General features: G+C 63.0%; 59 protein-coding genes (2 of these 59 cut by a window edge). 30 read left to right on the top strand and 29 right to left on the bottom strand.

Features of this window, described 5'->3' with window-relative positions:
- A protein-coding gene (locus GCN74_RS05845; RefSeq protein WP_152255777.1) for an NADH:flavin oxidoreductase/NADH oxidase family protein crosses the window boundary here: on the bottom strand, positions 1-292 show its 5' portion. 947 nt of this gene lie to the left of the window's left edge; 292 of the gene's 1,239 nt are visible here — the first part of the coding sequence; the start codon lies at positions 290-292; its stop codon lies off the left edge, out of view.
- 254 nt (positions 293-546) lie between these two features.
- Between GCN74_RS05845 and GCN74_RS05840 the strand changes: the two genes are divergently transcribed.
- The gene (locus GCN74_RS05840; RefSeq protein WP_152255776.1) at positions 547-960 is read left to right on the top strand and encodes a MerR family transcriptional regulator; all 414 of its coding nucleotides are present in this window, start codon (positions 547-549) and stop codon (positions 958-960) included.
- Between the two features lie 175 nt (positions 961-1,135).
- Here the strand turns inward: GCN74_RS05840 and GCN74_RS05835 are convergent, their stop codons facing one another.
- From GCN74_RS05835 to GCN74_RS05815, 5 genes are all read right to left on the bottom strand, one after another.
- The gene (locus tag GCN74_RS05835) at positions 1,136-1,777 is read right to left on the bottom strand and encodes a hydrolase (RefSeq protein WP_152255775.1); all 642 of its coding nucleotides are present in this window, start codon (positions 1,775-1,777) and stop codon (positions 1,136-1,138) included.
- Positions 1,778-1,841: 64 nt separating this feature from the next.
- Positions 1,842-2,141 (bottom strand): putative quinol monooxygenase, encoded by a 300-nt coding sequence (locus GCN74_RS05830; protein ID WP_319633451.1) that lies wholly within the window; start codon positions 2,139-2,141, stop codon positions 1,842-1,844.
- A 157-nt stretch (positions 2,142-2,298) separates the two neighbouring features.
- Positions 2,299-3,669 carry a glucose/sorbosone family PQQ-dependent dehydrogenase gene (locus GCN74_RS05825; protein ID WP_226938880.1) on the bottom strand — a complete coding sequence of 457 codons (1,371 nt, stop codon included), beginning with the start codon at positions 3,667-3,669 and terminating at the stop codon, positions 2,299-2,301.
- 315 nt (positions 3,670-3,984) lie between these two features.
- Complete coding sequence (locus GCN74_RS05820) at positions 3,985-4,908, bottom strand: LysR family transcriptional regulator (protein WP_152255773.1); 924 nt, start codon at positions 4,906-4,908, stop codon at positions 3,985-3,987.
- A 690-nt stretch (positions 4,909-5,598) separates the two neighbouring features.
- Positions 5,599-6,237, bottom strand: a complete 639-nt coding sequence (locus GCN74_RS05815; RefSeq protein WP_152255772.1) for an SDR family oxidoreductase — start codon at positions 6,235-6,237, stop codon at positions 5,599-5,601.
- Positions 6,238-6,859: 622 nt separating this feature from the next.
- Between GCN74_RS05815 and GCN74_RS05810 the strand changes: the two genes are divergently transcribed.
- Positions 6,860-8,272, top strand: a complete 1,413-nt coding sequence (locus GCN74_RS05810) for a chitinase (protein WP_226938879.1) — start codon at positions 6,860-6,862, stop codon at positions 8,270-8,272.
- 73 nt (positions 8,273-8,345) lie between these two features.
- On the opposite strand, the gene GCN74_RS05805 is transcribed toward GCN74_RS05810, so the two are convergent.
- A complete protein-coding gene (locus GCN74_RS05805; protein WP_152255771.1) occupies positions 8,346-9,128 on the bottom strand; it encodes a hypothetical protein in 783 nt (260 codons plus the stop codon).
- A 217-nt stretch (positions 9,129-9,345) separates the two neighbouring features.
- Between GCN74_RS05805 and GCN74_RS05800 the strand changes: the two genes are divergently transcribed.
- Entirely contained in the window at positions 9,346-9,768 is a 423-nt protein-coding gene (locus GCN74_RS05800; protein WP_152255770.1) for a DUF2061 domain-containing protein, read from the top strand.
- 9 nt (positions 9,769-9,777) lie between these two features.
- Here GCN74_RS05800 and GCN74_RS05795 read toward each other — a convergent pair whose 3' ends face one another.
- Positions 9,778-11,223: an amidase gene (locus GCN74_RS05795; RefSeq protein WP_152255769.1), complete on the bottom strand. Its 1,446-nt coding sequence runs from the start codon at positions 11,221-11,223 to the stop codon at positions 9,778-9,780.
- 101 nt (positions 11,224-11,324) lie between these two features.
- On the opposite strand from GCN74_RS05795, the gene GCN74_RS05790 reads away from it, so the two are divergent.
- The 5 genes from GCN74_RS05790 (at position 11,325) to GCN74_RS05770 (ending at position 16,966) form a co-directional block, all read left to right on the top strand.
- Positions 11,325-12,233 carry a LysR family transcriptional regulator gene (locus GCN74_RS05790; protein WP_152255768.1) on the top strand — a complete coding sequence of 303 codons (909 nt, stop codon included), beginning with the start codon at positions 11,325-11,327 and terminating at the stop codon, positions 12,231-12,233.
- Positions 12,234-12,264: 31 nt separating this feature from the next.
- Positions 12,265-12,549 (top strand): hypothetical protein, encoded by a 285-nt coding sequence (locus GCN74_RS05785; RefSeq protein WP_152255767.1) that lies wholly within the window; start codon positions 12,265-12,267, stop codon positions 12,547-12,549.
- 278 nt (positions 12,550-12,827) lie between these two features.
- Positions 12,828-14,831: a c-type cytochrome gene (locus GCN74_RS05780; RefSeq protein WP_226938896.1), complete on the top strand. Its 2,004-nt coding sequence runs from the start codon at positions 12,828-12,830 to the stop codon at positions 14,829-14,831.
- 59 nt (positions 14,832-14,890) lie between these two features.
- On the top strand, positions 14,891-15,667 hold the full coding sequence (locus GCN74_RS05775) for a class I SAM-dependent methyltransferase (RefSeq protein WP_152255766.1): 777 nt from the start codon (positions 14,891-14,893) through the stop codon (positions 15,665-15,667).
- Positions 15,668-16,966, top strand: a complete 1,299-nt coding sequence (locus GCN74_RS05770) for an NRAMP family divalent metal transporter (protein ID WP_152255765.1) — start codon at positions 15,668-15,670, stop codon at positions 16,964-16,966. It abuts the gene before it with no gap.
- Between the two features lie 3 nt (positions 16,967-16,969).
- On the opposite strand, the gene GCN74_RS05765 is transcribed toward GCN74_RS05770, so the two are convergent.
- Positions 16,970-17,764: an SDR family NAD(P)-dependent oxidoreductase gene (locus GCN74_RS05765; RefSeq protein ID WP_152255764.1), complete on the bottom strand. Its 795-nt coding sequence runs from the start codon at positions 17,762-17,764 to the stop codon at positions 16,970-16,972.
- Between the two features lie 138 nt (positions 17,765-17,902).
- Here GCN74_RS05765 and GCN74_RS05760 point away from each other — a divergent pair, with 138 nt between their 5' ends.
- From GCN74_RS05760 to GCN74_RS05730, 7 genes are all read left to right on the top strand, one after another.
- The gene (locus GCN74_RS05760; protein WP_152255763.1) at positions 17,903-18,289 is read left to right on the top strand and encodes a MerR family transcriptional regulator; all 387 of its coding nucleotides are present in this window, start codon (positions 17,903-17,905) and stop codon (positions 18,287-18,289) included.
- A 3-nt stretch (positions 18,290-18,292) separates the two neighbouring features.
- Complete coding sequence (locus GCN74_RS05755; protein WP_152255762.1) at positions 18,293-18,958, top strand: SMI1/KNR4 family protein; 666 nt, start codon at positions 18,293-18,295, stop codon at positions 18,956-18,958.
- A gap of 100 nt (positions 18,959-19,058) precedes the next feature.
- Complete coding sequence (locus GCN74_RS05750) at positions 19,059-19,610, top strand: DUF4142 domain-containing protein (RefSeq protein WP_152255761.1); 552 nt, start codon at positions 19,059-19,061, stop codon at positions 19,608-19,610.
- Between the two features lie 114 nt (positions 19,611-19,724).
- Positions 19,725-20,105: a hypothetical protein gene (locus GCN74_RS05745; RefSeq protein WP_152255760.1), complete on the top strand. Its 381-nt coding sequence runs from the start codon at positions 19,725-19,727 to the stop codon at positions 20,103-20,105.
- 12 nt (positions 20,106-20,117) lie between these two features.
- Positions 20,118-20,549 carry a hypothetical protein gene (locus GCN74_RS05740; RefSeq protein ID WP_152255759.1) on the top strand — a complete coding sequence of 144 codons (432 nt, stop codon included), beginning with the start codon at positions 20,118-20,120 and terminating at the stop codon, positions 20,547-20,549.
- A 238-nt stretch (positions 20,550-20,787) separates the two neighbouring features.
- A complete protein-coding gene (locus GCN74_RS05735) occupies positions 20,788-21,252 on the top strand; it encodes a cache domain-containing protein (protein ID WP_152255758.1) in 465 nt (154 codons plus the stop codon).
- A 60-nt stretch (positions 21,253-21,312) separates the two neighbouring features.
- The gene (locus GCN74_RS05730) at positions 21,313-22,863 is read left to right on the top strand and encodes a methyl-accepting chemotaxis protein (RefSeq protein WP_226938878.1); all 1,551 of its coding nucleotides are present in this window, start codon (positions 21,313-21,315) and stop codon (positions 22,861-22,863) included.
- Here GCN74_RS05730 and GCN74_RS05725 read toward each other — a convergent pair.
- Both GCN74_RS05725 and cadR read right to left on the bottom strand, forming a co-directional pair.
- On the bottom strand, positions 22,860-23,903 hold the full coding sequence (locus GCN74_RS05725; RefSeq protein ID WP_152255757.1) for a hypothetical protein: 1,044 nt from the start codon (positions 23,901-23,903) through the stop codon (positions 22,860-22,862). The two genes, GCN74_RS05730 and GCN74_RS05725, sit on opposite strands and share 4 nt — an antisense overlap.
- 10 nt (positions 23,904-23,913) lie before the next feature.
- Positions 23,914-24,345, bottom strand: coding sequence for a Cd(II)/Pb(II)-responsive transcriptional regulator (gene cadR, locus GCN74_RS05720; RefSeq protein ID WP_152255756.1), 432 nt, complete (start codon positions 24,343-24,345; stop codon positions 23,914-23,916).
- Positions 24,346-24,444: 99 nt separating this feature from the next.
- Between cadR and GCN74_RS05715 the strand changes: the two genes are divergently transcribed.
- The 3 genes from GCN74_RS05715 (at position 24,445) to GCN74_RS05705 (ending at position 29,356) form a co-directional block, all read left to right on the top strand.
- Entirely contained in the window at positions 24,445-26,742 is a 2,298-nt protein-coding gene (locus GCN74_RS05715) for a heavy metal translocating P-type ATPase (RefSeq protein WP_152255755.1), read from the top strand.
- Positions 26,743-26,826: 84 nt separating this feature from the next.
- Positions 26,827-28,296, top strand: a complete 1,470-nt coding sequence (locus GCN74_RS05710; RefSeq protein ID WP_152255754.1) for an alpha/beta fold hydrolase — start codon at positions 26,827-26,829, stop codon at positions 28,294-28,296.
- Between the two features lie 10 nt (positions 28,297-28,306).
- A complete protein-coding gene (locus GCN74_RS05705) occupies positions 28,307-29,356 on the top strand; it encodes an alpha/beta fold hydrolase (protein WP_152255753.1) in 1,050 nt (349 codons plus the stop codon).
- Between the two features lie 19 nt (positions 29,357-29,375).
- On the opposite strand, the gene GCN74_RS05700 is transcribed toward GCN74_RS05705, so the two are convergent.
- Positions 29,376-30,179, bottom strand: coding sequence for an anti-sigma factor family protein (locus GCN74_RS05700; protein ID WP_152255752.1), 804 nt, complete (start codon positions 30,177-30,179; stop codon positions 29,376-29,378).
- 1 nt (position 30,180) lies between these two features.
- A complete protein-coding gene (locus GCN74_RS05695; RefSeq protein WP_226938877.1) occupies positions 30,181-30,672 on the bottom strand; it encodes a sigma-70 family RNA polymerase sigma factor in 492 nt (163 codons plus the stop codon).
- Between the two features lie 236 nt (positions 30,673-30,908).
- Here GCN74_RS05695 and GCN74_RS05690 point away from each other — a divergent pair, with 236 nt between their 5' ends.
- From GCN74_RS05690 to GCN74_RS05680, 3 genes are all read left to right on the top strand, one after another.
- Positions 30,909-31,316 (top strand): c-type cytochrome, encoded by a 408-nt coding sequence (locus GCN74_RS05690; RefSeq protein ID WP_152255750.1) that lies wholly within the window; start codon positions 30,909-30,911, stop codon positions 31,314-31,316.
- Between the two features lie 64 nt (positions 31,317-31,380).
- Positions 31,381-32,277, top strand: coding sequence for a metallophosphoesterase family protein (locus GCN74_RS05685; RefSeq protein ID WP_152255835.1), 897 nt, complete (start codon positions 31,381-31,383; stop codon positions 32,275-32,277).
- 3 nt (positions 32,278-32,280) lie between these two features.
- Positions 32,281-32,664 (top strand): cupredoxin domain-containing protein, encoded by a 384-nt coding sequence (locus tag GCN74_RS05680; RefSeq protein ID WP_152255749.1) that lies wholly within the window; start codon positions 32,281-32,283, stop codon positions 32,662-32,664.
- 178 nt (positions 32,665-32,842) lie between these two features.
- Here GCN74_RS05680 and GCN74_RS05675 read toward each other — a convergent pair whose 3' ends face one another.
- The 4 genes from GCN74_RS05675 to GCN74_RS05660 form a co-directional block, all read right to left on the bottom strand.
- Positions 32,843-33,235, bottom strand: a complete 393-nt coding sequence (locus GCN74_RS05675; protein ID WP_152255748.1) for a hypothetical protein — start codon at positions 33,233-33,235, stop codon at positions 32,843-32,845.
- Positions 33,236-33,364: 129 nt separating this feature from the next.
- Entirely contained in the window at positions 33,365-33,634 is a 270-nt protein-coding gene (locus GCN74_RS05670) for a hypothetical protein (protein WP_152255747.1), read from the bottom strand.
- Positions 33,635-33,851: 217 nt separating this feature from the next.
- On the bottom strand, positions 33,852-35,330 hold the full coding sequence (locus GCN74_RS05665) for an MFS transporter (RefSeq protein WP_319633453.1): 1,479 nt from the start codon (positions 35,328-35,330) through the stop codon (positions 33,852-33,854).
- Between the two features lie 128 nt (positions 35,331-35,458).
- Positions 35,459-36,043, bottom strand: coding sequence for a GNAT family N-acetyltransferase (locus GCN74_RS05660; protein WP_193316979.1), 585 nt, complete (start codon positions 36,041-36,043; stop codon positions 35,459-35,461).
- A gap of 97 nt (positions 36,044-36,140) precedes the next feature.
- On the opposite strand from GCN74_RS05660, the gene GCN74_RS05655 reads away from it, so the two are divergent.
- From GCN74_RS05655 to GCN74_RS05645, 3 genes are all read left to right on the top strand, one after another.
- Positions 36,141-37,022, top strand: coding sequence for a LysR family transcriptional regulator (locus GCN74_RS05655; RefSeq protein WP_226938876.1), 882 nt, complete (start codon positions 36,141-36,143; stop codon positions 37,020-37,022).
- Positions 37,023-37,163: 141 nt separating this feature from the next.
- Complete coding sequence (locus GCN74_RS05650; RefSeq protein WP_152255743.1) at positions 37,164-37,403, top strand: DUF6434 domain-containing protein; 240 nt, start codon at positions 37,164-37,166, stop codon at positions 37,401-37,403.
- A gap of 16 nt (positions 37,404-37,419) precedes the next feature.
- A complete protein-coding gene (locus GCN74_RS05645; RefSeq protein ID WP_226938875.1) occupies positions 37,420-37,878 on the top strand; it encodes a hypothetical protein in 459 nt (152 codons plus the stop codon).
- Positions 37,879-37,909: 31 nt separating this feature from the next.
- On the opposite strand, the gene GCN74_RS05640 is transcribed toward GCN74_RS05645, so the two are convergent.
- Together GCN74_RS05640 and GCN74_RS05635 are read right to left on the bottom strand one after the other, a co-directional pair.
- Positions 37,910-38,962 carry an NAD(P)/FAD-dependent oxidoreductase gene (locus GCN74_RS05640; protein ID WP_152255742.1) on the bottom strand — a complete coding sequence of 351 codons (1,053 nt, stop codon included), beginning with the start codon at positions 38,960-38,962 and terminating at the stop codon, positions 37,910-37,912.
- Positions 38,963-38,984: 22 nt separating this feature from the next.
- Positions 38,985-39,527: a GNAT family N-acetyltransferase gene (locus tag GCN74_RS05635; RefSeq protein WP_152255741.1), complete on the bottom strand. Its 543-nt coding sequence runs from the start codon at positions 39,525-39,527 to the stop codon at positions 38,985-38,987.
- Positions 39,528-39,627: 100 nt separating this feature from the next.
- Here GCN74_RS05635 and GCN74_RS05630 point away from each other — a divergent pair, with 100 nt between their 5' ends.
- From GCN74_RS05630 to GCN74_RS05620, 3 genes are read left to right on the top strand one after another with little or no spacing between them, the layout of a single operon-like run.
- Entirely contained in the window at positions 39,628-40,800 is a 1,173-nt protein-coding gene (locus GCN74_RS05630) for a citrate synthase (RefSeq protein WP_152255740.1), read from the top strand.
- Between the two features lie 56 nt (positions 40,801-40,856).
- A complete protein-coding gene (locus tag GCN74_RS05625) occupies positions 40,857-41,348 on the top strand; it encodes a MarR family winged helix-turn-helix transcriptional regulator (RefSeq protein ID WP_152255739.1) in 492 nt (163 codons plus the stop codon).
- A gap of 27 nt (positions 41,349-41,375) precedes the next feature.
- Positions 41,376-41,828 carry a PaaI family thioesterase gene (locus GCN74_RS05620; RefSeq protein ID WP_152255738.1) on the top strand — a complete coding sequence of 151 codons (453 nt, stop codon included), beginning with the start codon at positions 41,376-41,378 and terminating at the stop codon, positions 41,826-41,828.
- A gap of 89 nt (positions 41,829-41,917) precedes the next feature.
- Here GCN74_RS05620 and GCN74_RS05615 read toward each other — a convergent pair whose 3' ends face one another.
- Positions 41,918-44,515 (bottom strand): DUF4157 domain-containing protein, encoded by a 2,598-nt coding sequence (locus GCN74_RS05615; RefSeq protein ID WP_152255737.1) that lies wholly within the window; start codon positions 44,513-44,515, stop codon positions 41,918-41,920.
- 141 nt (positions 44,516-44,656) lie between these two features.
- On the bottom strand, positions 44,657-45,679 hold the full coding sequence (locus tag GCN74_RS05610) for a site-specific integrase (RefSeq protein ID WP_152255736.1): 1,023 nt from the start codon (positions 45,677-45,679) through the stop codon (positions 44,657-44,659).
- A 221-nt stretch (positions 45,680-45,900) separates the two neighbouring features.
- On the opposite strand from GCN74_RS05610, the gene GCN74_RS05605 reads away from it, so the two are divergent.
- A complete protein-coding gene (locus tag GCN74_RS05605; RefSeq protein WP_264372874.1) occupies positions 45,901-46,923 on the top strand; it encodes a DNA-binding protein in 1,023 nt (340 codons plus the stop codon).
- Between the two features lie 107 nt (positions 46,924-47,030).
- Here GCN74_RS05605 and GCN74_RS05600 read toward each other — a convergent pair whose 3' ends face one another.
- From GCN74_RS05600 to GCN74_RS05580, 5 genes are all read right to left on the bottom strand, one after another.
- Positions 47,031-47,564: a DUF3592 domain-containing protein gene (locus tag GCN74_RS05600; protein ID WP_152255734.1), complete on the bottom strand. Its 534-nt coding sequence runs from the start codon at positions 47,562-47,564 to the stop codon at positions 47,031-47,033.
- Positions 47,561-48,010, bottom strand: a complete 450-nt coding sequence (locus GCN74_RS05595; RefSeq protein ID WP_152255733.1) for a GNAT family N-acetyltransferase — start codon at positions 48,008-48,010, stop codon at positions 47,561-47,563. Before GCN74_RS05595 ends, GCN74_RS05600 begins: the two co-directional genes overlap by 4 nt.
- 89 nt (positions 48,011-48,099) lie before the next feature.
- The gene (locus GCN74_RS05590) at positions 48,100-48,660 is read right to left on the bottom strand and encodes a hypothetical protein (RefSeq protein ID WP_152255732.1); all 561 of its coding nucleotides are present in this window, start codon (positions 48,658-48,660) and stop codon (positions 48,100-48,102) included.
- Entirely contained in the window at positions 48,657-49,091 is a 435-nt protein-coding gene (locus GCN74_RS05585) for a DUF1801 domain-containing protein (RefSeq protein WP_152255731.1), read from the bottom strand. Before GCN74_RS05585 ends, GCN74_RS05590 begins: the two co-directional genes overlap by 4 nt.
- Before the next feature lie 39 nt (positions 49,092-49,130).
- A complete protein-coding gene (locus tag GCN74_RS05580; RefSeq protein WP_152255730.1) occupies positions 49,131-49,727 on the bottom strand; it encodes a hypothetical protein in 597 nt (198 codons plus the stop codon).
- Between the two features lie 189 nt (positions 49,728-49,916).
- Between GCN74_RS05580 and GCN74_RS05575 the strand changes: the two genes are divergently transcribed.
- Together GCN74_RS05575 and GCN74_RS05570 are read left to right on the top strand one after the other, a co-directional pair.
- The gene (locus GCN74_RS05575) at positions 49,917-50,825 is read left to right on the top strand and encodes a VirK/YbjX family protein (RefSeq protein WP_152255729.1); all 909 of its coding nucleotides are present in this window, start codon (positions 49,917-49,919) and stop codon (positions 50,823-50,825) included.
- 148 nt (positions 50,826-50,973) lie between these two features.
- Positions 50,974-52,326 carry a serine hydrolase gene (locus tag GCN74_RS05570; protein ID WP_152255728.1) on the top strand — a complete coding sequence of 451 codons (1,353 nt, stop codon included), beginning with the start codon at positions 50,974-50,976 and terminating at the stop codon, positions 52,324-52,326.
- A gap of 3 nt (positions 52,327-52,329) precedes the next feature.
- Here GCN74_RS05570 and GCN74_RS05565 read toward each other — a convergent pair whose 3' ends face one another.
- From GCN74_RS05565 to GCN74_RS05555, 3 genes are all read right to left on the bottom strand, one after another.
- On the bottom strand, positions 52,330-52,683 hold the full coding sequence (locus tag GCN74_RS05565) for a hypothetical protein (RefSeq protein WP_152255727.1): 354 nt from the start codon (positions 52,681-52,683) through the stop codon (positions 52,330-52,332).
- 4 nt (positions 52,684-52,687) lie between these two features.
- Positions 52,688-54,256 (bottom strand): EAL domain-containing protein, encoded by a 1,569-nt coding sequence (locus tag GCN74_RS05560; protein ID WP_152255726.1) that lies wholly within the window; start codon positions 54,254-54,256, stop codon positions 52,688-52,690.
- Between the two features lie 92 nt (positions 54,257-54,348).
- Positions 54,349-54,587, bottom strand: partial view of an MFS transporter gene (locus GCN74_RS05555; protein ID WP_152255725.1) — the 3' portion only. The gene runs 1,279 nt beyond the window's last position; 239 of the gene's 1,518 nt are visible here — the last part of the coding sequence; its start codon lies beyond the right edge, outside the window; the stop codon is at positions 54,349-54,351.

Genomic DNA, 54,587 nt, shown 5'->3' with positions numbered 1-54,587 from the left:
ATATGTGCGCGCCCCGTGAACGGGCCGTACGGGACCAGTTCTCGAAGCGGGCGCCAAATTGCTCTGACTCAAGCACCACTCCGCCGGGGCCCGTCATGGCGCGGCGATCGATCATCACGTTGCCAGTGATCATCAGACCAACGCCGCCGTCAGCCCACGACTGGTACAAACGGATCAGCTCCTCCGAGGGGGCGTGGTCCTGGTCAGCCATGTTCTCTTCCATGGCGGCTTTGGCGAGGCGGTTGGGAATGACTGCTCCATTGGGCAATGTGAGTGCGGTAAAGGGGTTCATGCTTATCTCCAAGGTTGCGATAGCCTCACGATAAGCTTTAAGCTAACTTGAAGGTCAAGCACTAAAAAGTAAAAAAGAAGCGGCATGTGTCCCTTTTCAGACACTGTTTGGAGCAGTTGCCGGTTTGTGGAACAGCAAAAGTCTTGCGATTGTTCCTCAGTGCTTGACATTGAAGCTGGCTTTAACGTTATAGTTCACCGTGCTGTGTCTGGCGGACATGGCTCGGCATGCTCAACCATTCAGCAGGAAAAATCATGAAAATTGGTGAATTGGCCAAGCGCAGCGGCTTGGCAGCGTCAACGATACGATTCTATGAATCCAAGGGCTTGTTGAAAGCCGTGAGCCGGCAATCGAACGGCTACCGCGACTATCCGCTGGAAGCGGTGGCAGTACTGTCGATTATCAGCGACGCGCAGCAGGCGGGATTTTCCCTGGACGAAATCAAGCAGGTCTTGCCTGAGGATATATCCGCATGGAAACACGATGAACTGATGGCCGCGCTCAAGAAGAAGATTGCGGATATCGAATCGCTGGAAGTGCGATTAGCCCAGAACAAGGCGCATCTCTTGTCGCTGATTCAATTGATAAATGCGAAACCTGACGATTTGAATTGCAAGGATAACGCTGCCAGAGTCATGGAAAGCATAGGTATTGCCGGCAAAAACTAAGTACAAATTGGTTTTATCCGGTAAAACGAGCCATGACAAAACCGTAGCGAGCGCAAGGGAGTTGTGGCTGAGAAGCGCCACGCCACTGTACGAAGGAACAGGGACGCCGGGTCAGTGGGCGATGGAGAGAATGAAAAAGACGGGCCCTTCCTGATCAGAGCCCGTCGGCAAAACCCTACTCGGTACGATCGTAGCCAAATTGAAGGCCCGCCGTTCCGCCGGTTTCAATGAACAGATTGATAAAGGCCGGTACGGTTTCCGAACGCTGCCAATCGCGCTGCAGTTCGCAGAAGAGTTGAGCAACACTGATCATTTTGCCCCCCGCCTGCTCGATGCGACGCAGGGCCATTTCGTGAGCCGTGACCGAAGTGCCGCCGACGGCATCCGCCACCACATACACGTCATAGCCTTCGCGCAGGGCGTCCAATGCGGGGAAGGTCAGGCAGGCCTCGGTCCACAGCGCGGTCATGATCAGTTTCTTTCTGCCAGTGGCTTCCACGGCCTGGCGAAACTCTACGTCTTCCCATGAATTAATACTGGTACGATCATAGGTGGGAAAGCCGGCCAGTGCCTTGCCTACCTGGCTGATGGGCGGCTTGTTGAGGCCAGTCCGTACGTTAACGGTCGAGTGTACGATAGGCAGCCCATAGGCCACAGCAGCCTTGCAAGCGCCGACAATGTTGTTGACCAGCAACTGGCGGTCCATCGACGCGATAGAGTTTACTTGCACCGGCTGATAATCGATGATGATGAACGCCGAGTTCTGAGGTGTGAGCAAGTCATCCTTTTTCGGGTCACGCAGTGCTTCGCTTGTCATAATCGTCTCCTTCTGGTTAAAGTTGGTGTGCGTCTTGCACACAGAAAAGTACTTGAAATGCCACTTACGCTATCGGTTCGAGAACGTAAAAGAGTTCGCGACGTTCTACGTCAGCATCGCCAGTCTCGTGAAAGTGGCGAATGTGTTCACTGAAATTATGGTGTTGCTGTTGTGCCTCCGGGTCCGCCCAGCGTTCAATGAAGACGAACCGTCGCGGGTCGCCAGCGTCAGCATAGGCTTCGTAGCGCAAATTTCCGCGTTCCTGTCTCGATGGAGCAACCAAGGCCGCGAGGTTTCTCCGCAGGGCCACCTCTCTGCCTGGCTTGGCGTACAGCACGACAATCTGATTAAGCTCTTGCATCATGGCCTCCTGTTTTTGGTCATGGAAAGACTGCGTAGTTGCAGCCGTGCATTGTTAACTTGCGACGGCGTTCCATGTGCGACGCAGTCCATGTACGCATGATGACTCCCCAGCTTGTAGCGATGCCGGATGGCATCGCCGGCTTGAACTCCATTGCCGCCTACTTGGCCGGCGAATACTTGAACGCGATGATCGAACCGGGGTTATCCAGTTTGAACAAGGCATTGCCTGCGTTGGTCGTGCCAAGGTGGCTGGTGTCGGTCGCCACATAAATCGTATTGCCGTCCGGGCTGATCACAAGGTCGCGGTAGCGGTTCGCCGAACGGAACAGGGGCTCCGCGTCGCCCAGTGGCAGCGTGCCGCTAGGATCGAGCTGCACGCGATAGACAAGGCCGCGTTTCAGGCTGGTGATCAGCAGTGAATTTCCCCAGCCGGGCACGCCCTGTTTGCCGCCGCGATAATAGGCGATGGAGGAGGGGGCGATGGTTGGCCAGCAGATGTAGTACAACTCCTTGTCCGCGCAGACCGGGTTGGCGAAGTTGAAGTCGTTGCCGACGCTAAAGAAGGTCTTCAGCGGTTCCACGAAGTCGGGGTCTGACCATTGCGATTCCCGTGTCACAGGCACTTCCGGCGGCGCTGTCAAGCCATTCTGGTAGGTGTCCTTGACCTTGTCGCAGCCGCCCTTGGCCGCCGAATAGTTCGCATAGGCATAGCCCTGGTCATCCTTGCGTCCGGCGACGTTGGGCCAGCCGTAATTACGGCCCGGCAAGATCATGTTCAGTTCATCGTCGGTGTTGGGCCCCTGGTCGGTGGCAAACAGCCGGCCTGCCGGGCTGAATACCATGCCTTGCGTATTGCGGATGCCCCAGGCGTAGATATGGCTCCTTACGCCATGGATGGCGGGGTTGTCGGCCGGGATTGAGCCATCCAGGTTCAGGCGCAGGATCTTGCCCATGTAATGCCGGTAGTCCCTGCCTTTGACCTCGTCCTCGGTGGGCAACACCTGCGCCTGGTTCGGCAGGCAGAGATAGGCAAGCTGGTTGCGGCCCTGGTCGCCGATCGAGTAATAGAGTTTCTGGTCCGGTCCGAACAGCAGGCGCGCGGACTGGTGGTCGTGAGCGGAGGGCAGGCCTTTCAGGATGTCCACCGGCGATCCCAGCTTCTGCGTCCTGGCGTCATAGGTGTAGCGGCGGATTGCCGTGCCGTTCGGGAAGTCGCCCCCCTTGCCGGTAGCGTAGGTCATCGAAACATAGACGTAGTCGTGACCTTTGCCCTTCAACAGGTCGGGATGGAGTGCGAGGCCGAGGACACCGTCTTGCGCATCATCCGAATAGACCGCGTCCGCGATTTCAATCGCCACGGTAACCTTGCCATTGCGCGTGTCAACGCGGCTCACGCGCTTGGAAATCTGTTCCGTCAGCCAAAGCTGTCCGTCCGGGCCGAGCACCATATTGTGTGGATTGGCCAGGCCGGTTGCGATTACCGTCTTTTCGAAATGCTGCGGCAACTCCGGGACAGGGGTACCCGTCATAGGGGGCAGATCTGCCCAGGCTGCTCCTCCAGTCAACATAAGCGGTAAAGCGAATGCGCTGATTATCCAGTGTCTCATGTTTCACCTCCCTTTTTTTAAAGACAAACCATCCCCAAGCCCACGAATTGTGGACTCCTACCTGACGTAGCGTTAGAAAAGTCAGGAAATCAGTGAGCTTGTTTGATTTCCATCAATATGTGTATATTGAAAATGTGTCAAAAGAATGCGTTCAGTGTAGAAAGTCTTCTGGAAAGCAGGAAGAGAGTGAACACGAAACACGGTGTTCTGTTTTAGAGAACACCGCGTGTTGCACAACTAAGGCTGATTTTCCCAAGGCAGTGGCAGGGAAAATTGGAAGCGCAGAAAGTCGATCACGGCACGAACCTTGCGGCTTTGAAAGCGTCGACTTGGGTACAGCACATAAATGCTGTCAGGCAGGGGCGTATGAGGCAAGACCACTTCGACCAGTCGTCCATCGCGCAGCGCGTCGGCGGCAATAAAGCGTGGCAGCAGGCAAATACCGAGACCTGCGATGGTCGCGTCGCACATCACTTCCCCATTGTTGAAAACCTGCGACGCCGTCACCAGTGCGGTGCGTGCAGGGCTGTCTTTCGAAGCGGGTTCGAACTGCCACAGCTGGCCTGAATGGACATAGGCGTAACCGATGCAGCGATGGTCCGCCAGCTCGTCCAGCGTCCTGGGCGTGCCGTGCCGCGCCGCGTAATCAGGACTGCAGACTACGACGCGGCGGCTAAGGCCCAGCTTGCGCGCGACCAGCGACATATCCTTGAGCGAGTGGGTAATCCGCAGCGCCAGATCGTAGCCGCCGCCTTCCACGTCGACCTTCTGGTCGTCAAGGTCGATGACCAGATTCAGGTTGGGATGCTGTTGCATCAGGCCGAACAGCATCGGAGCCAGGTATTTCCGGCCGAAAGTCATCGGTGCGGCGATGCGTACCTGACCGCACAGGTTGCCCTCATCTTCGACAGTCGAGCTGGCCGCATCTTCGAGCTGCAGCACCAGATCACGCGCCCGCAGGTAAAACTGCTGTCCGCGGTCGCTTGCCACGGCACCACGCGTGGACCGGTGCAACAGTTGGGTACCCAGCGCCTGCTCCAGATCGCCTATCCTTTTGCTGATCGCCGACTTTGAGATGTTCAGGCGCAAGGCGGCCGCAGTAAAGCTCCCGGTCTCGATAACCAGCAGGAAGGCCTCAATATCATTAAGCCGATAGCGCATTTTTAGAGCTAGAGTTCCCCGTAACTTCCACGCGCAAAATCGGCCATGGCTTGCGCAATTTCTGCTCTTCAGCGCATGACGGTGTCGCGGCAAGAAAACAGCAGCCGCACCGCATCCCGGAATGCAGGTCGGATTATTGTCTGACCAGTATGACGTAAACAGCAAACTTCCTCAAGGAGTGCAGCAGATCTGTCCTGCATCTGCATCGTCAGCGCCTGCGGGGAGCGGATTTTTACGAGCGATGGATGGGGTGAAGGGGTAAGGGCTGGGGAGGTGCGTTTGAATTAGTTTGCATTAAGCTGCTATTCGCACGGAAAATTCTCAAAGATTGATAATGTGCTGCAGGTCCGCCGCAGCGCATAAAGAAACTGCTTAACCACAGCATCGACATGAAACTCGGCGCGTCAATGCATCGTCCGGTGTTGCGGCTCGATTCTCGAAGATGAGGGAAGACCTGCGCGGTCAAGTGCCATCACCGCACCGAATGGATGTGCATGCTTCCGAAGTAGCAATGCCCTACGTACCCGTAATTTTACATAATATAAATTATGCGAAATTAACGATGGATTTGAGAAAACCCCCATTTGGCCAACTCTCCAATCGCAAATGCGATTTCCCCATCTGCGCGTTGCTGTCTTTCCCCATCTGCGCGTTGCTGTCGCCGCCGCTGCGGGCCTTCACATGTACAAGCTACATGAAATACGGTTTGTCCCCGTCCGTGTTTGGCTTGTTCACGCCCAGGTTGGCGTGCCGGTGCAAGTCTGGCGCTGCGATGATGCTGGCGATCAGGTCGGCCACGCTCTTGCGCGATACCACGGTGCCTTTGAACGGTGCGTGGCGCGTGGTCAGTTCGTAGTCGACTTCGTCTTCGTTCGTCATCCAGGCTGGACGCACGATCGTGTATGCCAGGCCGGACGCTTCGATGGCGTCGGCAGCGCGGCGGAATGGTTTCAGGTCTTCGGCCAGCATGGCGTTGTTCCATGCGCCGAACTTGCCGGGAACTTCGTCGTAGATGCCCATCGACAGGACGAAAACCAGGCGCTCGATACCAGAGGCCCGCATGGCGGCAATGATGCTGGTGGCCTGGTCGTCCATGTCGTCGCCCACGAGATTGGCGTAGACCAGGTCGTGACCTGGCATCGCTTGCCGCAGCAAGGCCTGGTCCAGCACGTCTCCGGCCAGCACGGTACCGTTGGGCGGGACTGGCGTGGGCAGCTTGCCGGGATTGCGCAGCAACAGCGTCAAGGCGATGTCGTCACGGCCCGCCAAGGCACGGATGACCCACTGCGCCACTTGTCCGCCTGCGCCCAATATCAATATCTTTTTCATTATTTCCGCTTTCATCATGGCACGGCGCCATGCAGGAAGTTACAGGCTTTCTTTGGCGAAAGGAATACGGTGCGCTTGAAAACAGGATATCGCCCGGTGATGCGTGCCGGTCGATCGCCTGCTCTCGTGCTGCATTGCCGCCCTGACAAGCTTGTCAGGGCCTGTAGTCTATCAAATTCACTATGAAATCAATCTTTTATCGGCTATTGCGAATGAAAAATCTCAACATTGAAACCTGATAATCAAGAGGCCCGCATGACCGAGGCGCCTCGCCGCACCGCGCTTTTGCCACCGTGCGGCAGGTACAGACGCGCAACCTGGCCGGCATTGTCGCGCTTGCCATATGCCGATTTACGCAAGGAAACCGCGCCGTAGCTGCCGCACGGCGTCCTCCTCCCTTCCCCGCCCTGCCCCCTGGCGCTATTCCGGACACCATACCAGCGCGCCAGAAAACAGCCACTGGTATGGCCCGCATTGCCCTTCTGCTGGGACCAGATGGAAATTGGTATTGTGATCTTGCGCAAAGAATAAAACCAGTTGACTACCACCTGCAATGCTTGCACTCTGAAACAGCGGACGGTGTCCAGCCGTCCGGCCATATAAAAACACACAAGGAGATGCGATGAACCGGACAGTCATGAATACCCTGATCATTACCCTTTTCGGCGGAACGCTGGCCGCCTGCGGCGGCGGCAGCGACGGATCCAGCGCTGCCGCAAGCCAGCTGCTGGCAGGCGCGACCGCAGCGGTGGCTTGCTATACGCCATGGAACAGCGCCACCGCCTACAACGGCGGCGGCCAGGCCAGCTACAACAACGTCAATTACACGGCCAACTGGTGGACGCAAGGAAATAACCCGTCCACCAGCAGCGGCGGCGCCGGCAGCGGCCAGCCCTGGACGGCGGTGGGAGACTGCGGCACGCCGACTCCAACACCTACGCCAACTCCGACACCTACGCCCACCCCGACACCTACGCCAACGCCAACTCCGACACCCACGCCGACTCCTACACCGACGCCAACGCCGACGCCGACGCCGACGCCAACTCCCACACCAACGCCGACGCCGACGCCGACGCCTACCCCCACGGGCTTGGCCAAGCACGCGCTGATCGGCTACTGGCACAACTTCACCAACCCCAGCGGCGCCACCTATCCGATCAGCCAGGTCAGCGATGACTGGGATGTGATCGTCGTCTCGTTCGGCGACAACGCGGGCGGCGGCAATGTCAGCCTGACCATCGATCCGGGCGCGGGCACGGAAGCGCAGTTCATCGCCGACGTGGCGGCCAAGCGGGCCAAGGGCAAGAAAGTGATCCTGTCGCTGGGCGGGCAAAACGGTTCCGTTTCCGTCGGCAACACGGCCGAAGCGACGAATTTCACCAACAGCCTGTACGCCATCATCACCAAGTATGGCTTCGACGGCATCGACCTGGATCTGGAAAACGGCGTGGCGCAAGGCGCGGCCATCCAGACCTATCTGCCGATCGCCGTGAAAAACCTGAAAGCCAAGGTCGGCAACAGTTTTTACCTGTCGATGGCGCCGGAATGGGTGTATGTGGAGGGGGGATATACGAGCTACGGCAGCATCTGGGGCGCCTACATTCCCATCATCAACGCCTTGCGCAGCGAGCTGACGGTGCTGCATCCGCAGTACTACAACAATGGCGATATCTACACGCCGTACGCGACGGGCGCCATCAAGGCGGGCTCGGCCGACCAGCTGGTGGCCACGGCGCGCATGCTGATCGAAGGGTTCAACTATGGCGGCAACACCTTCGCGGGCCTGCGTCCGGACCAGGTGGGCTTTGGCGTACCGTCCGGCCGCAGCTCGGCCGGCTCGGGTTTCACGACGAATGCCGACGTCGGCAATGCTCTCAATTGCCTGACGCGCCTGCTCAATTGCGGCACCATCAAACCGCTGCAGGCGTATCCGGACTTCCGCGGCGTGATGACGTGGTCGATCAACTGGGACCGCCACGATGGCTATAACTTCTCCGCGCCGACGAAGAATGTGCTGAAAACCCTGCCGTAAGGCGCCAGGCAGGCCGGAGGCGGACTGCCCTCCTCCGGCCTGCCGCTACGCCACCATATATATGGTGGTGTGCTCAAGCCCCGGCCTGGTACACCAGCCGGTTTCGGTCGGCAATCAGGCAGTCATGCACGCGGTCGCGCCAACTGGGCTTGCCGTCATGGGCCAGCACGTGCCGCGCATACGCGCAAAAACGGGCCGCATCGATATGTTCGGCGCGGGCAATACCACCAAAACGCCGGTCGTAAACAAAGAACCGCAGCCGCCATGTCATGTCTGTCCCGCCAGGCACCGCGCTCGGGCGCAGCTCTTCCCGTTCGACGGACACGGTAATCGCTTCCGCATGGCGCTTGCTTGACTGGCTCAGCTGGCAAAATAAGTTCCAGGCCTGCATGTCTGCGTGGTAGTGGCACGTCGACACGCCGCGCACCAGCGGATACTGGCCCGTGTGGCGCGCAATGCGGTCGCAGGCAAACCTGGCCAGCACTGTGCGGTGATTCCCGCCGCCGTCCGTATACCAATGTGTGCCGTCGATGGAGCCGAGCATGATGCCGTTGTCCAGTTCGCCGTTGAAATAATAGCCGGGGTTGCGCTCGAATCGGGCAAAGACGCCGCGCATCTTGCCCGGCCGGTATTGCGGTTGCAGCGCCGCCTCGCGCCACGATTGTCCCGCATAGTGGCCGGTCTGGCCCACCACGTTGCGCATGTCCATGTGCACGTCACGCCGCCGGCACGCGCGCACGACGAAGTCTTCCAGGCTGGCGCCATGTTGCGTAGGAAACATATCGCGCCATTCGGCAATCTCGCGCAGCGACCAGGCCTGTACCGTGGTCAGGATGTCATCAAAAAGAGTCGTCATTCGTTTCTCCCGTCACCAGAAAATACTGGCCTGCCTGGTATAGGGAGCACGGGCGCTGTGCGAGGGCTAAAATGCGCAATTTTATAAAATACAATGATAATGCTATTTCAATAGTTAATATCTATGAGTTCAGTTGAGATATTTTACTTCCTTTTGTAAATGAGAATCGTTACTATCTAATTCAAGGATAAGCGATTTCAACAGAAAGGAGCATCCCTTGTTTACAGCGATCAAAACATTCAGCCAGGTCTGCACGCACATGTCGATTGCCTTCGGCCTCGCCTATTTGCTGACGGGGTCCCTGGCGCTCGGTGGCTTGGCCGCCATCATCGAACCGATCATCAACGTTGCCCTGCTGCCCGGGCATGAAAAAGCCTGGCACGCGATCCGCCGCCGCCATGCGGCCAGCCGCCTGGGCTTTGCGGCAGTGGCCGGCGAAAAGCTCAGCCAGACGGCCCTGCACATGGGCGTGGCTTTCGGCGTCATGTACTGGGCCACGGGCTCCATGGCCTTCGGCGGCTTGCTGGCCGTGGTCGAGCCGATCTGCAACGTGATCGTCCTGCCCTTCCACGACCGGCTGTGGGAAAAAGCCCGCTTTCGCCTGGCAAGCCGCGGCGCGGCCCGCCTCGCCTCCCTGTAAATACCGTTCTTAATTCCCCGCCCACACGGGCGGGCGCCGCTGCCCCCACGGCGCCGCCCGCTCCAGCTGTCCCGCCAGGCGCAGCAAGGCGCCATCGTTTCCATAGCCCGCCATAAATTGCATGCCGATCGGCATGCCATCGGGCGACTGCGCCAGCGGCACGGACATGGCCGGCAATCCAGCCACGTTGGCCAGCGGCGTGTACGGCGAGTGTTCGAACAGGCGCGCCGTCCAGCCCAGACCGTCGAGCTGTTCCTCATTCTCGCCATAGCGCCCCAGCTGCCACGGCAAGTCCGGCAAGGTGGGCGTCAGCAGCACGTCGTACTGGCCGAACATGGCGCCGGCGTGGCGCGTGACCGTGTTGCGCACGTCGAGGGCGGCCACGAAATCGACGGCCGACACCGTCTGCCCATGGCGGTAGCAAGCCAGGGTCGCCGGCTCCAGCGTAGCGAGCGACACGGCGCGCCCGCTTTCGCGCGCCAGGCCATCGATCCACGGCACCAGGTTGGCGCACCAGATGCTGGCATTGGCCTGCACGAACGCTGCCCACGATACCCCCAGCGCGGCCGGCACTTCTGCCACGTGGTGGCCCAGGCTTTCCAGCAGGCGCACGGCGGCGTCCAGCGCGGCATCGATGGCGGGCCCGGGCCGGGCGCCATTGCAGGCGGCCCGCTGCACGGCGATGCGCAGCTTGCCGGGCGCCACGCCTACCTGCGACAGCCAGCTATGGCCGGGCGCACCGGTCACATACGGCTCGCCCGGCGAGATGCCTTGTACGGCATCGAGCAAGGCGGCGCTGTCGCGCACCGTGCGGCTCACGCCCAGCTGCACGCCCAGGCCGCTGAAGATCTCGCCCATGGCGGGGCCGTTCGACACCCGTCCCCGGCTGGGCTTGAAGCCAAACAAGCCCGTCGACGCTGCCGGCACGCGGATGGAGCCGGCCGCATCCGTCGCATGGGCCAGCGGCACGATGCCGGCCGCCACGGCCGCCGCCGCGCCGCCGCTGGAGCCGCCCGCGCTCAAAGCCAGGTCCCACGGATTGCGCGTGGCGCCGTACAGCACGGGTTCCGTGGTGGTGGCAAAGGCCATTTCCGGCGTGCCCGTGCGGCCCAAGGTCGCCAGTCCCGCCTGGCGGAACTGCGTCATCAGATGGGAGTCAAACGTGGCCACATGGCCGGCGCCCAGGCGGCTGCCCGCTTCGCTGCGCTTGCCCGCCATCGTGACGGCCACGTCCTTGATCAGAAATGGCACGCCCGCGAACGGCGCGGTGCTGACTGTGCGGTCGATGGCTGAAACATCCGCGGGCCACAGCTCGACCACGGCATTGATCTGCGGGTTGACGGCGGCGCAGGCGCGCACGGCCGCGTCCTGCAATTCGGCCGCCGAGACGGCGCCACCGCGCAGCAGCTGGGCCAGTCCCAGACCATCAAAGCTTGCATATTCATGGAGTTGCATAAGTTAGTTCCTGTAAAAGATGAAGAGTGGAAAGCACAGGAACCACTGTAGGGCTTGCGCTATCATAGTGGAAATGAATAGTTGATATACAAGGTATAGCCATGAACAATTTGCACAAGCTGGACTTGAACCTGCTGCTGACCCTGAATGCCTTGCTGATCGAGCGCAACGTCACGCGGGCGGCCGCGCGGCTGCACCTGAGCCAGCCTTCCGTCAGCGTGCAGCTGGGCAAGCTGCGCGCCGCCTTCGACGATCCGCTGCTGCTGCCCGGTCCGCGCGGCATGCTGCCCACGGCGCGCGCGCTGTCCCTGTTCGCACCGTTGCAAGCCGCGCTGGCCCAGCTGGAACAAGTCTTGCTGCCGGAACAGGCGTTCGATCCGGCCACATCCGACGTGCGCTGGAACCTGGCCGCGGCCGACGCCGCCGAATATGCGATCCTGCGGCCCATGCTGCCAACGTTGCGCGCGCAGGCGCCGCTGTCGCGCATGGCCGTGTTTGAAGCCGTGCCGGCGCGCATGGCGCAAGAGCTGGAAAGCGGCCAGGTCGACCTCGGTTTCCTGGCGCAGGAAGAAGCGCCGCCCGGCTTGCGCCACCGCACCCTGTTCACCGAGCATTACGTGCTGGCGGGCCGCCACGGCCACCCGCTGCTGCAGACACCGCCCGATCTGGATCAATTTTGCGCATTGGAATTTATCGTCGTCTCGCCCAATGGCGGCGGTTTCCGCAGCAGCGTCGATACGGTGCTGGAACAGCTGGGACGGACGCGCAAGGTGGTGCTGTCCGTGCCCCATTTCCTCATCGTCCCGCCCCTGTTGGCAGAGTCCGACATGGTGGCCTTGCTGCCGTCGCGCCTGCTGAAGAACGCGCTGGGCGCGCTGCGCACCTGGGAGCCGCCCGTCGCCCTGCCCGATTACGACATGGCCATGGTCTGGCACGAGCGCATGCACCTGGACCCGGCGCACCGCTGGCTGCGCGAGCGCATCATGGAGTGGAACGGCAAGCCCGTTTGACGCGCGGGCCCGCGGCCCCGCCGCATCGGCAGTGATCGAAAATCCGCATACAGTCTCGCTTTATTTACGCTTCGAACAGGGCGGCGAACAGGTCTTCGCTCTCGTCATCGACGCCGAAGGCGTGGGTACGCATGCGCGCAAGCTGGTGTTCGGCAACGAAGTCACGCGCCGCTCGTTCTATCTCTGCACGGCCTATTTCACCATCCCCCGCGCGCCCGGCGATGCGCGCCAGATGCGCTGGTTCAATGCCCCTGGCGGCCTGAGCGTATGTTTGCGCCCCGATAACCTGGGCACCACGCGCGCCTTGCTGTCGTAAACGGCGCGCTGGTCGAAAGGCCGCATTGCGCGCCTGCCTGCGCGCCGCGTGCCGCCATACACGAATTTTTTCCGTGATGCACTAGGCAAAATTACCTAGTTAATCGAAAGAAACTCCCAATTTTCGCCATGGCGGCGAATGCGTAAGCTTGGCCCCAATAATAAAGGGTCACCATGAACGCCATTTCCATCCCCCCTCGCGGTTCGCACCGCCCTCGCGCCACTTTCTTCCCGACAACTACCTGGCTCGCGCTCATCTTGCTGCTGGGCATGCTGGGCATGCTGGCCTGTTGCGCCAGCGCCCGGGCCGCGCCTGCCGCCACGCCCGCCGCCTCTGCCGAACTGATCAAGCGCGGCGAATATGTCGCCCGCCTGGGCGACTGCGTGGCTTGCCACACGAGCCCGAACGGCGCCCCCATGGCGGGCGGCCTGGAGCTGAAAACGCCTTTCGGCACCATTTACAGCACGAATATCACGCCCGACGCGAAGACGGGCCTGGGCAGCTACTCGTTCGCGCAATTCGACCGCGCCATGCGCAAGGGCGTGGCGGCCGATGGCCACAACCTGTATCCGGCCATGCCCTACCCTTCCTACGCGAAGATCACGCCCGACGACATGCAGGCCCTGTACGCCTACCTGCAGCGTGGCGTGGCGCCCGTGGCGCAGCAAAACCGCGAAACGGACATGAAATGGCCGTTCAGCATGCGCTGGGGCTTGTCCTTGTGGAATGCCGTCTTCCTCGACGACGCGCCGTTCAAGCCCGACAGCGCCAAGTCGGCCGTCTGGAACCGCGGCAGCTATATCGCCCAGGGCCTCGGCCATTGCGGCTCCTGCCACACGCCGCGCGGCGTGGCTTTCCAGGAAAAAACCATGGGCCAGGATGGCAGCAGCGGCAAGCATTACCTGTCCGGCTTCACTTTCGACGGCTGGCATGCGGTCAACCTGCGCCAGCTGTGGACGCCGGCCGACATCGTGCAATTGCTCAAGACGGGTCGCAACAGCTTCGGCACGGCGGCCGGCAGCATGACGGAAGTCATCACGCACAGCACGCAGTACTTCACGGACGGCGACCTCGATGCGCTGGCGCACTACCTGCACAGCTTGCCGGCCAAGCCGGGCGCGCCAGTGTCGCAGAGCAAACCGGCGCTGCCCGTGGCGGCCAGCAACGATGCGCTGTACAACACGCGCGGCGGCCTGGGCTATCTGCAGTTTTGCGCCACCTGCCACCGCCGCGACGGCCGCGGCGTGGAAAACATCTTCCCGCCGCTGGCGCAGAACGATTCCGTGCAGTCGAAGGATGCCACTACCGTCATCCATATCGCGCTGACGGGCTGGCAGTCGGCCGTCACGCAGCACTCGCCCCGCTCGTTCGGCATGCCGTCGTATGACCGCCTGTCGGACAAGGAACTGGCGGAAATCCTCACCTTCGTGCGCGGCAAGTGGGGCAACCACGGCGCGCCCGTCACGCCAGCGCAGATCGCCAAGGTGCGCAAGGAACTCAAGCTCAAGGCGCCGGATGCGGGCGGCTTCGTCACGCCCCGCTTTGCGGCCCTGACGGCCGATCCGAATGCCAGCCAGTTGATCCACGGCATGCAGCTGATGACGGAAACGCGCGCGCGCCTGCCGAACAACGTGGGCAACGACCTCAATTGCAGCAGTTGCCACCTGAACGGCGGCACCGTGGCCAACGGGTCGCCCTTCCTCGGCATTTCCGCCTTCTTCCCGTCGGAAGCGCCCCGTGCCGGCAAGGTCATCAGCCTGGGCGAGCGCATCAACGGCTGCTTCCGCCGCTCCATGCACGGCAGGCCGCTGCCCGTGGACGGTCCCGACCTGCAGGCCATGGTCGCCTACATCGACTGGATGAAGGGTGCCACGCAAGCGAACGACAAGGTGCCGGGACGGGGCGTGGCCAAGATCGACCGCGCGCTGCTGCCCGATCCCGTGCATGGCAAAAAGGTGTATGCGGAGCAATGCGCCGTCTGCCATGGCGCGAATGGCGACGGCATCCGGGGCGCCAACGGCGAAGTGGCCTTCCCGCCGCTGTGGGGCGACCGTTCGTTCAACATCGGCGCTGGCATGGCCCGCACCTATACGGCGGCTGGCTTCGTCAAGGCCAATATGGTGATGGGCCACGGCCAGAAATTCCCGCTGGGCCAGGGCAACCTGTCCGACCAGGATGCCGTCGACGTGGCCGAGTATTTCACCCACATGCCGCGCCCCGACTTCCCCGACAAGGTCAAGGATTGGCCGAAGGGCGGCAAACCCACGGATGCGCGCTACTGACGCCCTGTCCCCCGCGTAATCTGCTACGCTCATGCCACGACCACGCCTGGGAGTCATGCATGAGCAGCAATATCCATCACGCGGCAGCCGACGGCTACGCCACGGCGGCCGCCACCTACGTCAAGGGCCGGCCCGATTATCCACCCGCCGTGTCGGCCTGGCTGCACGATAGTCTGGGCCTGGCGCCGGGCGCCAGCGTACTGGACCTGGGCGCCGGCACGGGCAAGTTCACGCCGCGCCTGCTGGACACGGGCGCCACCGTCGTCGCCGTGGAACCCGTGCCTGCCATGCTGGCGACCCTGTCCGCAGCCTTGCCGCAAGTGCAGGCCCTGGCGGGCACGGCAACGGCCATTCCCTTGCCCGACGCGTCCGTCGACGCCGTTGTCTGCGCACAAGCCTTTCACTGGTTCGCCACCCCGGCGGCGCTCGATGAAATCCTGCGCGTGCTCAAGCCGGGCGGCAGGCTGGGCCTGGTGTGGAATCTGCGCGACGCCAGCGTGCCCTGGGTGGCCAGGCTCGACGCCATCGTCAACCGGGCCGAAGGCGACACGCCCCGCTATTACACGGGCGCCTGGCGCCTGGCATTCCCCCACGTGGGCTTTGCGCCCTTGCAGGAAACACAATTTTCCCAGGAGCATACGGGCTCGGCCGAAGACGTGCTGTTCAACCGCGTGCGCTCGACCAGTTTTATCGCCGCCTTGCCGCCGCAGGAGCGCCAGCGCATCGACGACGAGATCCGCCAGCTGGTTGCCTCGGAGCCGGCCTTGCGGGACCGGGACAGCATCAGCGTGCCCTACCGGACGGCCGCCTTCGTGGCGCAAAAACAGGCTGCATAGATGCCGACCGGGAAAAATGGCGGGCAAGCAGGCCAGCCGGCAGCCCCGTCCGACACCTGGCTAGGCAAGCTGGGCCCTGGCCTGATCACGGGCGCGGCCGACGACGACCCCAGCGGCATCGCCACGTATTCGCAGGCGGGCGCCCAGTTCGGCTTCGGCATGCTGTGGACCGTGTGCCTGACCTTCCCTTTGATGCTGGGCATCCAGGTCATCAGCGCCAAGATAGGCCGGGTCAGCGGGCACGGGCTGGCGACGAATATCCGCCGCCACTATCCCCGCTCCCTGCTGTACGCCATCGTCGGCTTGCTGCTGCTGGCCAATGTCATCAACATCGCCGCCGACGTGGCCGCCATGGGCGATGCATTGACCCTGATCATCGGCGGCCCGCCCCACGCGTACGCCATGGGCTTCGGCCTGCTGTCCCTGCTGCTGCAAGTATTCATTCCCTATCAAAAGTACGTGCGCATCCTGAAATGGCTGACCCTGGGCTTGCTGGCCTATGTGGCCACCGTGCTGACCGTGCATATTCCATGGGGCGAAGTGGCGCTGCGCACCGTCTGGCCCCGGCTGGCCTGGTCCGCCGCGTCGGTGACCATGATCGTGGCCGTGTTCGGCACCACGATCAGTCCCTATCTGTTTTTCTGGCAGGCATCGCAGGAAGTGGAAGACTTGCAGGCCGATTCCAGTGCACAAGCCTTGCGCCGCACGCCCGAGCAGGCGCCACGGCAATTCCAGCGCATCAAGCTGGACACGGCCATCGGCATGGGCTTTTCCAATCTGGTGGCGTTCTTCATCATGCTGACGACGGCCGTGACCCTGGGCGCGCAAGGCATCACGCATATCGACACGTCGGCCCAGGCCGCTTCCGCCCTGCGCCCCATTGCGGGCGAGTTCGCGTTCGCCCTGTTCAGCCTGGGCATCATCGGCACGGGCTTGCTGGCCATACCCGTGCTGGCCGGCTCGGCCGCCTATGCCATGGCCGGCGCCTTTCACTGGAAAAGCAGCCTGGAACTGGCGCCCCGGGCCGCCAAGAAGTTCTACGGCATCATCGTCACGGCCACCGTGATCGGCGCGGCCCTGTGCTTCACGCCGCTCGACCCCATCAAGGCCCTGTACTGGAGCGCCGTCATCAACGGCGTCATTTCCGTGCCCATCATGGCCCTGATGATGGTGATGGCGTCGCGCCCCGCCATCATGGGCACGCTCACCATTTCGCGCCGGCTGCGGGCGCTGGGCTGGCTATCCACCATCGTCATGGCAACGGCCGTGCTGGCCATGTTCGCCACCATGGCCTTCTGAGCGCTACGCCGTTTTCGGCTTGAGCATGCCTTCCACGATGCCCAGCACGGTCTGGCGGGGAAGCAGGCGCGGCAGCCAGGCCAGCAGCCGGTTGGGCCGCCCTGCGACATGGCTGCTGCGGCCCCGGTCCAGCGCGCGCAGCGCTTCGTCGACCACGGCTTGCGGCACCATGCGCCGGCCCACGGCCGCTTCGGGCGCGGCCACCACGTCGAAGAAGGCCGTGTCCGTCGCACCGGGGCACAGGGCCAGCACGCGCACGCCGCGGCGGCGGTTTTCCGCCCACAGCGCTTCCGAAAACGCCAGCACGAAGGCCTTGCTGGCGCCATACACGGCCATGTAGGGATCGGGCTGCAGGGCCGCCGTGGACGCCACGTTGATGACGGCGCCCCGCCCCTGGGCCAGCATGTGCGGCAAGGCGCGGTGCGTGAGTTCCATGAGGGCCGTGCAATTGACGGCGACCTCAAGCGTCTGGCGCGCCAGGCCGATGGTCTCGAAGGGGCCATGCGTGGCGAAGCCCGCGTTATTGATCAGTACATCGGGCGGCAGGCCCAGCGCGCAGGCCCGCGCGTACGCCTCGCTGGCGGCGCCGGGCTGGCCCAGGTCGGCCACCAGCGCATGGGCGCGGATGCCGTGGCGCCGGGAAAGGTCGGCCGCCAGCGCATCAAGTACGGCGCCGGAGCGGGCCAGCAGCAGCAAGTGGGCGCCCCGCGCGGCCAGGGTTTCCGCAAAGACGCGGCCGATGCCGGACGAGGCGCCCGTGATCAGCACGGTTTGATTGGTATAGTTGAAGGCGGTCATGGCAATTGAATCGTAGTGAAGAGGATTTCACTGTAAACTGTGGTCTTTAGTCCACGGTCAAGCGTGGAACGTAAAAAAGTGCGCATGCCTTGCCCTGCACATTTTCGCGTTCCACAAATGAATAGAAAGTCAAAAAACATGCGCATCGGTGAAATCACCCGCCTGACGGGCGTCAGCAAGGATACGGTGCGCTTCTACGAGCGCCAGGGCCTGCTGGACGAAGCGCCGCAGCCGGGCATGACAAATAACTACAAGGAATATTCGGCGCAAGCCTTGCGGCGCATCGAGCTGATCGGGCACGCCAAGGCCCTGGGGTTTACCTTGAAGGAAATCGCCGAAGTGATCGCCGTCTGGCAGGAAAATACCCTCGATGCGGCCACCAAGCGGGTCATGCTGGAAATGAAAATTGCCCAGATCGACGACAAGGCCCGCTCGATGGCCGTGCTGCGCGCCGGCCTCGTCGATGCGCTGGCCAAGGTGGAGACAGGCTGCGACGATGCGGCGCCCGTGCATACACAAGGATAATCAATGAATCATTCAATCGCTAACTATTACACGCAATACCGCCACCTGGCCATCGAGGGCGCCAAGCCGCCGCCCACGGCGCAGCAGATCGCCGCCATCGAAACCCTGCTGGAAGCCCCGCTGCCGCCCGCCTTCCTGGCCTTCCTGCAGGCGGCCAACGGCGCCTGGTTCGATTACACCTGCGATGTGCCGGACGGCAATGGTGGCGTGGAAAAGATGGGCTTCAATACCTTTTTCAGCGCCGACGAGGGCGATTTCTGCGATGAAACCCTGGTGGGTGAAATCCGCGCGGCGCGCCAGCACACGGCCATGCCCCCGAAAATCCTGCCCTTCGCCCGCGATGGCGGCAATTCCATGGTCTACCTGGACCTGACGGAAGACGGCGGCGGCCGCGTGCTGGCCTATGTGCAGGAGTTGCCTGAGTGGACGGGCAAGCGCGCCCACGGTTTCATCGAACTGGCGCCCTCGTTCGACGCCTGGCTGGACAGTCTGTATATCGACCGGGAAACAGTGCTCGATGAACTCGAGCACAGCGTGTCGGAGCCCTCCCACCTGGAAGCGATGGCGCAGTGGCTCGATATCGGCATGCCCGCCTGGCGCCGCGATGCGGGCATCGCGGCCTTGTTTGCTCTGAAACAAGTCGAATTGTGCGCTAACGAACAGGACTAGTCCTACGGGCATGGCCGCGACGGTCCTATTCGTGTGCGCAGGCCGGTGGCTTAACATTGTCATCAGCTTGCAGAAAAAACCACACTTGAAAGGATTTCCCATGCCCATCTCCACCACCAGTTCCCGCACGCCATCCCTGAAAAGCGTGGCCATCGGCGCCGCCGTGGCACTGCTGAGCGGCATCGCCATCAGCAGCATTGCCGCCGCCGTGCCCGCTGCCTACGACAGGCAATTCCTCAGCAAGGCCGCCGACGCTGGCAGCACGGAAATTGCTGCCAGCAAAGTGGCGCAAAGCAAGAGCAGCAATGAGGAGGTGAAGAAATTCGCCGACGCCATGGTGAGCGGCCACACGAGAGTGGCGGAGGAATTGAAACAGCTGGCCAGCAGCAAGCAGATCGAGGTCAGCGACCAGCCTGCCGCGAAGCACAAGGCGCAGATCGACAAGCTGGGCCGGCTGGAAGGCCCGCAATTCGACAAGGAATATGCGGCCAGCATCGGCGTGGCCGCGCACCAGGAGGCTGTAAAGCTGTTTACGGATGCCAGCCGGAAGGCCAGCGATCCCGACATCAAGGCCTTTGCCGCCAAGACCTTGCCGGCGTTGCAACATCACCTGGAGATGGCGAACGCGCTGCACGGGGCGCTGGCGAAATAAACAGCAGTAAGAGGGCAGTACGCGGGGAAATGCTTGCCGTACGTGCTGTACGGCAAGTATTTCTGCTCTTGACATACAATGCGGCAACTTCGTTTTCGGCCATGCCATGACCTCATGCAGCTACTCAAGAAAACCGGCCTGATCGCCGCCGCCATCCTGTTCGCCATCCTGCTGGCAGGCTGGCTGTTCATCAAGGTGAGCGCGGCGCGCAATGCCACCGTGTATGCCCAGAAGTGGAACGACCTGGGCACGTGCGTGATCAAGACCTACGTGCCCCACTACGGCGATGGCGTAGCGCAGAATATCGTGCGCGCGCTGAGCACGACGACCTTCTTCCGCGTCTATCACAAGGACGGGACCTTGCTGGAAAGCACGGAATGGGTGCTGGACATGCATGAAGACGGTATCCTCGACTATGCGCGCTGGGGCCAGAACCGTGCCATCTATCCCACCGACCTGGGCTACGAAGGCTGGACCTTGCCCGAGTGCGCGTAAAAGGACGTCGCCATGCAAAAGCAAAAAGGACTGCGCGGCCCCTGGAGCGATGCCCTCTACGTTCCCACCTTGCACCATTTCCTCGGTCCTTTCGACGTGTATGACCGTGAGGAAACCCTGGGCGCGGAGCTCGATGGCTGGGACATGAACGACCCTGCCCGGCGCGCGGCGCTGATACGGCGCGACATCACGTCGCAATACAGGGAACTCGGCTACCGCCACCGCCATGCGCTGGTGGCCGTGCTGGCGCAGGCGCTGCAGGACCCCGCCTACGATTTCCAGGCCATCCTCGAACATGACCCCGAAAGCACGCATGCCCTGCCCTGTCGATGGGATGAAATGGACGACCCGCGCGCCTTCTTTGCCGATATCTACCGGCTGGTGCAGCAGGACTGGCGCGACGACCTGGCCCGCGCGGCGGCGGAAGACCCGGCCACCTGGTAGCGCGGCGCCCGCGCCACACTAGCTTGTCGATAGCCTGCAGCACGCTTTTCCCTCTGAAAACCGCGTTGCGGCATTACGCGCACGACGTTGCAAAAACGCCCCATTCAAAAAAAAACTGTTGCACCAGCGCATGCCCGCTGGCATCGCGCTACCATGACCTGTCGGCACTCCGATAGGTACCGCATGCGGTGCCGCTTCCTTGCCGGCTCCCCCCAGCCGCCATTTGAAGGAGACTCTCATGCCCCAGTTCGCCCCTGCCCTTTGCCTGTCGCTCGCCGTGGCCGCCCTGCCCCCGTGCGTCGCCAGCGCCGCGGAAGGAGGCGCCACGCGCGCCGACGCCGAAGCCATGGTCAAGAAAGGCGTGGCCTACATCAAGAGCGCCGGCGACGCCAAGGCGTATGGCGAGATCACGGCCAAGTCGCCGCAATTCATCCTGCACGACCTGTACCTGGTCGTCTACAAGCTCGACGGCACGGTGGTCGCACATGGCGCCAACCCGAAAATGGTGGGCAAGAACTTGATCGACTTGAAGGATATCGATGGCAAGGCCTTCGTCAAGGAAAGAGTCGACCTGGCCAGGAGCAAGGGCACGTTCTGGCAGGAATACAAATTCACGAATCCGGAAAACAAGAAGATCGAGCCGAAGGTGATGTACTGCGAAAAGCTGGCCGAGACCGTCGTCTGCGGCGGCATCTACCTGTAAGCAGCCGCCGCGCCGCCAGCGCCGGGATGGTTTTCCGCTCTCTTGACGATAGGGGCTCCGATGAAAATCGCGCAGAAGATGTTGATCGTGCCGGTGGCCGCGCTGGCTTGCCTGCTGGCCATGGGGGCCTTGTCGTATTTCGCCATGCAGCAAAACGAGCAGCGCATGCGCGAATTGAAAGACGTCACCTTGACGGCCGAGCGGCTTGCCAACCAGCAAGCTATTGCCCTGGGACAGGTGCACGCCGATGTGTATGCAAAGATCGCCATTGCCGCCAGCCTGTCGGACGAGCAGTTCAAGCAATTCGGCACGCAAACGGATGGCCAGCTGAACGCCATCGCGCAAGGCTTGACGGAACTCAAGAAGTTCTCGGGCGCCGCCACGGAAGCGGGCCAGGCCCTGCCAGGCGTCGAGCGCTACCGCAGCAGCGTGGCGCAGGCGCTGGACCTGGCCTCGATGGATGCGAACACGGGCGTGGCCGCGATGCAGAATGCCGCCACGCATTACCAGCAAGTGCGCGGGCAGCTGCGCCAGGTGCTGCTCAACCTCGACCGCCACACTGCCGATGCATTGCAGGAGACCAAGAATGCGGGCCAGCGCGCCGGCTGGCTGTCGCTGGGCACCATGGCCATCGGCTTTGCCCTGCTGGCCCTGATCGCCACCTGGGTGGCGCGCTCCGTGCTGGGCCCCATCGACGAGGCTTGCCGTGCCGCCGAAAGCCTGGCCGCAGGCGACTTGACCACGCGCATCGATGCACGGGGCGACGACGAGGTGGGCAAGCTGTCGCGGGCGCTGGCCACCGTGCTGAAGAACTGGAACGCTGTATTGGGCGACATACGCCAGGCAGGCTCCACCATCACGCTGGAAGCGAGCGAAATCGCGCTGGGCAATGCGGACTTGTCGGCCCGCACGGAGTCGCAAGCCCATTCCTTGCAGGAAACGGCATCGTCCATGCATGCCTTGACGGATACCGTGCGCGAGAACGCCAGCCATGCGCACCAGGCCAACCAGATGGTGCGGTCGACATCGGACGTGGCGCTGGAAGGCGGCCGCGTGGTGGGCCAGGTGGTCGAGACGATGGGTACGATCAAGGCCAGTTCCGGGCGCATCGTCGACATCATCGCCGTCATCGACGGCATCGCGTTCCAGACCAATATCCTGGCCTTGAACGCGGCCGTGGAAGCGGCACGCGCGGGCGAACAGGGACGCGGCTTTGCCGTCGTCGCCACGGAAGTGCGGGGCCTGGCCCAGCGCTCGGCCACGGCGGCGCGCGAAATCAAGCAGCTGATCGAGGATTCCGTGGCCAGGATAGAAACGGGCAGCGAGCTGGCCGACAGCGCCGGGCGCACCATGGGCAACATCGTCGCGTCCGTCCAGCAGGTGACGGAGATCATGAACGACATCACGGCGGCCAGCGAGCGTCAGAGCAAGGGTATCGAGGAAGTCAACAATGCCATCACGGAAATGGATGAATTGACCCAGCGCAATGCCGCCCTGGTCGAACAGTCGGCCGCCGCCGCGCAAAGCATGCAGGACCAGGCGCACGATCTATTGCGCGTGGTCGACGCTTTCCGCCTGGGCGAAGGCGGCCCGCCATTGCTGGCGCCTTAGGGCGGCGACTGCATGGCCGCTGCCGCGCAATCGAGCATGCGCCTGCCTGCCGCCACCAGCGCCGGATCGTCTTCCTCCAGCAGCAGCGTCCCTACGGTGCGCTGGTCCAGAAAGCTGCCCTGCATGGCCGCCAGGCCTGCCACGCGGTCTTGCGTGGCGCCGTGGCCGAAGGTGCGGGCGCTGAAAAAACTGTACAGGCCGGCGATTTCGCGCCGGTGCAGCCATTCCATCAATTGCACCAGGCGCGCTTGCTCCACATAGCTCAGTTCGCTCACCTTGCGCTCCGCCAGCGCGTCATGCACTTCCAGGCGCGCCATCCAGTTGCCCTCGGCGGCCGCGGCAAGCAGCTGGTCCCAGACGGCGCCGGCGTGCAGCTTGGGAGACGGCTGCAATTGATAGGCCAGCACGGCTTGCTGCTGCGGCAACGCGCCGTAGGCCGTGGGAGGCTTGCAGGCGAACTCGCGCACCTCGGGGTCGCCTTGCCGCAAGCCGCTGGCGATATGCCGCTGGATCTTGTCGCCGATGGACAGCAGGCGCCTGGCGTGTTCCTCCATGGACCACTGCGGCGGCAGCTTGCCCAGCCAGGCCAGCGCATCGTCATTGGCCCTGGCCGCCAGCACATAGGCCGCTGCCCTGGCCTGTTGATCTTTCTCTCTGGCCAGTTTCGCCGCATCCTGTTCGATATCGTAGCGGCTGGCGCTTTGCTTGAGTTGCAGGCAAGACTGGAAGGCGGCAGGCGTTTCCTGCCAGCAGCGAGCCGGTACTAGGAAGGTCCAACGCATGCTGAGCGTTTCCAGGATATACGTATCTTGCCCCTCCTCGCCCTTGAGATAGGCGCGCCCGTCCGCCTTCGTCACGCCTTGCGCCAGCTGCCTGCCGCCGGCCGTGCTCCAGGTGTACGGCTCATCGTCCTGCGGCACGTCGGGCGCGGCGTACAGGATCAGGTAGTGGCCGGCTGCGGCAGGCGCATCGGCGGCATGGCTCAGCGGCGACAACAACGACAAGGCCAGTGCAGTACTTTTTGACAACATTTTCGGCATGAAGCAATCGTCAATGCAGTTCGGTATGGCAAGCGCAGTCGTGGCCGCTGGCCGCCTCGGACAGGTTTTGCAGGATGGCGCAGTCTTGCGACGGCTTGGGCTGGTCGCACTGGTGGCGCAAGGTGACCAGTTGCTGCTGCAAGGTTTGCAGATTCGCCATCTGCTCGGCGATGCGCAGAATATGGTGGTCGAGCAACTCATTGACGCTCTGGCAGCCCTCGGCCGGGTTGTTCTTAAATTCCAGCAAGGCGCGGATATCCGTCAAGCCGATCTGCAGCGAGCGGCAATGGCGGATGAATTGCAGCCGTTCCTGGTGCTCTTCCCGGTATTCGCGGTAGCCGGCGCTGTTGCGGCCAGGTTCCTGCAGCAAGCCCGCCTTTTCATAGTAACGCACGGTTTCCACGTCACAATCTGTCCGTTTGGCCAGTTCTCCGATACGCATGGCATCTCCTTTTTCATTCCAACTTGCAAATTCCGCTTGACCCTGTAGCGGCTACAGGGTTTCTAATGGAAGCATACACGAATCCTGAAGGATGATGCGATGCCGCACGACAGCCATAACCACGCGCAGGACCATGAGCATGACCACGCGCACAAGCATGCGCACGAGCCCAGCCCTGCGCCCAAGGGGGCCAACTGCTGCTCCAGCCAGCATGCGTGCTCGTCCGCGCCTGCCGCCCCGTCCGCGCCCGCCCTGCCCAGCGCCCCCATCGCTGGCGCCAGCACGGCCAAATACCGTATCGCCAATATGGATTGCCCGACGGAAGAGCGGCTGATCCGCAACAAGCTGGCCAATATGGCCGGCGTCGTGGGCCTCGATTTCAACCTGATGAACCGCGTGCTGGACGTGCACCACACCCTGCCCTCGCTGGCCACGGTGGAAGCGGCCCTGCACGGCATCGGCATGCAGGCCATTCCCATGGAAGCGGACGCGGTCGTCGCGCGCGATCCGGCCGAAGGCAGCCTGAGCGGCCTGCAAAAGGGCTTGCTGGCCGTGTCCGGCCTGGCGGCGGCGGGCGCCGAGGCGCTGGCGTGGAGCACGCACGAAGACAGTTCGCCCCTCGTCATTGCCCTGGCCCTGCTGTCGATCGCCACGGGCGGCTGGCCGACCTTGAAGAAGGGCTGGATTGCCCTGAAAACGTTCACCCTGAACATCAATTTCCTGATGAGCCTGGCGGTGTTCGGCGCCATCGCCATCGGCCAGTGGCCGGAAGCGGCCATGGTCATCTTCCTGTTCGCCATTGCCGAGCTGATCGAAGGCTTGTCCCTGAACCGCGCGCGCAATGCCGTGCAAAGCCTGATGCAGCTGGCGCCCGACACGGCAACCGTCGCCGACGCCAGCGGCGCCTGGGGCCCGGTGAACGTTTCCACGGTAGCCATCGGCACGGTGATGCGCGTCAAGCCGGGCGAACGCATCGCCCTCGACGGCATCGTGCAAAGCGGCGAGTCGTCCGTCAACCAGGCGCCGATCACGGGTGAAAGCATGCCGGTTGACAAGGCCGTGGGCGATGTCGTGTATGCGGGCACCATCAATGAGCGGGGCTTGCTCGACGTCACCGTGACGGCCAACAGCGGCAACAGCACCCTGGCGAAAATCGTCAAGGTGATCGAGGAAACCCAGGGCAAGCAGGCGCCCACGCAGCGCTTTGTCGACAACTTCGCCCGCTACTACACGCCCGCCGTCGTCGTCTTCGCCATCCTCGTGGCCGTGCTGCCGCCCCTGCTTTTCGACGCCCCGTTCATGGCCTGGGTGTATAAGGCGCTGGTGATGCTGGTGATCGCCTGCCCGTGCGCGCTCGTCATTTCCACACCGGTGACGGTGGTCAGCGGCCTGACGGCGGCCGCGCGGCGCGGCATCCTGGTGAAAGGCGGGCAATTCCTGGAAACTGGCTACCGCATCAAGGCCATCGCCGTCGACAAGACGGGCACCTTGACCATGGGCAAACCGGCCGTCACGGACGTGGTGGCCCTGGAAGGCAGCGACCGCGACGCCATCCTGCTGCTGGCCGCCAGCCTGGACGCCAATTCGGCCCACCCGCTGGCCGCCGCCATCGTCAAGGCAGGCCCGCCCGCCAGCAGCCACTTGCCGGTGACCCAGTTTGCCGCCCTGCATGGGCGCGGTGTGCGCGGCAGCATCGATGGACAGACGTATTACCTGGGCAATGCCCGCCTGATGGCGGAATTGAATGCCCTGACGCCGGAATTGCAAGCCATCCTGGCGCGGCTGGAGCAGCAAGCCTATACGGCCATGGTGCTGGCCAGCTCGGCGGGCGCGCTGGGCGTGATCTCTGTGGCCGACGTGCTGCGCCCCACGGCGGCGTCTGCCATTGCCCGCCTGAATGCGCTGGGCGTGACGACCGTGATGCTGACGGGAGATAACTTGCTGACGGCGCAGCGCATCGCCGCCGAGGTGGGCGTAGGCCTGGTCAAGGCGGAATTGCTGCCGGAAAACAAACTGGACGAAATCAAGGCCCTGCAGCAGCAGTTCGGCGTGGTCGCCATGCTGGGTGACGGCGTCAACGATGCGCCGGCCCTGGCGCAGGCGGACATCGGCTTTGCCATGGGCGCGGCCGGCAGCGACACGGCCATCGAAACGGCGGACGTGGCCCTGATGGACGATGAACTGGGTAAATTGCCCGAGTTCATCAGCCTGAGCCAGCGCACGCGCAGCATCCTCGTGCAAAACATCAGCTTTGCCATCGGCATCAAGGCCGTGTTCTTCGGCCTGGCCCTGGCCGGCATGGCCACCCTGTGGATGGCCGTGTTTGCGGACGTGGGCGCCAGCCTGCTGGTGGTGGCGAACGGCCTCAGGTTGCTGCGCGGCAGCAAGCCCAATTAAGTTGCCATAGAAATATTTCCATCTGGACAATTGGTGTAAAAAACGCTACTTTGGCGGCTGTCCCCACCGCCACCAAAGTAGCCGATGACCTTTCTGCCCCGCTTGACCCTGCTGGCCGCCTCGCTGACCTCCCTTCTCGCCAGCGCCGGCCTGCATGCCGAACCCCTGTTGTTTACCCCTTGCTCCGATACGGCCGTTCCCGGCAGCCTGTGCTCGGGCTTGAACGTGCCGGGCAGCTACGATGCCCAGGGCCGCGCCGTGGGCGAGCCGGACGCCATGCACGTCTTCGTGCGCAAGATCACCGCCGATGTGCCTGCCGGCAAAGCCGCCAAGGGCAGCTTGTGGCTGGTGGCAGGCGGCCCCGGCGAATCGGGGGCCTCGTTCTACAGCCTGCTGCCCACCCTGCGCCGCAGCTTTCCCGGCTTTGAATTCCTCATCCCCGACCACCGCGGCACGGGCCACTCGTCGCGCATGTGCAAGGTGGAAGAGTCGGAACAAAGCCCCGGCGGCCGCGCCCTGGCGGGTGCCGAATGGGGCAGCTGCTTTGCCGGCATCAATCTGATGCCGGAATACGCGGGCCAGTTTTCCATCACCACGGCCGCGCGCGACTTGAAAGCCTTGATAGACGGCGAACACGGCAAGAACAAACCACCGGTATATGTATACGGTGTGTCGTATGGCACGCAGCTGGTCCTGCGCACCTTGCAGCTGGGGCGGCTGCCCGTCAAGGGCGTGATACTCGACTCGCTGGTGCCGCCGCAAACGGATGCGCGCTGGGACTTGAGCCAGCGCTCGCACGTGGTCAACACAGTCGGCATGCAGGTACTGGCCCGCTGCGATGCGGATGCGGCTTGCCACGCGGCATTGGGCGAGCCGGCCGCCAGCGTGTACCGGCGCGTGCTGGAGAAGGCGCAAGCGGACCCTGCCATGCTGGCGAAAATCCCCGGCAAGAACCTGAAACACTTTATGGGGGGCATGCTCGACGTGCCGGCCACGCGCGACCGCATCCCCTACCTGCTGCACGAGCTGGAGCAGGGCAAGGATGGCGAGCTGACGGCCGTGCGCGCCACCCTGGCACAGGCAGCGGCCAGCCTGGGCAGCTATCCCCAGTCTCCCCTGTCGATTCCGCTGGTCAACATCATCAGCAATTCGGAAAACAATCTGCAGCCCGCGCTGCGCCCCGGCTGGACGGCGACCGATATCGACCGCGACGAGGCCGGTTTGCTGTTTACCAGTCCCCTGCCCCGCATCCTGCTGGGCGGCGGCTTGCCCACCTACGCGCGCGATGGCTATTTCGGCGCCTTGCCCGCAAAAGTGCCGCCTACCCTGGTATTGCAAGGCACGCTGGACCCGAAGACGCCGTACGCAGGCGCGCAGGCCCAAGTGCAGACTTTGACGCAGCGCAAGGCTGGCAAGGTGGCCCTGTCCACCGTGCAGAACGCCCCGCATTTCATCCTGTGGACGGCGCCCGCCTGTTTTGAACAGGCCAGCACCCGTTTTATCGCCGGCAAGCCGGCGCAGGATTGCACGCTGCAGTTCCCCCCAAGCATCTGAAAAGGACGATATGCGCATCACAGGCCTGGCATTGCTGCTGTTATCTTGTTTCGGCGCGGCACAAGCGGCGGCGCCCGCCACGCAGTCCATCTGCACCTCGCCGGCACAGTCCGTCCGCGAGCAAGGCTATGTGTCCATCAATGGCATCGAGCAATGGATCACGGTCACGGGCGCGGCCTGCGGCAATCCCGTGATCCTGTTCATCCACGGCGGCCCCGGCAATGCGCTGAGTCCGTACGCGGATGCCATGTATGCCGGCTGGGAACGCCACTACACCCTGGTGCAGTGGGACCAGCGCGGCGCGGGCATGACGTATGCGAAGCAGCGGCCGGCGGACGATGTGCCATTGAGCGTGGAACAGATGCGCGACGACGGCATCGCCGTGGCCCGCTATATCGGCCAGCATCTGGGCCAGCAGAAAGTCATCCTGATGGGCAGTTCCTGGGGCTCCATCCTGGGCGTGCACATGGCCAAGGCACAGCCGGAACTGTTCCACGCGTATATCGGCACGGCGCAGGTGGTCAATGCGCGGGCGAACGAGGCCGGCATGTACCGGGAAGTGCTTGCGCTGGCACAAACGGCCAACGATGCGCCCACGCTGGACAAGCTGACGGCGCTGGGGGCCCCGCCCTGGCGCGATCCCCGCAACTTCGGCATCCTGCGCCGCTTCGACCGCAAATATGAGGGCTTGGCCACGGATGCGCCGCCCAGGCGCTGGTGGCAGCCGGCACCGTTCTACGCGACGCCGCAAGCGCTGGCCGATGCCGAGGCGGCCGACGACTACTCGTACATCCAGTTCATCGGCATGCAGGGCGACGGCATGTTCGCCAAGGTCGACCTGCCCGCGCTGGGCACGCGCTTTGCGTTGCCCGTGTTTTTCATCATGGGCGAAGCGGACCTGCTGACCTCGCCCGCCATCGCGCGCAGCTACTTCGACAGCATCACGGCGCCGGCCAAGGGTTTTACCGTGGTGAAACGGGCCGGACACGACCCCAACCAGGCCGTGCTCGACGCCCAATGGACGGTCTTGCGCGACCAGGTGGCGCCCTTGCTGAAATAAAGCGCGCGGCGCGCCCCATTCACGGCGCGCTGTCCCTGTCGATCCGTGCCGTGAGCTGGCGCTGGAAATCCATCAGTTCCGCCACATTCAGGTCCGAGATGAGCCGATAGTCCATGCCGGACCGGCTCCAGCGCAGCAAATGATAGCCTTGCCTGACAGTCAGGCGCGGCGGCGCGTCGCGCTGCGCGCCGTCGGGCCAGACATACAGGTTCAGCACATGCTGGTGCCGGCGATATGCGAGGGCGGCGACGGGACGCGCTTTGATGTAGTCGAGGCGCCCGCCGATCAAGGGAAATCCCTCTTGCGCCAGGTCAACCACGGGCGGAGAAAAATCGAGCTTGCCGCTGAACCATGGCTTGACCGTGTGCTGGTCCGATGACGCCACATCGGCCAGGTGATCGGGCATCAGCGAACGGAAATGACTGGCAACGATCTCCTGGTCGAGCCGTTCTGCATCCGATGGCACGGACAGGTACAGCGCCAAGGTGACGGCCAGGGCCGCCGTACTGGCGCTGGCCACGCCAAAATTGATCCATGCCCACGGCAGTTGCGCCCATTTGCGGCCGCGCGGGGTTTGCTTTACCTGCTTTGTCTCCTTCGTTTCTTCCTGCAGCGCCTGGCGCAGGCGCTGTTGCAGGAAAGCGGGCGCGGCCTGGCCGACGGCATGCCGTTTCACCGCTGCGCGCAGGGCAAACAGCTGTTCGCTGGCCCTGGCGCAGTCCGGGCACAGGGCCAGATGCCGCGCCAGTTGCGCCATGGCCGCGGCATCGAGTTCGCCATCGGCATAGGCTGACAGCTTGCTGTGGGATTCCGTGCACTCCATTTCAGTTCTCACCGGTAGCTTGTTTCAGGCAGGCCAGCAACAGCTTGCGCCCGCGGGCCAGGCGCGACATCACCGTGCCGATCGGTATGCCGACGATGTCCGCAATCTCCTTGTAGGATAAATCGTCGATCTCCTTCAGGACCAGCACTTCCCTGAAAGGCCGCGGCAATGCCTGCAGGGCACTGTCGATCGCTTCCTTCGCGTCGGAGCGGGCCAGGATCTCTTCCGGGTTGCCGCATCCTTCCTCATCGTATCCATGGACTTCCTCGTCAAAGCCGATGTCATTGTGCTCCGCGCGACCATCGCGCAGGGACGTGTAATAGGTGTTGCGCACGATCGTCAGCAGCCAGGCGCGCGCGCCATCGCCATGGTAGCCATCCATGAAGCGGTAGGCGCGCAGGAAGGCCGTCTGCACCAGGTCCTGGGCATCCTGATCATTGCGCGTGAGCCATCGTGCCAGCTTGTAGGCAGAGTCCAGATGAGGCAAGGCCATTTTTTCAAAGAACCTGGTTTTATCGATGTCATTCAAATCAACACCCATCCGCCTGTCTGGCGTCTCAACTCCTAAGACTCGGTTTGCCTGCCATTTATTCCCGAAATGACGGCTTTTTTGCGCAAAAAAAAACGGCACAGGCGGGAATATTTGCCGCGCCTTCGGAGTTATAGCATGTGCAGGCCCCGATTGCAGCGGGCCGGCACCACGCAACTGCCCAGCGAAAGGAGCTCGACATGCAATACCCATACTTCATCCCTGGCCTGGCCGCGGCCATGCTGATGGTTTCCAGCGGCCCCGCCACGGCCGGCGGCGATGCCATGCGCGGCCAGGTGCTCTACAAAACCATGTGCATGTCCTGCCACTCGATCGACTACAACGGCGTGGGGCCCGCGCACAAGGGCGTGTTCGGCAGGAAAGCCGGCAGCGCTGCCGACTACAACTACTCGCCCGCCGTGAAATCGTCCGCCATCGTGTGGAACGGAAAAACGCTGGACCAGTGGCTGTCGAACCCGGAAAAACTGATTCCCGGCCAAAAAATGGGCTACATGGTGCCGTCCGCGCAGGACCGCGCCGACCTGATCGCGTACCTGCAAAAGGACGCCGGACGGGCTGGCCCGCCGCCGGCCGCCGCCACCCAATAGCTGCCGTGCTGCCACCGCCTGCTGGCCAAGTCAGGCATTCAAGGAAATAAGGAGAAATATCATGATGGACCGCAGAAGTTTCATGAAACTGACCGCCATCGGCGGTGGCGCCGTGTTCATGTCCGGACTCTACGGGCATGCGCCGGCGGCAGCGGCCGGCAGCATGGCCGCCGCCCCCTACGAGGATTTCTATTTCGTCCAGTTGTCCGACGTGCACTGGGGTTTCAGCGGCTCCGCCAATCCCGATGCCCTCAACACCTTCAGGAAAGCCGTCGCCACCGTGAATGCGCTCGAAATGCCGCCCGATTTCATCATTTTTACGGGCGACCTCACACATACGACGGACGACCCGAAGGAACGCCGCCAGCGCATGGCCCAGTTCAAGGACATTGCGGCGGGTTTAACAGTGAAAAACGTGCGCTTCATCCCCGGCGAGCACGACGCCTCGCTCGACAACGGCGCCGCCTACAAGGAAAACTTCGGCCCGTCCAATTACGCGTTCGAGCACAAGGGCGTGCATTTCATTGCCCTCGATAACGTGTCCGACCCCGGCGCGCGCATCGGCGACACCCAGCTGGCGTGGCTGAAGGACGACCTGGACAAACAGGCAAACGATGCGCGCATCGTCGTCTTCACCCACCGGCCCCTGTTCGACCTCGTCCCAAAATGGGACTGGGCCACGCGCGACGGCGACAAGGCGCTTGCGTTGCTGGCGCCCTACAGCAATGTGACGGTGTTCTATGGCCATATTCACCAGGAGCACCACCACATGACGGGCCAGATCGCGCACCACGCCGCCAAGTCGCTGATCTTCCCCTTGCCGGCACCGGGATCGCAGGAAAAGCGCACGCCCTTGCCGTGGGACCCGGCCGCGCCGAACAAGGGCCTGGGCTTGCGCGAGGTGGAGGCGGAAGCGAACAAGGACTACAAGCTCACGGAATTTCCCGTGACAAGGAGCTGAACCATGGATCGCGCAAGAAGACAGCTATGTGCAAGGCTGGCCTGCGGTATCGGCGCGCTGCTGACGGTGGCCGCCATCGACGCCCAGGGCCTGAAGAAAATTATCGCAAAGGAAAAGGTCATCGCCATCGAGGCGAAGAAATTCGTCTACACGCCGAACGAGATCAGCTTGAAGAAAGGCGAGCCCGTCGTGCTGGCGTTCACGGCCATCGATTTCATCCATGGTTTTTTCATCCCGGACATGAAAATCCGCGCCGACCTGACGCCGGGCCAGGTCACGCAAGTGCGGCTGACACCGGACAAGGCCGGCGAATACGCCTTCCTGTGCGACAATTTTTGCGGCACTGGCCATGAGGAAATGAACGGAAAGATCATCGTCACGGAGTAATGTGGAGGTAGCATAAAATTCGACGCAAGCCGCCCATGAGGCAAGCGATTTCGACGCGCCGCGCGTGCACCAAAGTTAGGTCGAAGCTTGCCGAGGCCATGGCTGCAGCATTTGACGCAGGCTGCTGTTTCCTGAGCTTATACGAGCGGCTGCTTTCGCCCATAGCGGACGTTGGCCACTATTGCGGATCACCGGGTATATGCCACGATTTAGCATGGGACACATACGTTAGAAACGGGCTTTTCTCGCAATTTTCAGGGGTGATGTCCACAGGAAGTTCTAGAGTCTCAGCCAGGTTTTCAACGAATGACAGGACCTGCTCATGCTGCAAAGACCCAGCAACTTCCTTCGGTAAGATATCGAGTTCTAACTGCTCGGGGACGAAGAAATGACAGCAGATTACAACCGGGCCATCCAATAGAATCGACAACAAATGTGAACCTTCACGATTCGCCAAAACGTTGCGCGATCCCGGAAATGGGAGTGCAGCCCCATCAAAGCTGTGCGTGCATTCGTATTGGTAAAATAGGCGGTCAAAGCGATCCCAGTGGATAGCTTCAGTATTCTGCACGTAGACGTCTCGAAGCGATCCATCTCGTTCCCATAGTCCTGCTATATCGTTGAAGTTTGGTCTCATGCGGGTAGCTTGTGGACTGCCGGTTTTTTGAATGTTGGCTTCTGATCGATAGCTGCTGTGAGATCACACGTCACGGGGCAGTTTCGCCAGCCAATCCTCGACTCGCAAAAGAATGGGACCTAGCTCAGGAACGAATCCATCTTCATCGTGCCACTGAGCGATATCCAGGTCCATGGCCATGTCCTCTATTTCTTTTATCAAGGCGTATGGCATCGCCTCTAATGCTTTGCCGTTCCCTCTAATCGAGTCGGCTAAAGCCTGTGCGGTATCTTGCTGTGCCTGGACACGTTTCAAAGAGGATTCAATCCGAGCGATTATCGATTGGTTGGACATGAACGTATTGAGTTATAGAAAAATGATCGGTGCCGTGCGTGACTCTGTCCGCTTCTGGCCGATAGCAAGCATAGCCGCCAAGCTTACTTGTATCAAATTTATTAATTTTTGTCTAAAATTATTGTTTTGCGTCCGACCGTTCGTCCAAAAGCAAATCCTGCTGGCGCCGCCACTCATGGCGGCGCCAGCGTTTTCCTTGGTCTCAAGCAGCGCTCGCTCAGGCCGCGCGGCGTGCCCGCAGGTGCAGGTGGCGGATGGTGGCGGCGGCGGCCATCAGGATGGCGGACGCCGTGGCCAGCACGACAATGAACGCCTTGTCGAAGGCCGAGCGGGCCAGTTCCGACACTTGCAGGCCCAGTTCGGCCGGCAATTGCTCGGCGGCCAGCAGCGCGGCGTCGAGCGTGTCATGGGCATTCGGCAGCAGGCCTGCGCTTTCCGGGATCACCAGGGTAGCGCTGTAGACGGCCGACAAGATGGTGCCCAGCACCGTCACGCCGATCACGGCGCCCAGTTCATACGATACCTCCTCGATCGAGGCGGCCATGCCGGCTTGTTGCGGCGCCACGTTCAGCATCACGGCGCTGGACGCGGCCGTCATGACGGCGCCCAGGCCCAGACCCAGGATCACCAGGCTGGCCACTTGCGCCGGGACGGTGGCGTCATGCAACAGCAGGTAAGACGCCATGCCGATGCCGGACAGCAGCAAGGAACCCCACAAGACCATGGCCTTGTCGGCGCGCGGCAGCATGAAGCCCGTCAGCGGTCCCGCAAAGACGGACGCCAGCGGCAAAGGTAGCAGCAGCAAGCCCGCTTCCAGCGGCGACAGCTCACGCACCAGCTGCATATGCTGGCTCAGCGCCAGTTCCATGCCGATCAGGGCGGCGGAAGCCACCATGGCGGCGGCCACGGCGCTGGAAAACGGCAGTTCGCGGAACAGGGCGAAGTCGATCAGCGGCTTGGCCTGGCGCTTCTGGCGGCGCACGAAGGCCAGCATAAAGACGGCACCCACGGCAAAGGCAAACGCGGCGATCGCATACGATGGCTGCGGCTTGCCCAGTTCCTTGATCGCATACACGCCACCAAGCAGGCCCATCATGATTTGCAGCGAGCCTTTCAAATCCCACGGCTTGTCGCGGTTGCCGGCCCGTTTCGGCAGGACGACGGCGGCCAGCACCAGGGTCAGCAGCACGATGGGCACGTTGATCAGGAAGACGGAACCCCACCAGTAATGTTCCATCAGGAAACCACCGAGCACCGGGCCGAACGCGGCACCGCCCGAGGCGATGGCCGCCCACACGCCGATGGCGAACGAACGCTCGCGGTTATCGGTAAAGGTCAGGCGGATGATGGACAAGGTGGCCGGCATCATCAGCGCGGCGCCCAGGGCCAGCAGCACGCGGGCAAAGATCAGCCATTCCGGCGCGGGCGAAAACGCGGCGCACAGCGAGGCGATGCCGAACACGGCCAGGCCGGCGAGGAAAACGGGTTTGTGCCCCAGGCGGTCACCGAGGGTGCCGAGGCCGGGCAGCAAGCCGGAGACGACCAGCGCGTAGACGTTGATGATCCACAGTTTTTGCGAGGAAGTGGCCTGCAAGTCGCGCGTCAGCGCGGGCAAGGCGGTGTAGAGCACGGTCATGTCGACCACGATCAGGAACAGTGCGCTGGAGACGATGGCCAGCGTCAGCCATTTTTTCATTGGATGCATAAATAACTCATGGAGTTTGGTGTAACTTTTAACAACTATCGGTATGGATAAATTTAGTGCTGCGCAAATATTTACGTTCCAGGCTGCCACGGGCCTGGGCTGGTCGGGGGCGGCGGGCGTCAGCCACGGTCGCCATCCTTGTCATCCACGGCGGCCGTCGCTTCCGGCACGTCGAGTTCGCGCAGCATGACGACGGACACTTGCTTGAAGCCGCGTCCCTTGAAGAATGTCTGCGCCGTCAGGTTGTGCGCGCCGCATTCGAGGAACAAACGGGCGATGCCGTGGCTGCGCAATTCGCCAGCTACCCATTCCACCAGCAGGCTGCCGATGCCGCTACCCCGCACGGAGGGCAGCAAGACCAGGTCGTCCAGCGCGGCAAACGATTTCGAGGCGCGCTGGCGCGTGTCGATGGAAACGAGGGCCATGCCGACGATGGCGTCGCCCGAGGCAGCCACGGCCAGCAGGGTCGAATCGCCATGTTCCCAGTCATGCGACAGGGCGGCGCGGATTTCGCTGCGGATGACCTCAGGCAAGTCCGCGCGCCAGTTGCCGGGCGCATCGGCGCGTTCGCCCTGCAGCTCCGAATGGGAGATGTAGTCGGCGCTGACGTTGTCGAGGTAGAGCTTGCACAGCGCATCTTCGGCGGTGGCGTCGTGACACCAGCTAAAGCTGATGGCGGGGGTACTGGCTTGAGCGTTTTTCATGGCGGATCTCGTGTTATTGAAAATGTAAATGCATTTTATGTCGCCCCTGAATGGCATTCAAGTTAAAATCCATCTGTAAAACAGATGGATGGATGCCATGCAATGGACTTTGGAACAAATGCGCTACTTCGAAGCGGCCGTCGCGGCCGGTTCTTTCTCGGGCGCCGCACGCCGGCTGAGCCGTGCCCAATCGGTGGTCAGCACCTCGATCGGCTTGCTGGAAGCGGAATTCGGCGTGGAACTGTTCGACCGTTCGCGTCGCAGCGCCGTGCTGACGGAAGCGGGCAAGGTGATGCACCTGGAAGCGTGCGAACTGCTGCGCCAGGCCGAGCGGCTGCAACTGCGGGCGCAGCTCTTGAGCGAGGCGCCCGAAGCGCAGCTGACCCTGGCGCTGGACGAAGCCCTGCCCTACCTGGCCATCAGCACCCTGGTGAAAGAACTGGCGGCGCGCTACCCGGCGCTGGAACTGGTGATGCTCAACGCCACGGCGTCGGAGGTGGCGCAATACGTGGAGCAGCAGCAAGCCGACGTGGCGTTCCACTTCGACCGCGGCCCCATCTCCCCCGTGCTGGAACAGCAGCACATCGGCAGCGTGGCGCAAGGCGTGTTCGTGGCCAAGGGCCACGCCATGGCGCACGGCCAGGAAGTGAGCCGCAACGAGCTGACCCGCTACCGCCAGCTGATCATGGATTCCGAGCTCAACCGCGAACACGCGTTCAGCCCCGCCGTCTGGTTTTCCGACAGTTTTTACAGCATCGCGGAAATGGTCGCGGACGAGCTGGGCTGGGCGATCCTGCCGCTGAACATCGCCAATTACGACAATTACAAGGGGTATCTGCAGGAAGTGCCCTGCCCTGCCCTGGCCTTGTCGCGCCTGCCCGTGCGGCGGCTATCGATCCATGGGAAGAAGCTGAGCGAGACGAGTCTGTGGCTGACGACCAGGCTGGCGGAGTTGTTGGCGGACGGGCCGCGGGCTTAATGCGTGCTGCGCTCGTTCTGCTAAGTCAATGAAGGAAAAGCTGGCGCGGACATGTTGATGGCATGGCAATCTCAGCATGATGGCCATCATTAAAGCATTGGCATGAGAAGATATCCAAAAGATGAGACGCAGGGACACAGCATGGATTTCAATTGGCATGGGGGCCTCATCACCCGGCACACTGCCGTCGACGCCCACTATAAAAACACGCAAAACGTCAGGCGTTTCCTGTTGAAGCAGTGCGGTCCCGATTTCAAGCTTGACCGTGATTTCATGGCCTGGATAGGCGATGGTACAGTCAAAACCATGGGCGAAGTCGCGGATGAGTGGACGCGTCGGCATCATTCAGCCGCTGATGCGCAAATAAACAAATATCGATAAGTACTGAAAGCTTGACATGATGCATTCAACTGTCGTCAACAGCTGGCTCGCCATGGCCAAAGACGATGCTGTCGAGATTGATCCCGATAACATCAATCACGAAGCCATGAGCAATATGTGGCGCTTTTCGCCCACGGACGAGGAAACGCCGCAGGTGGAAGCGGCCGATATCGTTGCATTCATCGGCCAGGTGATCGCGGCACGCAGCAGCGCGCTCGCTGGCGAGCAGATGCTGTTCTATTGCTGGCACGATGCGCAATGCCGCCAGTTGCGCTTCAGCCTCGTGTCGCGTTCGCACGGGCGGCTGCCGTTCCGCTGCGAGGTGCGCGAAACGCAGGATCTGGCGCTGATTGCCGAGCGCGTGGTGAACGGGGACTGGCGCAACGAGGATTTCATGCAGGCCCCGTCGGAGGACGGCGATGAGCCGGAGCAAGCACCGTTCATCCTGCCCGTATTTGTCGTGCCCGTGCCGTAGGAATCGGCGCGGCGCCGGGTCTTTACGTCATTTATGCCAGGAAACGAGCGGGCCGGCAAGCCTCCAGGGCTGACGCTGGCTGGCCGTCGACGATTTCCCCGCTGGCAAGCTGGCCCACGATGCCTGCCAGCACGACGCCCGGATGCATGGCGCACACGTACGCGCCTTCCACCTGCGGCAAACAACCGATGACGGGGACGCCATCGGCAGGCATGGGGCGCAGGCCGACACAGGAAAATTCCGGCGCTATGGCATCGGCCCCTTCCAGTTCACTGCGGATCGCGATGGCCGTGCGCTGCGCCATGGCGGCGGGCTGGTTTTCCGGCGCGTCGTCCACGTAGTCTTCCGCTGCCAGCATGGTCCCGTCTTCGGCTTGCCGCACTTCCATTGCGTGGCTGGAAATGATGCCGCGCACGAGGCCGGGCGGCGCCTGGTAGCGCAGGAAGATGGCGGGTGACGCGTGGATGGGCAGGCTGGCGCCCAGTTGCGCGGCCAGCGCGGCAGTGCCCGTCCCCGCTGCCAGCACGACCGTGTCCGCCTCGATGACGCCGGCGGCCGTTTCCACGCCCGCCACCTTCGCTTCCAGGACGGCAAAACCCCGCACGGGCGTGTGCGTGCGGACGGTCGCACCCAGCGCCTGGGCTGCTGCCAGCAAGGCGTGGGTCGCGGCAACGGCATCGATGGCGCCCTGCTCCGCCTCGTACAGCGCTTGTTCCGGCGGCTGCTTCAGGCGCGGTTCAAGCTGGGCGATCCGGGGCCGCTCTATCACCATGCACGAGGGGGATACGCGCCCGTCCTGCGTGCCATACGACAAGGCGCCATGCCAGCGCACCGCCAATCCCGGCACCTGCGTTTCCAGCCGGCGCCAGGCGGCGATGGCGCCGCCCCGCAGGGCCGCGATGGGGTCGATCCCCGCGCAGGATGCGTTAAGCCAAGCAAACGAGGTGCCCGTCACGCCGCAAGCGATGCCGCCTGCCTCGACGACGGTGACTTTCGCCCCCTTGCTGGCCAAGTGGTACGCGAGCGCCGCGCCGACGATGCCGGCGCCGATGACGATGATGTGCTGGGGGGTTTTGCGTTTCATATCTGGCAATTTTGCATATTTATCATAGGTCAGAGTCTACCCCAGCCGCCCGCAAATCCAGCGCATACGCATGGCCATCGACGACGTTGCCTTCCACGATGGCAATATCGGGCATGGCAACGCCCTGCGCGAAACCGCAGCGTTCCAGCACGCGGATCGAGGCCACGTTGCCATCGATGGCGTAGGCGCACAGGCTTTGCAACTGCCATTCCTCTTGCGCCAGGGCGATCAGGTAACGCAGCGCGGCCGTGGCCAGGCCCTTGCCCGCCTGCTGTTCGCCGATGCGGTAGCCGACTTCGGCCGTGCCCTGCTGCCGGTCGATGCCCTTGAGGTTGGCGCGCCCGATCAATTCTCCGTGCTCGTCCACGATGACGCAGGGATGCAGGCGCCCCTGCGCGTGCTGATCCAGAAATTGGGCCACGTGCGCGTGGATGCCGTCGATGCTGTAAAAATCGTCCGCGCGCGGGTCGATATGGCGCTCGAACCAGGCCCGGTTGGCTTGCTCGAAGGCCAGCAAGGGCGCGGCGTCGTCGGGGCGCAAGGTGCGTATCGTGTGTGTGTTCATGCAGACTCCTGGAAAGACATGAGTCTAGTGAGGCGCCGCCAGGCCCGTCAATCTTGATTCCATGAATCAATATAAAGTGACAAACGCTACAATGGCCGCCATGAACAACGATCTGTCCGCTCTCGACGCGGCGCGCCTGCTTGGCGTCAGCCTGCCCACCCTGTATTCCTATGTGAGCCGGGGCTTGCTGGCTTCCGTCAGCAATGGAACGGCGCGCCGCAAGCGCTATCCGCAGGAAGACGTGCTGCGCCTGGCAGCCCGTAAAAGTGACGCCAGGCGGGGCGGCCAGACGGCCGTGGCCGCCATGCACTGGGGCTTGCCCGTGCTGGAGACGCAGATTTCCCACATTCTCGACGGCCGGCTGCTGTACCGGGGCTGCGATGCGACGGTGCTGGCGCGGCACGCGACCCTGGAAACGGCCGCCGGCCTGCTGTGGGACGACAATGCGAACGCATATTTTCAGCAAGACGCTCCAGCCCTGCCGCCAGGGCTGGCCAGCGCGCCGGACGCCACGCCATGGATGCGCGCCATGCTTGCCATGGCCATGCTGACGACAGCGGACATGCCGCACGCGCTGCAGTCCGGCCCCGCGCTGATGCGCATCCTGGCCGCCGCGCTGCTGCAGACGTCGCCGTCCGCCTTGCCCCTGCACCAGCAGCTGGCCCAGGCGTGGCAAGCGGACGCGGAGCAAGCGCAGTTGCTGCGCGCCGCGCTCGTGCTGCTGGCCGACCATGAGTTGAACGCGTCGACCTTTGCCGTGCGCTGCGTCGCTTCGACGGGCGCCAGCCTGCCTGCCGCGCTGAGCGCGGGCTTGGCGGCCTTGTCCGGTGACAGGCACGGCGGCGGCAGCGCGGCGGCCCGGCGCATGTTGACGGCCGCGCTGGCCGCGCCCGATGCCAGGGCCGCCATCGCCACCTTTTACGCGGTCACCGCGCCGGCATTCGCCGGCTTTGGCCACCCGCTGTATCCGCACGGCGACCCGCGCGCCGCGTATCTGCTGGAAATCCTGTCTGCGATGTCGCATGGCGACCCGCAGCTGGGCGCCATCCTGGCCGCGTGCGCCACGGCAAGCGAGGTGCTCGCAGTAAAACCGAATGCCGACCTGGCGCTGGCCGCCATGGAACTGGCGTTCGGCTGGCCCGAGGACGCGGGCATGACCGTGTTTGCCCTGGCCCGCTCGGCCGGCTGGATCGCCCATGCGGCCGAGCAGGCGGCCAGTGGGGCCCTGATACGGCCCCGCGCCCGCTATATCGGGCGCCACCAGCGCGGCTGACACGCGGCTGACAATAGGCGCTTGATTTATTACGCATACGTAGTAGTATACTCCGCATGCGTACCAATACCTCCCCCCAATCCGACCTCCCCGATGCTGCAGCCTGCCCGCTGGGCGAGCGTTCGCCGCGGCTGTTCAATCTGCTCAACCTGGCGCGCCAGAACCTGTTTCGCTCGGCCGATGCCGTCTTCACCAGCGAACTGGGGTTTTCCGGCACGCAAGTCGTCGCCCTGTTTGCCCTGAAGGGCGAGGAAGGCTGCCAATTGAAGGATCTGGGGCGGGCCCTGCAACTGAAGAACTCGGCCGTCACGGGCCTGGTGGCGCGCATGGAAGAAAACGGCCTGATCGTGCGCGGCCAGTCGGCGTTTGACGCGCGCGCGGGCACCCTGCACATGTCGCCCAAGGGCGGCGAGGTGCTGGCCGCCGCCCTGCCCCTGCTCGACAGCCTGAATGAACAACTGAAGCAAGGTTTCAGCGAGGAAGAACTGGCCATCGTCGCCCGCTTCCTGCTGCATGCCTCGCGCCTGCGTTTCCAGCAAGACATTTAATCTCACCTTCACCCCACAGGAGTTACCATGCACCCCAACGACATGACCGGCTTGCAACTGATGCAAGCTTTCGCGCAAGGCCTGTTTCCCCGGCCCGGTATTTCCAAGACCATGCCCATGGACGCCCACACGATCGAGCACGGCAGAGTCATCTTCACGGCGACGGCCAATGAAAACCACACCAATCCCATGGGCGGCGTGCACGGCGGTTTTGCCGCCACCGTGCTCGACACGGTCACGGGCTGCGCCACGCATACGGTGTTGCCGGCCGGCGAAAGCTATGGTACGACGGACCTGAACATCAAGATGTGCCGCCCCCTGCCTTTCAACGTGACGGTGTATGCCGAAGGCAAGGTCATCAATGCGGGACGCAACCTGGTCATTTCCGAAGGCACGATCCGCGACGAAGCCGGTAAGGTCTACGCGCACGCGACGGCCACCTGCATGATCATCCGCCCCCGGGAGCAGGCGGCCGCATGATACGCAGCGGCGCCATGGCTGCCATCTCCGCACCGTCGGGTAGTTGGCGATCAAGCCAGGCAGGCCGCGACAGAAGGAAATTACTGCGGTTACAGGTCCGGCTGTTTGAGTGTATGCGCAGCCAGTTCTCCGCGGCTTGTGATCAGAGCAGACATTCTTGGCAGTGCCTCGGCTACACAGGCTTCCACCTTCAGACGATAAACTTGCTCTTCGGATTGCCAGTCAGTCTCACTGACGGCTTCAAGCGTCTCGCCTGGTGGGAGCGGGAAGCGTAGCGCGGCGATGTCCTGCTTCAGATCATCCAGCCATGCGGTGTAGGCGGATGCCAGATAGCTTTGGCAAAATTGCTCTACCGTTGTGTCAATGGCGGTGGGGACCTTGTCATTCAAGCTCGATATATTCTGATTAACGAGTGCGCTGGAATTGAGGTTGACGGCGTTGATATGTTCATCTTGCTCTGTTCTAAATTTGGCGATCACCTTGCCCTTGTGCTCTTCTGCCTGGCGTCTCCTGGATTCATCCTCCAGCCGGCCGGTTGCCAGAGCGGTTAGCGTATCGTCGTCGGTGTTCGCCTTAATCATTTTTTGGGTTTCCTTCCGATATGCATCGTCAATGCGTATATGCTGCGTTTCCTCTGCTCTTCTTCTTTCCTTGGATTTCAATTTGCCTAGTGATGTCCGTATTTTAATCGTAGCTGCCAGTGTCTCTTGGATTTTCGTCTTCGCATCATTTATCTCTGCATCACTGAATTCTTCGGCTACATATTCTTGCGTGTTATTTTTGTGAAAATTGTAAATTTGCATTTCGGTCAGCGCCATCCCCGGTTTGGCGCTATGCCAGCCTAATTTGGGAGCCAGCGGCGCTAGTTTTCTCATGATGCTGGCGGCAGCTTCGCTGTTAACCTGATCGATGCTGACGGAGCCAGAGCCTGGTATAACGGCATGCTCGTTCCCCATAAAACGGCTGTTGTCTCCATTGGTCGTTGCCGTTTGGATGCTTTTGTTCAGTTGTTTGGCAGTAAGGATCATGAGATGGGCGTGCATGATGATCGCGGCATGCTTATCCTTGACGTCTTTCAGGGTTTCCAGCTCACCGTCTAAACGAGGACCCTCACCTTGACTATTCAGCCAGGCGGCATCAATGCGCGTCTTTCGCGTCAAGGCCTCGAGCGTGATTGGGTTGGCTTCCTTGTACCCGCGCGCGAAAATTTTGATACCCTTCGGTGAATTGGCTTGATAGGCCTGGATGCCGCTGTTGAGCACGGCGAACAGTTCGGCGCTGACGCCTTCGACATCGTTCGGATTGGCTTTCTCACGTAAATCGGCCCATGAAACAAACTCGTGCGACTCCAGCTTGCCTTTATTGGCAGTGTAGCCTGGGCCAATCAGCGTATTGAGTTCGACCAACAGCGTCGGCGTCATGCCGTTCAGGGCTCGCAGGAAATCGCCGAAAATTAGCCACTGGCCCGCGTCCGCCAGCGGTTTCTTGACACCTCGATGATTATTTTTCTTGATTTCATCGGCGAGGTCCTGGATTTTTTTCGTCAGGGCCGCCGCCAGCCCGCCCTTCGACCGGATGCTCTCGTGATATGCCTCTACCTTCTCGCTATCAGGTGTCAACGTACCGTCGCGCAGGCGGGAATAGTTGGAATCGAGATATTCGTTGCCTGGGTCGCCGTAGCGATGACTCGCGCTTGGTCCCAGCCGCACTGCTGCCGTCGTACTCGCAGTCGCCTTACTCTCCAGTCTAGATTGGGGAACGAGGTGATGCCAAGTATAGTAACGGGCGTTTTGTTCAGCATCCGTGTGTTTGGTATATCCAGGCAGGCCGTCAAACTCCCGCATTGCCTCAATTTTATCGGCGGCCAGCAAAGTGGCATCGTAGTCGGTTCCCGTGCCAGCTTCCTGGGTGAGGATCTTGCGACGCGCGAGTTTTTTTTCGTCAGCCAGTTTCCTGGCCTCTTCAATCGTCGCGGCTTGTTCTACAACCTGTGCGTAAAGGGATTCGATGGTCGCCGAAGTCGCGTTGGCGCCAAAGATTTTGATCACATAATCCTTAATCAGCTGTTGCTGCTGAACATCTGTAATCTTGCGCTGAATAGGTCTGACTGCGGTGAGCCGCGCTTTCTGGTTCAGCAGAGCCGCAGTCTGTGCGCTGGTGCCCGCCATCGACTGCGGCTTGCGCTGGGCTGCAGCCTTGCCCATCCTGTCGGCCTCTTTTTCCAAGAAAGGATCATCGTTGATCATTCCGGCTTGCATCTGCATCGTAGGCCGAACCCGTCCCTGAGCTTGCTGCACCACATGCCAGGCTTCATGCGGCAAATGCCTTTCCTGCCCCGGCCCCACATAAATCTCACTGCCCTGGGCATAAGCCTGCGCTTGCAGCTGTGCTGGTTTACTCGAGTTATAGTGCACCTTCACATGATCCATGCGCATGCCCGCAAGTGACTCTATCCCCGACCTCAATGGATAGGGCAGGCCGATATTGTTGGTTTTGTCTTCAAGTTGCGTGGGTGATAACTCAACGGGCACTGCGCTGTCTCCCCGGCGTTGCACTGTTCCGCTATACGGGCCGTTGATTGTGCGGCGCTGCGCCACCACCGCTGGCAGGTCGTTCACAAAGCTCCGTTCCTGCATTTTTCTTGGTGCGGTATCAGAGGCGATTTTCGGCTGGAGTGGTGCTCGCATGTCGTGACCTTTGTCGATGAGGGACGATGTCGATATGACTGCACGATCATATCCCAATTTATTTGCGCGATTACTTAATTGATAATATTCGCCACTCCCTTTCGGCTGAACCGAGGGGCAAACCGGAGCTTGCCGCGCGCCTCAGCCCATCGGCTTCTTCTTCTTTGCCTTCAACAAACTGCCGGCCGCATTTTCCTCAAAGCGCCCCGCTTCTTCTATATAGCCATGCACGGTGCCGTCGTGGCGCCAGCCGCCCTGGCGCTTGATGGCCTGGAAATCGGCGCCGGCCCGGTGCGCGCTGGTGGCCATGCCGCGGCGCAGGCTGTGGCTCGATAGTTCCGGCACGTAATCGAGCGCCGCCAGCCGGGCGCAGCTTTCCAGTATGGTATTGATGCTGCTCGCGTGCAGCGCCCTGGCGCTCACATGGCCCCACTGGTTGACGGGGCGCAATAGCGGCCCCGTGCGGATGTGCGCCGCGGCCAGCCAGGCGCGCAAGGCCGTGGCCGGGCAGCAGACGCCGTCGCCGAACGGGATCGCCTTGACGATGCCCTCCCCCAGTTGATCCGTTTTCGAGCGGGGCAAGGTGATCACCATGCCCTGCGGCTCCCAGCTCACGTCTTCGATAGTCAACCCCGCCAGTTCGCTGCGCCGGAAACCGCCAAAAAATCCCAGCTGCAGCAAGGCGCTGTCGCGCAAGGCCTTGACGCTGCCCAGCGCGGCCAGGCTGGCGACGATCGTTTCCAGATCTTCCAAAGGCAGGGCCTTGGCCTTCTTTTTCGGCTTGCCGTGCAGGCGGGCGATGCCGGCCAGGGTCTTGCGCACGGTGGGCGTGGACGCGGGGTCCGCAAAGCCCTGGTACGCATGCCATTGCGACAGGGCCGTCAGGCGCAGGGCCAGGGTGCGGGCGTTCAGGCTGTCCGCATACGCCATCAGGTAGCGGATGACGGTGGACTCGTCGGCGGGCAGCGCCCCGCCCCAGGCCTGGAAGTGGCGGATGGCGGAACGGTAGGTGCGGCGCGTGTTGTCCGAGGTGGCGGCAGCGAGAAACGCCTGGTGGCGCGCGGCCAGCTCGGCATCGATCAGGGCACCGTGTAACGGTGCAACGGTGATGGCGCCGGTTTTCGGCACGGCGACACGGCGTTTCGGAAGGGGCAAATCGGGCATGGCGGCAGTGAAATCACGGTTGTGTACTGGGAGAGTCGCAGAATACCATGCAAAGCACCCCCATGACACGCGATAAGCGATCTTATCGCAGCTTATATTTTTCAAAAAACCTCAAAATTTATATCGTAATATTATGCGATATTACGTATCATGTAATACGTTACTAAATTTCGCTCATAGGTGGTTTTATGGCTCGCACCGGTATTCTGTACTCTGATGTTATGAAAGCAGCCCAAATCGTCGCTGCCGACGGGCGCAATCCCACGGTCGACAGCGTGCGCGAAGCGCTGGGCAGCACGGGCAGCAAGAGCACCATCGCGCCCCTGCTCAAGCGCTGGAAGGAAGAATTCCAGGGCGCGGGCGCCGTGAAGACGGAATCCGGCTTGCCGGCCGAGCTGATGGAAGCGATGCGCGGCGTGTACGACAAGCAGCAGCGCGACGTGGCGCAGCAGCTGGAAACGGGCATGCAGCAACACCGCGCCGAACGCGATGCGGCGCTGGCGCAACTGAAGAAAACGGAAACGGAACGCTTGAAACTGACGGAGGCGCGCACCGCCCTCACCCAGGAATTGCGCGCCACGCAGCATGCGCTGGCGCAACTGAAGGAAGAGCACCATTTCCGCGCCGTCACCCTGGCCAGCCTGCACAGCGACAACGCGGGCCTGACGCAGCGCCTGGCCGACCGCGGAGAGGAAATCGCCGCCCTGAACCGCCAGCTGGCGCAGGTGCGCTCGCAGTTCGACCATTACCAGGAAGCGGCCGCCACCCAGCGCAGCGAGGAACGGGCCCAGTCGCAGCAACAGGTCAGCCGGCTGGAACAGGACAATGCGCAGCTGCAGCAGCGCTTGCAAGGCCAGCAAGCGACGCTGGTGCAGCAGGACATGCGCCTGGCGCAGCTGCAGGCGGAGCAAGCGGCGCTGGCCGCCCAGGCCGCGGCGGACCGCGAAGCCCTCGCTACCGTGCGCCCCGAGCGCGACCAGTTCGAATTTCAGTATCTGCAGGCGGCAGCGTCGGCCGACGCCCTGCTGGCCAAGCTGGACACGGCCCTGCTGGCGCTGAACGACGCCAGGGTGGCGCTGGCCGCGCAAGACCGCCAGCTCGACATGCTGGCGGAAAACGGACAACTATCGCAGCAGAAAATGGACGCATTGGCGCAGGAGCGCGACGGCCTGCTGCGCGAGAATGCCGGCATGGCGGCCCGGCTGGGACTGCTAACCGAGAGCAAGGAGCATCGTCGTGCTTGAACCGTGCTGATGGCCTGGGATATCTGCGACGGCCCCAGGACGGCCGACGGCGACGAATATGCGCGGCATTTGACGTTGACGCCGGCCGGCGCGCCGCTCGAGAAAAACTACAACCGCGCGGCCATGGATGCCACGTCTGGCAAAGCGGCCCCCGCTGGCGGCGCTTGCTTGCGCGCTTCCGATACGCCCAGCACGAACAGCAGCACCCCCAGCGCAAGGCCGAAATAGTCGAGGAAATCGAGGCCCGCGAGGAACACGGCCGTATCGCTGGGATCACGCGGCCGGTAATGCACGCGGATGTGCGCGCCTGGCGCCATGCTGGCCAGGCGCCAGGCAGTGACAGCCTGGTCGCGGTGACAGCCGGCGTTGCCGATCCGCGAGACGCCGATGCGCGAACTGCGGCAGGCCTTGCCATCGACGCTGTAGCGGTAGCTGAGTTTGACGCACCAGTCCTGCGACTTGCCCGTGCGCTGATACATGCTGCTGCGCACGATCTCGGCGCCGGTCACGGGCCAGGCGGGAGACGCCAGCTTGTCATAGGCGCGCCAGAAGGAAAAATACGCGGTGGGAAGAGCGAGCAGGATCAGGAAGCAGCCCATCATCCTCGCCAGGGCGGGGTCGATCGCGCCAGGGCCTTTCATCGCACAGGCGGTGCGGCACGGTAGCGCACCCTGATCCACGCGCCGAGGATGTCCACGCCGCCGTCGCCGGCGTCTTCGACCCAGCCCGCGCGCGCATAGAAACGCCGGGCGCCCGTATTGCCCAGCTGCGTCTTCAGGCTCAGGCGGGGGCCGAAGCGCGCCGCCACGGCCGCCAGCAGCTGCGCACCGATGCCCTGTCCGCTGTGCGCCGGGTGCACGTACAAATGATGCAGGAAATAGTCGGGCGCGTCGCCCGTATGCACGGCCGCAAAGCCGGCGACGATGCCGTCACGCTCGGCAACGAGGATTTCTTCGCCTTGCGTTGCTGCCGTGAACGCTGCGGCGTTGGCGACGGGGCCGAAGGTGTCGCGCCCCGCCAGCGCCAGGATGGCGGTGCAGCAAGGCGTGTCCGCCTGCGCAAATGGACGTACCGTGGCCGGCATCATGCGGCGGCGCGCAAGTGAGGCGATGCCGTGGCGAAATGAAGACGAAGCATGGGCAGGCGCGTATCAGTTATCGGAATGCCATTATACGGTCACAAACGGCGGTTCAGCACGCTGTCGATATCGTGGGTTTTCAGTTCCACGTGGACGGCGCCGTCTTGCAGCCAGTAGCCGTCGCTCCCCTGAGCCAGCGCAGCCAGATCGGGCGTGCCCAGCGCTGGCGGGATGGCGCCGGCAAGAAAGGCCGCCGCATCGTCCCATGCCGCATAGAACAGCTTCAGGTACCAGCCGTCGTCGTGGGCAAAGGCGAGGAAGCGGTTTTGCAAGGGGGCCAGCCCCGTGCGCTGCGACGGCGCGGCGCGGTAGGCGAGCGCCGCGGCCACGTCCCCATCCAGGGGCGGCGGCGCCGCGCCCCGCCAGTCGGCCCAGGCATGGCTGCCGCAAGCGTACAGGTCTTCCTGCGCCAGGGCCGGCAGTTGCTGCTGCGCCAGCGCCTGGCAAGGGGCAGGCTTCCTGGGCGTGCCGGCGCTCCCCTTGCGCAGCACGATGCCGCCCGCCTCGCCCAGGGCGGGAATAAAATCCTTGAATTCGATGCCGGAAGCGACAAGCATGCGCTCGGCCGGGTCGTGCCACAGATACAGATAATGTCTCACGTGCTCGTCCGCTTTGCCTTGGGCGCCGTATTCAGGGCCACGGCGGCGCGTATCAGCGCCTTGAACGCGGCAGTGTCGAGATGCTCGCCTTCGTGCAGGTCGATGGCCCGGCGCGTGTTGCCATCCAGGCTGGAGTTGAACAGGCCGTCCGGATCGGGCAAGGCGGCACCCTTGGCGAAGGTCAGCTTGACGGCCAGTTTATAGGTTTCTCCCGTGCAAATCATGCCCGCATGCGACCACACGGGCACGCCGCGCCATTTGACTTCTTCCACCACGTCCGGGTCCGCCTGGCGGATCAGCGCGCGCACCGTGGCCAGCGTTTTCCCGCGCCAGTCGGCCAGCGCGGCGATTTTCGCGTCGATCAGGCGAGCGGCGGACTCGGCGCTCACCGCGGCGGCGTCGGACTGCGTGTCTGGTTCTGTTTTTTTCATGGCGGCGATCTCCTTTCCTGGTGCCCGTGTGCGCCTGCCTTACGGTGCGGGATCGGCCATGCAGCGTACAAGCGAGGCAATCAATTGCATGCGCAGTGCATGGTATTGCGCATCCGTCGCAAAGTCGAGCGGATCGCCAGGCTGGTTCAGTATATAGGCGGTGGCCACCGTGCCACTGGCGGCGTGCAGCAGCGAGTACAGACTGAGGATGCCCGGCGTGTGCGCGATACTGGCGCTATTCAATCCTAGCACTTCCACGCCATCGCGCGCGTCCGTTTCCAGCGGCAGCTTGCCTTTGGCGGCCATTCCCCCCATTTGCGCCACGATGGCGTCGCGGTCGGCGGCAAAGCGGCCTGCGGCGCTGCGTTCGATTTTCAGGTTCACCAGAGGCAAGCTGCTCTTGCGGAACAACATCAGCCGGTAGCCATCGGCCGTCGATACCTGCGCCTCGCCCGTCGCCAGCCTGACGCTGCGCGTCGTCGCGTGCGCGGGCAAGCGGTCCTGCTGCCTGAACCGGAACTCGCTGCGGTTGATGCATTGCGCCAACGGTCCCAAGGGGTCGCTCGCGCGCTCTTGCGCCTGGGCGCCCAGCGCGGCGGCAAGCAGGGGAATGGCAAGCAAATGGCGGTGAAGCATGAATGGGGGCGGTCATCGAGTGAAGTTGCCGCGAGCATAAGCGTCCATATTGCAAGAAGGCAAATGTTTAGTTGCCATCCTCTAAATGCCCATGTGCATGGCTTCTTAATATGAAATTCACCTGGCCCGCGTAGCATTCAAATTGGCAAGGCTCTCATTGTGCAGCGCCTGCCATTTTCCGGCTGAATCATGAATGACATCGCTTTATCCCTGCACCACGGTGCCGCCGTGCCGCACCCCGCCAGCGGCCACCGCTTGAAAGCGGCGCTGGGCGCCCTCTTCTTTCCCCGCCAGCGCACGCGCTGGCAAGCGTTCCTGGGCAGCATGCCAGGCTTGCACTCGCTGGCGCAGCTGCATCCCTGCCTGCGCTTCAAGATATACCGCCCTTACGCCTCCCGCCAGCTGGGCTGCGCGGACCGTTTGGCCTTGCTGGAAGGACACTACCGTTTCCTGTGGCAGGCGGGCGCGCGGACCCTGGTCGAACGGGCCGCGCGCCAGCCCCTGGTGCTGGCCGCGTTCGAAGGCAAGGACGGGGCGCTGTACCGCCTGCAGCTGACGGCCATCCACGACAGCTACCGCGAAGGCGAACTGTGCCTGCGCCTCACGTGCGACGGCCAGCCCCTGTACCTGGCCAGCTTCCTGTTCCTGCCGCGCGCCGATGGCGTGTCCTTGCAGCTGGGCGCGCTGCAAGGCTTGCGTTCGGACGCGGGCGCCCAAGCCGTGAAGGCGGCCACGCGGGCCTTGCACGGTTGCCGGCCGAAAAACCTGATGGTCGCGGCCCTGCGCGATTTCGGCGATTTTTTCGCCTGTAACAACCTGTTTTTGATCAGCAATGACAACCGCATCGCCCTGAATGCGCGCCGGCGCCGCCATATTGCCGCCGATTACGATCAGGCGTGGCAGGAATTGCATGCGCAGCGCATGCCCAACGGGAACTATCACTTGCCCTGCGCCGCCTACCGGGCGCCCGACCTGGCCGGGGTGCCGTCAAAGAAGCGCGCCGATGCGCGCCGCCGCGGCGAATTACTGCAATGCATGGCCAGCGACATGCGCGCGCAGCTGGCCCGCTTGCTGGAAATGCCGGCCGCTGGCGCCTGAGGCCGGCGCGACGCCTTGCGCCAGAACAAGAATGGTAAAAAACTCAGACAACCTTCATGTTGCGCGCCTATGCTCGGCATTCATCCCAGCCACTTTATCCGGGGGCTGGCGTGAACTTGCCTTTTCCCTCATCACTTGACAGGTTCCCATGACACCACGCCTCGCTCTCCTCCCCCTTTGCCTCCTCGGCAGCGCCGCGCTGGCCGCCCCCGTCCTCGACGACGCCGTGCGCCGGCGGGCCGAAGAACTCACGCGCACGGGCTTGCACCCGAGCATAGTCATCGCCGTCATCGAAGGCAAGAACAGCGCCGTCTACGGTTTTGGCAGCGTGCATGCAGGCAAGAATGCCAAGCCGGGCGCCGACACCGTCTACCAGATCGGTTCCGTCACCAAGACCATGACGGGCTTGCTGCTGGCCCACGCCGTCGTCGATGGCAAGGTGAAGCTCGACGAACCGGTGGCGACATTATTGCCCAGCTATAAAGTGCCCGCCTTCGACGGCAAGACGATCAGCATGCTGGACCTGGCCACGCATTATTCCGCGCTGCCCCGCCTGCCCGACAACTTCGCGCCGAAAGACCCGGCCAATCCGTACGCCGATTACACGGAAGCGAAGCAGCGGCAGTTTCTCGCCGCCTACCACCTGCCGCGCGCGCCGGGCGGCGCCTTCGACTACTCGAATATCGGCTATGCCGTGCTGGGCACGGCCCTGGCCGCGCAGGCAGGCACCAGCTACGAGGCCCTGCTGCAGTCGCGCATCGCCGTGCCGCTGGGCATGCGTTCCACCTCGAACCAGCCCAGCCACGGCATGCTGGCGCGCCTGGCGCCGGGCCATCTGCTGACAGGCGAAGCAACGCCGGCCTGGGATCTGAACGTGGTGGCGCCGGCCGGCGGCGTGTATTCGAGCGCGCGCGACATGGTTGCCTACTTGCAAGCGTACATGTTCAAGCCGCTGCGCCCCTATGCGCTGGCGGTAAAACCGCGGCGCCCGCTGGCGCCCGGCAGCGACACGAAAGTCGGCCTGGCCTGGCTGCTGGAGCAGCAGCACGGACACAGCTATGCCTGGCACAGCGGCCAGACGGGCGGCTACACCAGCTATGCGGCCTTTACCACGGATGGCAAGCGGGGCGTGGTGGTGCTGACGAACACGGCGCGCACCGTCGACGCCCTGGGCTTGTCCGCGCTGCTGCCCGGCACGCCCTTGCCGCCCCTGAAAAAGCCGCTGGCGGCCATCGAGGTGCCGCGCGCGGCATTGGCCGAGTACGTGGGCGAATATCCGTCGGGGGCCGAATTCACGCTCAGCGTCACCCTGGGCAAGGCTGGCCTGGAAGCGGCCGGCACGGGCGTGGGGTCGGCACCCGTGTTTGCCAGCGCGAAAGACCAGTTTTTCTTCCGCGCCATCGATGCGGAACTGGCGTTTACGCGCGACGCCACGGGCAAGATCGTCAGCGCCGTGCTCACGCAGGGCGGGCAGGACGTGGTCTTGCCGCGCAAGCCGTAGCGTTCAGGCTGCCGGGTCTTGCATGAACTGCTCGACCCGTGCGACAAACGCCGCCTTGCTGCGCGTGCGGAACTCGCCCAGGAACACCTCGCTGTCCTTGACGGCGTTGCCGTGGCGGTCGTATGCCACCTTGCCCATTTCCAGCACGAATTCGCCCTGCGGATCGTCTTCCGGCTCGAAGTGCGAATTGAAGCTGTAACCGCTGTCGCGGCAACTGCCCCACAGCAGCAATGCGCTGCTGAACCATTGCATGGTGTCCGGGCCGGGGTCCACCTCGAACAGGGTGTTGACGGTGATGTGCCAGCCGCCCGGTACGCGCAGCGGCTGCAAGGGATAAGGAAAGCGCGTGTGTTTCATGATTTCATGATGCGGACGGCGCGCGGCGCGTCCGGTAGAAGGCCAGGAAGTCCGGGGCCGGCAGCGCCTTGGCAAACAGCCAGCCCTGGCCGAATTCCACCTTGCGTTCGCGCAGATAATCAGCCTGCTGCTGCGTTTCGATGCCTTCGGCCACGATCAGCATGGTCAAGGTGCGGGCCATGGCGATGATGTGCGGCGTGACGCTGCTGGTGGCGGCGTCCGTGCCGATGGTGTCGACGAAGGACTTGTCGATCTTGAGCGCGTCGAGCGGCAGGTTTTGCAGGCTCGACAGGCTTGAGTATCCCGTGCCGAAATCGTCGATGGCCACCGCGTGGCCCCGCGCGCGGGCTTTTTCGATGGTGGCGCGCGCCGCTTCCACGTTGATGAAGCCCCGCTCCGTCGCTTCCAGCCAGATCTGCTGCGCCTCGATGCCCGTGCCGTCCAGCGTCCGTTCGAGCACGTCGAGCACGCGGCCCGTCTCGATATCGCTGGCGCACAGGTTGATGGCGATGTGCAGGTCGCGGTCGGCCAGCAGCGCGCTGCGCATGTCGGCGATGACGCAATCGATCACCTGGTCCGTGATGGGCAGAATCAGGTCGCCCTCCTCGGCCACGGGGATGAACAGGTCGGGCCGTATCATGCTGCCGTCGGGACGGCGCCAGCGTATCAGCGCCTCGGCGCCCACGCACACGCCCGTGTCGAGCGCGATGATGGGCTGATAATGGACAAAAAATTCGCGCCGGTCGATGGCGATGCGCAGTTCGCCCATCAGCGACAGGCGGCGGCGCGACAGCCAGATGACAATGCCGACGATGAAGGCGGCCATCAGCAGGCCCAGCGGCAAGAGCAGCAGCTGTTCGCGCCGCAGCCTGTCGTTCAGCTTGCTGCGCGGCTCGATCATCACGGCCGTCAAGCCGTCGCGGTACAGGATCGCATGGATGCTGCCGTCGGGCGTGACGGCGTCCGCCGCCGGCTGGCCGGCGAGCAAGGCCTGCACCTGCGCGGGGTCCGGATGGTGCAGGGTGTCGAGCACGCCCCGCTTGCCGATGGCCACGGCCATCTGGATGTCGCTATCGACGATGACGTCGGAAAAGCGCACGGGATCGATCAGCACCTTATAGGCGCGGTAGGACAGTCCCACCATGCGCTTGCCGCCGCTGGCGACGGGGCGCAGGTTGAAATCGAGGCCCAGGCCATTGTCCAGGGTGAAGTCGGGCGGCGTGATGGCGATGCGCGCCTCCTCGATGCCCGTGGACGTGCATTTGAGAAAACCGTTTTCCACATAGCCGATATCGTCGATGCTGCGCGTGGTGATGGTGATGCGGCGCAGCTGCTGGATGTGCGCTTCCGAACACGGCGCCAGGTCCAGCGCATCGGCGCTGCGCAGGGCGGCCCCGGCCGAGGCGATCGAACGGTGGGCGCGCTCGAGCGCGTAGCCGGCCAGCAGGCGCAGGCGTTCCTGCTCGCCCTGCTCGGCCCGCACGGACGACAGGTAAAAGGCCAGGCTCAGGGGAGCGGCCACGCCGATGACGGCCACCAGCACGCTGGTGATGATGATGCGTTTTCTGCGCATGTGATTGCCTGCGGTAGTTATATGAATGCCATGTATTTCCTGATGGCATCATATTACAAGTGCAAGCGGCGCACGTGAATCTTGCTGAACAGTTACACTTTTCCCGCTGCCGATGCGGCGGGTACCGTCGGCCTGGCCAGCACGAACACCAGCGCCGCCACCACGGCCGCCAGGCCGCCAGCCAGGTACAGCACGCTGGCAAAACCGTCGATGAAGGCATGGCGCGCCGCTTCCTGCGCCACGGCCTGCATGGCGGGCGGCAGCTGGCCGAACGCTTCGGCCGCGTTGCCGGCCACGATGCGCCCTATCATTTCGGGCGAGGCCTTCAAGC

Origin of the sequence: Janthinobacterium sp. FT14W, assembly GCF_009208755.1 — a bacterium.
In the GTDB taxonomy this organism is placed as follows: domain Bacteria; phylum Pseudomonadota; class Gammaproteobacteria; order Burkholderiales; family Burkholderiaceae_D; genus Janthinobacterium; species Janthinobacterium violaceinigrum.
This window is presented reverse-complemented; position numbering and strand designations above follow the sequence as displayed.

Coding starts and splice junctions, on each gene's coding strand:
- GCN74_RS05775 (WP_152255766.1), top strand. CDS start 14,891: ATGAGCAGCAATATCCATCACGCGGCAGCCGACGGCTACGCCACGGCG.
- GCN74_RS05790 (WP_152255768.1), top strand. CDS start 11,325: ATGAACAATTTGCACAAGCTGGACTTGAACCTGCTGCTGACCCTGAAT.
- GCN74_RS05760 (WP_152255763.1), top strand. CDS start 17,903: ATGCGCATCGGTGAAATCACCCGCCTGACGGGCGTCAGCAAGGATACG.
- GCN74_RS05585 (WP_152255731.1), bottom strand. CDS start 49,091: ATGAAAAAAACAGAACCAGACACGCAGTCCGACGCCGCCGCGGTGAGC.
- cadR (WP_152255756.1), bottom strand. CDS start 24,345: ATGCGTATCGGAGAACTGGCCAAACGGACAGATTGTGACGTGGAAACC.
- GCN74_RS05625 (WP_152255739.1), top strand. CDS start 40,857: ATGCGTACCAATACCTCCCCCCAATCCGACCTCCCCGATGCTGCAGCC.
- GCN74_RS05665 (WP_319633453.1), bottom strand. CDS start 35,330: ATGAAAAAATGGCTGACGCTGGCCATCGTCTCCAGCGCACTGTTCCTG.
- GCN74_RS05690 (WP_152255750.1), top strand. CDS start 30,909: ATGCAATACCCATACTTCATCCCTGGCCTGGCCGCGGCCATGCTGATG.
- GCN74_RS05810 (WP_226938879.1), top strand. CDS start 6,860: ATGAACCGGACAGTCATGAATACCCTGATCATTACCCTTTTCGGCGGA.
- GCN74_RS05610 (WP_152255736.1), bottom strand. CDS start 45,679: ATGCCCGATTTGCCCCTTCCGAAACGCCGTGTCGCCGTGCCGAAAACC.
- GCN74_RS05600 (WP_152255734.1), bottom strand. CDS start 47,564: ATGAAAGGCCCTGGCGCGATCGACCCCGCCCTGGCGAGGATGATGGGC.
- GCN74_RS05735 (WP_152255758.1), top strand. CDS start 20,788: ATGCCCCAGTTCGCCCCTGCCCTTTGCCTGTCGCTCGCCGTGGCCGCC.
- GCN74_RS05730 (WP_226938878.1), top strand. CDS start 21,313: ATGAAAATCGCGCAGAAGATGTTGATCGTGCCGGTGGCCGCGCTGGCT.
- GCN74_RS05725 (WP_152255757.1), bottom strand. CDS start 23,903: ATGCCGAAAATGTTGTCAAAAAGTACTGCACTGGCCTTGTCGTTGTTG.
- GCN74_RS05755 (WP_152255762.1), top strand. CDS start 18,293: ATGAATCATTCAATCGCTAACTATTACACGCAATACCGCCACCTGGCC.
- GCN74_RS05660 (WP_193316979.1), bottom strand. CDS start 36,043: ATGAAAAACGCTCAAGCCAGTACCCCCGCCATCAGCTTTAGCTGGTGT.
- GCN74_RS05765 (WP_152255764.1), bottom strand. CDS start 17,764: ATGACCGCCTTCAACTATACCAATCAAACCGTGCTGATCACGGGCGCC.
- GCN74_RS05580 (WP_152255730.1), bottom strand. CDS start 49,727: ATGCTTCACCGCCATTTGCTTGCCATTCCCCTGCTTGCCGCCGCGCTG.
- GCN74_RS05640 (WP_152255742.1), bottom strand. CDS start 38,962: ATGAAACGCAAAACCCCCCAGCACATCATCGTCATCGGCGCCGGCATC.
- GCN74_RS05820 (WP_152255773.1), bottom strand. CDS start 4,908: ATGCGCTATCGGCTTAATGATATTGAGGCCTTCCTGCTGGTTATCGAG.
- GCN74_RS05635 (WP_152255741.1), bottom strand. CDS start 39,527: ATGAACACACACACGATACGCACCTTGCGCCCCGACGACGCCGCGCCC.
- GCN74_RS05750 (WP_152255761.1), top strand. CDS start 19,059: ATGCCCATCTCCACCACCAGTTCCCGCACGCCATCCCTGAAAAGCGTG.
- GCN74_RS05825 (WP_226938880.1), bottom strand. CDS start 3,669: ATGACGGGTACCCCTGTCCCGGAGTTGCCGCAGCATTTCGAAAAGACG.
- GCN74_RS05715 (WP_152255755.1), top strand. CDS start 24,445: ATGCCGCACGACAGCCATAACCACGCGCAGGACCATGAGCATGACCAC.
- GCN74_RS05565 (WP_152255727.1), bottom strand. CDS start 52,683: ATGAAACACACGCGCTTTCCTTATCCCTTGCAGCCGCTGCGCGTACCG.
- GCN74_RS05615 (WP_152255737.1), bottom strand. CDS start 44,515: ATGCGAGCACCACTCCAGCCGAAAATCGCCTCTGATACCGCACCAAGA.
- GCN74_RS05670 (WP_152255747.1), bottom strand. CDS start 33,634: ATGTCCAACCAATCGATAATCGCTCGGATTGAATCCTCTTTGAAACGT.
- GCN74_RS05560 (WP_152255726.1), bottom strand. CDS start 54,256: ATGCGCAGAAAACGCATCATCATCACCAGCGTGCTGGTGGCCGTCATC.
- GCN74_RS05645 (WP_226938875.1), top strand. CDS start 37,420: ATGATGCATTCAACTGTCGTCAACAGCTGGCTCGCCATGGCCAAAGAC.
- GCN74_RS05650 (WP_152255743.1), top strand. CDS start 37,164: ATGGATTTCAATTGGCATGGGGGCCTCATCACCCGGCACACTGCCGTC.
- GCN74_RS05605 (WP_264372874.1), top strand. CDS start 45,901: ATGAAAGCAGCCCAAATCGTCGCTGCCGACGGGCGCAATCCCACGGTC.
- GCN74_RS05805 (WP_152255771.1), bottom strand. CDS start 9,128: ATGACGACTCTTTTTGATGACATCCTGACCACGGTACAGGCCTGGTCG.
- GCN74_RS05655 (WP_226938876.1), top strand. CDS start 36,141: ATGCAATGGACTTTGGAACAAATGCGCTACTTCGAAGCGGCCGTCGCG.
- GCN74_RS05745 (WP_152255760.1), top strand. CDS start 19,725: ATGCAGCTACTCAAGAAAACCGGCCTGATCGCCGCCGCCATCCTGTTC.
- GCN74_RS05695 (WP_226938877.1), bottom strand. CDS start 30,672: ATGGCCTTGCCTCATCTGGACTCTGCCTACAAGCTGGCACGATGGCTC.
- GCN74_RS05620 (WP_152255738.1), top strand. CDS start 41,376: ATGCACCCCAACGACATGACCGGCTTGCAACTGATGCAAGCTTTCGCG.
- GCN74_RS05840 (WP_152255776.1), top strand. CDS start 547: ATGAAAATTGGTGAATTGGCCAAGCGCAGCGGCTTGGCAGCGTCAACG.
- GCN74_RS05835 (WP_152255775.1), bottom strand. CDS start 1,777: ATGACAAGCGAAGCACTGCGTGACCCGAAAAAGGATGACTTGCTCACA.
- GCN74_RS05795 (WP_152255769.1), bottom strand. CDS start 11,223: ATGCAACTCCATGAATATGCAAGCTTTGATGGTCTGGGACTGGCCCAG.
- GCN74_RS05685 (WP_152255835.1), top strand. CDS start 31,381: ATGGACCGCAGAAGTTTCATGAAACTGACCGCCATCGGCGGTGGCGCC.
- GCN74_RS05570 (WP_152255728.1), top strand. CDS start 50,974: ATGACACCACGCCTCGCTCTCCTCCCCCTTTGCCTCCTCGGCAGCGCC.
- GCN74_RS05770 (WP_152255765.1), top strand. CDS start 15,668: ATGCCGACCGGGAAAAATGGCGGGCAAGCAGGCCAGCCGGCAGCCCCG.
- GCN74_RS05680 (WP_152255749.1), top strand. CDS start 32,281: ATGGATCGCGCAAGAAGACAGCTATGTGCAAGGCTGGCCTGCGGTATC.
- GCN74_RS05710 (WP_152255754.1), top strand. CDS start 26,827: ATGACCTTTCTGCCCCGCTTGACCCTGCTGGCCGCCTCGCTGACCTCC.
- GCN74_RS05815 (WP_152255772.1), bottom strand. CDS start 6,237: ATGAAAAAGATATTGATATTGGGCGCAGGCGGACAAGTGGCGCAGTGG.
- GCN74_RS05630 (WP_152255740.1), top strand. CDS start 39,628: ATGAACAACGATCTGTCCGCTCTCGACGCGGCGCGCCTGCTTGGCGTC.
- GCN74_RS05830 (WP_319633451.1), bottom strand. CDS start 2,141: ATGATGCAAGAGCTTAATCAGATTGTCGTGCTGTACGCCAAGCCAGGC.
- GCN74_RS05575 (WP_152255729.1), top strand. CDS start 49,917: ATGAATGACATCGCTTTATCCCTGCACCACGGTGCCGCCGTGCCGCAC.
- GCN74_RS05700 (WP_152255752.1), bottom strand. CDS start 30,179: ATGGAGTGCACGGAATCCCACAGCAAGCTGTCAGCCTATGCCGATGGC.
- GCN74_RS05740 (WP_152255759.1), top strand. CDS start 20,118: ATGCAAAAGCAAAAAGGACTGCGCGGCCCCTGGAGCGATGCCCTCTAC.
- GCN74_RS05595 (WP_152255733.1), bottom strand. CDS start 48,010: ATGATGCCGGCCACGGTACGTCCATTTGCGCAGGCGGACACGCCTTGC.
- GCN74_RS05705 (WP_152255753.1), top strand. CDS start 28,307: ATGCGCATCACAGGCCTGGCATTGCTGCTGTTATCTTGTTTCGGCGCG.
- GCN74_RS05780 (WP_226938896.1), top strand. CDS start 12,828: ATGCTGGCCTGTTGCGCCAGCGCCCGGGCCGCGCCTGCCGCCACGCCC.